This is a genomic window from Microbacterium songi, assembly GCF_042747925.1.
GTDB lineage: Bacteria > Actinomycetota > Actinomycetes > Actinomycetales > Microbacteriaceae > Microbacterium.
Genome location: NZ_JBHZIE010000004.1, coordinates 1 through 55,415, shown reverse-complemented (window position 1 = coordinate 55,415; position 55,415 = coordinate 1). Strand labels below are relative to the sequence as shown.

Below are 55,415 nucleotides of genomic sequence, written 5' to 3'. Positions count from 1 at the left end.
GCGAACACGGAAACGGTCGCCTCGTCGAGCGACAGCACGATGAGGGCGATCACCGCCGCGGCGCTGGCGCCGGCGGAGATGCCGATGATGTCGGGCGAGGCCAGAGGGTTGCGCAGCATCGTCTGGAAGGTGACGCCCGCGACGCCGAAGCAGAGACCCGACAGCAGTCCCAGAGTCGCGCGCGGCAGACGGAGGTCGCCCACGGCGAAGGATGCCCCGGGCACGGTCTGCCCGAGCATCACGCGGAGGACTTCGCCGGGCCCGTAGAACGTGTTGCCGACCATGAGCGACGCCGCGAACACGACGAGGACGGCGGCCGCAAGCACGCCCGTGATGAGCGCACGACGCCGGGTGCGGCGGCGGCGCCCTCTCGCGACATCCTGCACGGCGGAATGGGCCGGAGCCAGGCGGGTGCTCACAGCTCGCGTACTTTCTGGCGCCGCACGATCCAGATGAAGAAGGGTGCGCCGACCAGAGCGGTGATGATGCCGACCTCGATCTCGGACGGGCGCGCCACCACTCGGCCGATGATGTCGGCCGTGACCAGCAGCCCGGCGCCGGTGAGCGCGGAGAAGGGGATGAGCCAACGGTGGTCGGTGCCGACGAGCAGTCGGCAGAAGTGGGGGATCACCAGACCGACGAAGCCGATCGGACCGGCGATCGCGGTGGCGGCTCCGCACAGGATCACTGCCCCGGCGGACGCGACCAGCCGTGTGCGCATCACCTTCTCGCCGAGTCCCGCGGCGAGATCGTCGCCGAGGGCGAGGGTGTTCATCCCTCGCGCGGTGGCGAGGCAGATGAGTGCGCCGACCGCGAGCACGGGCAGCGCGATACCGATGCGATCCCAGGTCGCGCCGCCGACGCCGCCGATCTGCCAGAAGCGGAACTGCTCCATGATGTCGGCACGCGGCAGGAGGATGGCGCTCACGAGCGACATGAACGCGGCGGACGTCGCTGCTCCCGCGAGCGCGAGCTTGAGCGGCGTGGCGCCGCCGCCGCCGAGCGAGCCCACCGTGTAGACGAACACCGCGGCTCCCGCGGCACCCACGATCGACAGCGCTATGGTCGTGTACGGGCTGCTGACGCTGAAGAAGGCGATGCCGATGACGACCGCGAGCGCTGCGCCGCCCGAGACACCGAGGATGCCCGGGTCGGCCAGCGGATTGCGGGTGACCGCCTGAATGGCGGCTCCCGACACCGCCAAGGCCGCTCCGACCAGGAGGGCGAGGACCGTTCGCGGGACTCGCGCGATGACGGCCGCCTGACCGACGGTGCTGACGTCGCCGCCGAGGGCCGCGAAGATCTCGGTCAGCGAGACGGTGCGCGTGCCGAAGGCCACGGATGCCACGCAGAGCAGTGCGAGCAGAACCAGGGTCGCCCCCAGCCACGCCAGACGCACCGCTGCCGGACGACGCAGGCGTGCGGCGTCCGGCAGCGGTGTGCGCGTCTGCGTGACGGTCACGTGATCAGCGCAGCGCGCCTGCGAGCAGCGCGAAGTAGTCGTGGATGCCCCAGCCGATGGAGAGCGGCGAGGGGTTCGCCGATGCGGCCAGCGGCGTGCTGTTCTCGAGGACGGCGACGTGGCCGGCGGCGATGGCCGGGATCTGGGAGAGCAGCGGGTCCGCCTGCATCTGCGCGACGATCGCGCCGTCGGCGTCGCCGTAGGTGACGAACACGTCGACATCGTCGAAGCGGTCGGCCTCTTCGGCGCTCACCGTGCCGAGGAAGGCATCGCTCTTCGCGGTCTCGTCGGCCACGACAGTCGGGGTCGGCATGCCGAGGCTCTCCAGGAACCCGGGACGGGTGTCATGGCTGGTGTAGAAGCCGATCTGGCTGAGATCGGCCGGATCGAAGTAGGAGAACAGCACCGTCGATTCGGCGAGTTCGGGGAAATCCGCGAGGGCGGTCTGCACCTCGGTGTGAAGCTCTTCGATGAGCGCCTCGCCCTCGGTCGGCAGGCCGATCGCCTTCGAGTTCATCGTGATCATGTCCTCGTAGGACGTGCTCCAGGCCACGTCGGGGTACGCCACGACGGGCGCGATCTTCGACAGGGTGTCGTAATCCTCCTGCGTCAGGCCGGAGTACGCGGCCAGGATCACATCGGGCTGCGTGTCGGCCACCGCTTCGAAGTCGATCCCGTCGGTCTCGTCGAACAGCACCGGCGTCTCGGCACCGAGCTCTTCGAGCTTGTCCTCGACCCAGGGCAGGACTCCGTCACCGTCGTCGTCTCCCCACGTGGCCTTGCTCATCCCGACCGGGACCACGCCGAGAGCGAGCGGCACTTCGTGATTCGCCCAGGCGACGGTCGCGATGCGCTCGGGCTTGGATTGGATGGTCGTCTCACCCAGCGCATGCTCGATCGTGACGGGGAAGCCGTCGGACGAACCGGGCGCGGCGGCGGTCTCACCGCTCGCGGACGCACCGGAGCATCCGGCGAGAAGTAGGGCGGCGGCTGCGGCGGTCGCCATTGCTGCGGCGAGGCGGGTGCGGGTGCGGGGCACGGGGATCCTCCAGGTAGATAGGTAAGGAAACCCTAACATCCTCCCAGAACGGCGTTCGAGTCCCCGCTGATTCATCCGTCGGCACCCACACGAGGCTTCTGACACGCGCTCCTGTGCGTGCGGAAGGGACGGTCAGCGCTTGCGCGCGTCGAGCGCGCCCACGCCCTTCCAGGCGAGCGGCAAGAGGGCCGCTGCGAAGATCGCCTTCACGACATCGCCGAGGACGAACGGGAAGAAGCCGGCGCCGAGGCTCGCGCCGATGAGGGTGTCGTAGCCCATCGCGTCCTGCCAGACCGCCGGCCCGAAGTTCGCGAGCGAGACAGCGAGCCACGGAAGCCCGAACACGTACATGACGACGCTTCCGGACAGGAAGGCGACGAACATCCCGAGCACCTTCCGGTCCCACGCGCGACGCGCCAGCCCGCCGACCAGAGCCGCGGCCGCGATGAAACCGAGGATGAACCCGCCCGTGGTGAGCGCGAAGAGGCTGCCCGAATGGCCGTCTGCGAAGATCGGCAGTCCCACGAGACCCAGGACGAGATACAGCGAGAGGGAGAGCACTCCTCGCAGCGGCCCGAGAGCGGTCCCCACCAGGAGCACCGCGAAGGTCTGCGCCGTCAGCGGAACCGGCCAGAAGGGGATGACGATCTGGGCGGCGAGTGCGACCAGGGCGGTTCCGACCGCGATGAGCGCAGCATCCGTCGCCAGGGAGAGTGCGCGCGAGCGTGAAGGAACCACATGATCGGCCAGGACGCGGTGACGGGGGGATGCGGTGAGTGACATCGTGCTCCTTCGGACGGCAGGACGGCAGGACGGGAGCGGTGCCCCGTTTCCCGACTCATCCTAGGGGGCGCTTACCCGGGCCCGTCCGCGTCCTGCCCGGGCTCGCGCCCCCACCTCCGAGGGGGCACTCAGAGACCGCTCGGACGGGGCGCCTATACTGAGGGTTTGGCCCGTCGGCCACACCTCCCCACACTTCAGGAAACGGACGTCTGCTGTGCTCGCCGTGCACGATCTCGAAATCCGCGTGGGCGCCCGCGTCCTCATGTCGGACGTCTCGTTCCGCGTCTCCGACGGAGACAAGGTCGGTCTGGTCGGGCGCAACGGGGCGGGGAAGACCACACTCACCAAGGTGCTCGCGGGCGATCTCCTGCCCGCGGACGGCAAGGTCGAGCGGTCGGGTGAACTCGGCTACCTCCCGCAGGATCCCCGCTCGGGCGACCCCGAGATGCTCGCCCGTACGCGCATCCTCGATGCCCGCGGACTCGGAACGATCGCTCTGGGCATGCACGACGCCACGATGGCGATGGGCGACGCCGACGAAGCCGTCGCGGCGAAGGCGATGCGCTCGTACGGTCAGCTGACGGAGCGCTTCGAAGCGCTCGGCGGCTACACCGCCGAGGCCGAGGCGGCGTCGATCGCGAACAACCTCTCGCTTCCCGACCGTATCCTCGATCAGCCGCTGAAGACCCTCTCGGGTGGACAGCGCCGCCGCATCGAGCTCGCCCGCATCCTGTTCTCGGACGCCGAGTCGATGATCCTCGACGAGCCCACGAACCACCTCGACGCCGACAGCGTCGTGTGGCTGCGCGAGTTCCTCAAGAACTACAAGGGCGGACTGATCGTGATCAGTCACGATGTGGAGCTGGTCGGAGAGACGGTCAACCGCGTCTTCTACCTCGACGCGAACCGTCAGATCATCGACGTCTACAACATGAACTGGAAGAACTACCTCCGTCAGCGTGTCGCCGACGAAGAGCGCCGCAAGAAGGAACGCGTCAACGTCGAGAAGAAGGCGACCCAGCTGCAGATGCAGGCCGCCCGTTTCGGTGCGAAGGCGTCAAAGGCCGCGGCGGCGCACCAGATGGTGGCCCGCGCCGAGAAGATGCTGTCGGGGCTGGACGACGTCCGCCAGGAGGATCGCGTGGCCAAGCTGCGGTTCCCGAAGCCCGCGCCCTGCGGGAAGACCCCGCTGATGGCATCGGGACTGTCGAAGTCGTACGGATCGCTGGAGATCTTCACGGATGTCGACCTGGCGATCGACCGCGGGTCGAAGGTCGTCGTCCTCGGCCTGAACGGCGCGGGGAAGACGACGCTCCTGCGCATCCTCGCGGGCGTGGACAAACCCGACACCGGGCAGCTCGAGCCGGGCCACGGATTGAAGATCGGGTATTACGCGCAGGAGCACGAGAACCTGGACGTATCGCGTTCCGTCCTCGAGAACATGATGTCGGCCGCTCCGCACATCACCGCCACCGAGGCGCGCAAGGTGCTCGGGTCGTTCCTGTTCACCGGCGACGACGTGCTCAAGCCCGCAGGCGTCCTCTCGGGCGGCGAGAAGACGCGTCTGTCACTGGCCACGCTGGTCGTGTCCTCTGCCAACATGCTGCTGCTCGACGAGCCCACGAACAACCTCGATCCTGCGTCGCGTGAAGAGATCCTCGACGCCCTCGCGCATTACGAGGGTGCCGTGGTGCTCGTATCGCACGACGAGGGGGCGGTCGTCTCACTCAACCCCGAGCGCGTGCTGATCCTCCCGGACGGCGTCGAGGACATCTGGGGCCGCGACTACATCGACCTGATCACGCTCGCCTGATCAGGTCTGCACCGCGACCGATCGCGAAGCCCGCGCCGGTCAGCGGTGGCTGTCGGCGAGGGCGTCCTCATCCGCCGCGTCGCGGTCTCTGCGACGGGCGCGATCCTGCTCGCGGGTGACGGATGCCGGAGGCTCCGGCTCGCGGCCTTCGGCGCGCGCCTGCGCGGCGAGAATCTGCTCCTCCGCCTCTTCGCGCCGGTGTCGTCGCTCACTGCGGATGACGTACCAGATGAAGATGAAGCCCATCACGGCGAACAGGATCCACTGGACGGCGTACGACAGGTAGGGTCCGGGATCATCGGACGGCGATTCCAGCGGGGTGGGCGTCACTGCGGCCGCGGGGTCCTCGGACACCATGATCCCGTAGGCGCCCTGCTCGACAGGCGCGGGGAGGACGGGATCGAGCAGCCCGGCGATCACCGGGAGATTGATCGTGGGGACCTGGCCATCGGGCGCCGTCGTCCTGCCCGACCGCGGAAGGTCCTCGCCGGGTCGCACCCGGGCGATGACCTCGACCTCGCCGGCGGGAGCCGCAGGCACGGTGTCGGGGTCGGCGTGCTGGTCACCGGGCGGGACCCACCCGCGGTCGATCATCAGAACGCGTCCGTCGTCGGTCGCGAACGGGACGAGCACTTCGTAGGCCGCCGTTCCGCCATGGGGCCGATTGCGCACGAGAAGCTGCTGCTCGGACAGGTACTGCCCTCGCAGAAGCACCGGCTGCCACTCCGTGCCCGGCACCAGCGCGCCGTCGTCGGTGAGGACGTCGGAGACGGCGACCGGATCCGCGTCGTAGTTCTGCGCGATCAGCGTCAACTGCTCGCTGCGCCAGGAGTTGCGCGAGAACTGCCACTGGGACAGGAACGCGCACGCGATGGCGAACACGATCGCGATCGCGATGTACAGGGTCCAGCGCATGGCCGGTGTGGCCGTCCGGCGTCTCATGCGGCGCCGTCCACGCCCGCGCCGGAGTGGAGCAGTGCCACCTCGACGGGGAACTCGCGGGCGGCGAGGAATTCTCGCAGGTACGCGACGTGGTCATCGCACGCCACCCATGTCTTGCGACGATCCGCCGCGTGGATGCGGGGGTTGCGCCATTCCACCCGCCAGCGCGCCGGCACGCGGCATCCGGCTCTCGAGCAGTCGGGGGCGTCGACCGCTGCGGTCATCGCACCGTGTCCGGCGCGTCCGTCGGGGGTCGCGGGGTGGACTCGTGCAGCTGGATGATCAGGGGAGCGGGTGTCGCGGGCGCCGGGGTTCGCGTGGTCGGTGCGGCCTCCAGCTGACGCTCGGGGTTCTCGAGCACCGGGGTGTCGTGCACGTCCGAACCGACGTTGGCGACGACCATCGCGAAGTAGGGCAGGAACACCGCAGCGGCCGCCAGAACCCAGGTGTACCAGCCGAAGGGCTGCAGCACCAGGATCAGCACGAAGCACAGGACGCGGATGCCCATCATCAGGAGATAGCGCGTCGATCGTGACGACGCATCGTCCTTCGGAGCCCGCGGGAGCGAGGTCGCGGACTGGGGGTGTGCCGACGCCTTCATCACGCGTCAAGAATACGCCGCGTGGAGGGGGTGGGCGCCGGATCGAGCGCCTCAATAGCCCCTGGACTGGCTGGCCACGACGCCGATGAAAAGGAAGAACAGGATGACCCCGAGGATCGACAGCGCGAGGCCCACGTAGCCGACGATGAGCCCGGCCGTACCGAGTCCCTTGCCCTGTTCGCCCGACGTGCGCAACTGCTTCAGGGAGATGTGGCCGGTGATCACCGCGACGATGGATCCGATGAACGGGATGAAAACCATGCCGGCGATCGCCGAGACGAGCGACACGATCGCGAGACTGTTCGTCTTGGCCGGGGCGGGGTAGCCGCCGTAGGCGGGTGGGGCGGGGTAGCCGGCAGCACCGTACGCCGGGGGAGCGGTGGCGTATCCCGGAGCCGGCGAGTAGCCGGATGCGCCGCCGTACTCGGGCGTCGCATACGGCGGAGCCGCCGGAGCGTCGTACGCGGGTGGCGTGGCCGGCCGCGGAACTTCGGGGCCGGTGTGGTCGGAATTCGTGTCGGACACGGGACGCCTTTCGTCAGAGCTTCCGTCCAGCGTGTCAGCGAGCGCCGGACAGGTCAATCCGAGCGTCGCTCGACGCCGTGGACCGGGGGCGGGTCCGACTACTCTGAACGGGTCCCCGAACAAGGAGTGCCCATGTCAGACGGTCGTGTCGTCCTCATCACCGGTGGAAACCGCGGCATCGGTCGTGCGATCGCCGAACGCTTCGTGGCGGAGGGCTATCGGGTGGCTGTCACCGCACGATCGGGCGAAGGTCCGGAGGGCACGCTCACCGTGCGGGCCGATGTGACGGATGCTGCGGCCGTCGATGCCGCGTTCAGCCAGGTCGAGCAGGCACTCGGACCCATCGAGATCGTCGTCGCCAATGCCGGTGTGACGAAGGACACGCTCCTGCTGCGTATGACCGAGGACGATTTCGACAGCGTCATCGCGACGAACCTCGGCGGTGCCTTCCGGGTGGTCAAGCGCGCATCCAAGGGGATGCTGCGCGCACGCTGGGGCCGGGTCATCCTGATCTCCAGCGTCGTCGGGCTCTACGGGTCCGCGGGTCAGGTCAACTACGCGGCGTCCAAGAGCGGGCTCGTCGGCTTCGCCCGCTCGCTGACCCGCGAACTCGGAGCGCGCGGCATCACCGCGAACGTGGTCGCGCCCGGCTTCATCGAAACGGACATGACGGCTGAGCTGCCCGAGCAGACGCGGGCCGAATACAAGAAGAACATCCCCGCCGGCAGATTCGCCACCACGGACGAGGTCGCGGGTGTCGTCACGTGGCTGGCTTCGGACGCCGCGGCCTACATCTCGGGGGCCGTCATTCCGGTCGACGGCGGCCTGGGTATGGGTCACTGACGCGCCGCACGCCGTTCAGGGCAGCAGGGGTATGACCTCTCGGAGGTCGAGGGGGCCGACGACCAGATCGGCCTGAGCGCGCACGGCCGGCTTGGCATTGAAGGCCAGGCCGAGGCCGGCGGCCGCCATCATCCTGAGGTCGTTGGCGCCGTCGCCGATGGCGATCGTCCGCGTGAGCGGGACGTCGGCCTCGGCGGCCCAGGTGCGCAGCCAACGGGCTTTGGCCTCGGCATCCACGATCTGCCCGTCCACGGTCCCCGCAAGCACCCCGCGCTCGACCGCCAGCCGGTTCGCCCGCCAGACATCGACGCCCAGGTCGGGGGCGACGGTGTCGAGGATCTCGTGAAACCCCCCCGACACGACGCCGACGCGCCCGCCACGACCGTGCACCGCGGCGATGAGTTCGTGCACGCCGGGCGTCGGTTCGATCCTCGACAGCACCCGCCCGAATGCCGACACCGCGACCCCCTCGAGCGCACGCACCCGGGTGCGCAGGCTCTCGGCGAAGTCCACCTCGCCGCGCATCGCGGCTTCGGTCGCGGCCGCCACCTCGACACCCCGGCCCGCTTCATCGGCGATCAGCTCGATGACCTCGTTGCGGATGAGCGTGGAGTCCGCATCGAGCACGACCAGGAAGCGCGAGAAGGAGTCCGACACGCTCTCACCGTAACGAACGGCACGAGTCGTCACCGACCCGCGGAAGATCTCACTGGTCGACGCGGACGTTCTTCCCGACGATCGTGAGGCCCGAGTCGGTGATGGTGAATCCCCGCGACAGATCGTGGTCGCGGTCCACTCCGACGGTCGCGCCGTCCGCGAGGACCACGTTCTTGTCGAGGATCGCGCGGTGGATCCGGGCGCCCGAGCCGACGCGGACATTCTCGAAGATCACGGAGTCGGTGATGGTGGACCCGCCGCCGGCGAGCGCCCACGGTCCGATGACGCTGCGCTCCAGATGAGTGCCCGACAGCACGGACCCGAGCGAGACGATCGAGTCGATCGCGTTGCCGATGCGACCCACCGAGTCACGCACGAACTTCGCCGGCGGCGAGTTGACCGTCTGCGAGTGGATCGGCCAGTCCATGTTGTACAGGTTGAAGATCGGCAGCGTCGAGATGAGGTCCATGTGGGCGTCGAAGAACGAGTCGATCGTCCCCACGTCGCGCCAGTAGTCGCGGTCGCGGTCGGTCGACCCCGGGACGTCGTTGCGCTTCATGTCGTAGACGCCGGCCTCGCCGCGACCGACGAAGTACGGGATGATGTCGCCGCCCATGTCGTGATTCGAGGTCGGCAGTTCGCCGTCCGCCTCGACCGCCTCGATCAAGGCGTCCGTATTGAAGATGTAGTTGCCCATCGACGCCAGCACCTCGTGCGGCGAATCGGCGAGACCCGTCGGGTTCTGGGGCTTCTCCAGGAACTCGTTGATCTTGGTCGGGTCCTTCTCATCGACGTCGATCACCCCGAACTGGTTGGCCAGCTCGATCGGCTGGCGGATGCCGGCCACGGTCGCCCGCGCACCGGAGGCGATGTGGGCGTCGAGCATCTGCCGGAAGTCCATGCGGTAGACGTGGTCGGCGCCGATCACGATGACGATGTCGGGCTTCTCGTCGTTGATGAGGTTCAGGCTCTGCAGGATGGCGTCCGCGGATCCCGAGAACCATCGCTTTCCCAGTCGCTGCTGCGCGGGAACCGAGGTCACATAGGAATCCAGCAGAGGCGACATGCGCCAGGTCTGCGAGATGTGCCGGTCGAGGCTGTGCGACTTGTACTGCGTCAGGACGACGAGCTGGCGCAGGCCCGAATTGATGAGGTTGGAGATCGCGAAGTCGATCAGCCGGTACTGCCCACCGAAGGGCACCGCGGGCTTCGCTCTGTCGGCGGTGAGGGGCATGAGTCGTTTGCCCTCGCCACCGGCGAGGATGATTCCGAAGACCTTCGGCGTCGTAGGCATGGCACCAACCATAGGGCCACTGCTGACTCGTCGTCACCGCCTTTCCCCTGCGTTTCGTGTGTACTAGCGTTCGTCCCATGCGCGTCGACATCGTGACCAAGGAGTACCCACCCGAGATCTATGGCGGGGCGGGAGTCCACGTCACCGAGCTGGTCAAAGCGCTGCGTCCGACCATGGAGGTGCAGGTCAGGGCGTTCGGCGCTCCCCGTGACGAACCCGACACGACGGCCTACTCCGTGCCGTCGGAACTGGACGACGCCAACGGTGCGATCCAGACGCTCGGCACCGATCTCGAGATCGTGACGGATGTCGCCGGGGCAGACGTGGTGCACAGCCACACCTGGTACGCCAACTTCGCCGGGCACCTGTCGTCGCTGCTGCACGGCATCCCGCACATCGTGACGGCGCACAGCCTGGAGCCGCTGCGGCCGTGGAAGGCCGAGCAGCTCGGCGGGGGCTACGCGGTGTCGAGCTACATTGAGAAGACCGCCTACGAAGGCGCGGCGGCGATCGTCGCCGTGAGCGAGGGGATGAGGGGCGACATCCTGCGCAGCTATCCGGCGCTGGACCCCGGCAAGGTGCGCGTGATCTACAACGGCATCGACGTCGAGACGTGGCGGCCCGTGGAGGACCCCGAACTGCTCGACGAGCTGGGCATCGACCCGCAGCGACCGTCGGTGGTCTTCGTCGGCCGCATCACGCGCCAGAAGGGACTGCCGTACTTCCTGCGCGCCGCCGAGATGCTTCCTCCGGAGGTGCAGATCGTGCTGTGCGCCGGGGCGCCCGACACCCCGCAGATCATGGCCGAGGTGCAGGAGCTGGTGCGCGGACTCCAAGCCGCCCGCGAGGGCGTGATCTGGATCGAGACGTTCCTCCAGCGCGACCAGCTGTGCGCGGTGCTCACGGCCGCGACGACATTCGTCTGCCCGTCCATCTACGAGCCGCTCGGCATCGTCAACCTCGAGGCCATGGCGTGCGGTGCCGCGGTCGTGGGAACGGCCACCGGCGGGATCCCCGAGGTCGTCGTGGACGGCGTCACGGGCCGCCTCGTGCCGATCGAGCAGGTGCAGGACGGGACGGGAACACCCATCGATCCCGACGCCTATGTCGCGGACCTGGCCCGCGTCATCGCCGAGGTCGTCTCCGACCCCGAACGGGCTCGCACCTACGGGGAGGCCGGTCGCCGGCGCGCCGCGGAGGACTTCAGCTGGGCCGCGATCGCCGACACGACGGCCGCGCTCTACGCGGAGGTCGCCGGGCTCGGCCGATAGGCTGGACGACATGCAGCAGGTGCTCGAATTCTCCGACGTCGTCGTCCGTCGGAACGCCCGGAACATCATCGATCACCTCGACTGGTCTGTGGGCGACGACGAGCGCTGGGTCATCCTCGGCCCCAACGGAGCGGGCAAGACGACGCTGCTGCAGTTGGCGGACACCCTCCTGCACCCGACGTCGGGAACCGTCACCATCCTGGGCGAGCAGCTGGGGCGGACCGACGTGTTCGAGCTGCGTCCGCGCATCGGATTCGCGTCCTCGGCCATGGCCCGACGGGTGCCCGAGGAGGAGACCGTCGTCGACGTGGTGCTGACCGCGGCCTTCTCGGTCGTCGGGCGCTGGAACGAGACCTACGACGACATCGACGAGCGACGCGCTCTCCGCGTCCTCGCCGAGTGGAAGCTCGATCACCTGGCGGACCGCACGTTCGGCACGCTCTCGGACGGCGAGCAGAAGCGCGTGCAGATCGCGCGGGCCATCATGACCGACCCGGAGCTCCTCCTCCTCGACGAGCCGACGGCGAGCCTCGACCTCGGTGCGCGCGAGGAGCTTCTGACGTTGCTCGGCGGATACGCGCAGTCGCCGACCACGCCCGCCATGATCATGGTGACGCACCACGTGGAAGAGATCCCCGTGGGCTTCACCCACGTCCTTCTGCTGCGCGACGGCGCGCCGGTCGCCTCGGGACCGTTGGCCGACGCCTTGACCTCGGACGCTCTGAGCGACGCGTTCGCCCAGGCCATCGTGCTGACAGAGCACGACGGACGCTACGCGGCGCGGGCCGCTCGCTGACCTCGATTCCCCATCAGGCCCGAAGGCTGTTAGAATCGTCCCTCGGTGCCCCGGCACCGCGACTTTCCCGGTTCTGACCGTCGACGAACCGTCCGCCACTCACGAGGATCCCGCATGCAGACTGACATCCACCCCGTCTACCAGAACGTCGTCTTCCGCGACCTCGGCTCGGGCGAGACCTTCCTCACCCGCTCGACGGTGTCGAGCGACAAGAAGATCGAGCTCGACGGTGTCGAGTATCCCGTCATCGACGTCGAGATCTCGTCGGCATCGCACCCGTTCTACACGGGCAAGCAGCGCATCATGGACTCGGCCGGTCGCGTCGAGAAGTTCAACCAGCGCTTCAAGAATTTCGGCGGCTCGAGCAAGTAACTCGGTCCGCACGATCGAAGGTCCCCGGTTCCGGCCGGGGGCCTTCTTCGTTCGCCACGCGTGACGTCGCCCGGCCTGCCGCTGGTCAGCGGATCGGCCAGCTGCCGTCGAGGCGGTCTTTGGGGTCGAGGCGACCGACCTGGATGAAGTACTCCGTCAAGCTCTCGGCCTGAGCGCGCGCCCACGCGATCTGCTGCGTGTGCAGTTCGGCGAGTGTCGGCGGCAGCCGCGTGGCGAAGCGCTCTGCCAGAGCTTGCGCCACCCTGCCGGCCGCGATCGCGTCGGCGGCGGCGTCGTGCGCACCGACCAGCTGCACGGCGTAATGGGCGGCGACCGCCTCCAGCGTCCGCTTTCCGCGACGGTATCTGTCGTAGGTCTTATCGACGACCAGCGGGTCGATGACCGGTGAGGGATCATGGATCGGCTCGACGCCATGGCGGATCGCCTCGTACTTGAGGAGCGAGAAGTCGTACGGCGCGTTGTACGCGACGACGGGGATGCCGGCGTCCAGGAGCGCACGCAGCGCGTCGACGACCTCTTCGGCCACGTCACGCGCCGGGCGGCCGTGAGCGCGCGCGTGCTGCGTCGATATGCCGTGCACTGCGTGTGCACCCGCCGGGATGTCGATCCCCGGGTCGGCCAGCCAGTCGGAAGAACGCACGACCCCGCCAGAGGCGTCCAGGAGCCCCACGTGCGCGGTGACGATGCGGTCCGTCGTCACATCGATGCCGGTCGTCTCGAGATCGAACACCCCGACCAGCTGAACCCAATCGGGAAGGACGGTGCGGGTCTCTTCGAAATCGGTCATCTCGAACAGGGGCGGTGCCAGCGACGGTCGCTCCGGCGAGGGAATCATGCCGTTCACGGTATGCGCCCCGTCCGACATCGGCCGAGAGCCACACCGCGGCCGCCCCGTCGCTCGTTCGCCGAGCGGGCTCGATCGTAGACTCGGAGGATGCCCGCACCCCACCCCTACGCCGCGCGACTCGCCTCGATACCGGTCGAGCGGCACGAGGTGGGCGTCCTCGGCGGCACGACCGCGTACTGGGTCTACGGTCCTGCGGACGCGGAGACCACCGTGGTGGCCGTTCACGGCTTCCGGGGGGAGCACCATGGACTGGAACCTGTGGTGGCCTATCTGGACGGCTACCGGATCATCTCCCCGGACCTCCCCGGCTTCGGTGAGACCGAGGCGCTCGTCGGCCGCGCGCACACGCTCGAGGACTACGTGGCCTGGCTGGATGCCTTCGTGCGTGCGGTGGCGCCCGGCGCGGTCATCCTCGGTCACTCCTTCGGGTCGATCGTCGTGGCATCCGCCGTGGCGGGCGGCCTGAGGACACCTCGCGTGATCCTGGTGAACCCCATCGGAGCGCCGGCGTTGCAGGGGCCCCGTGGCATCCTGACCCGCCTGGCGGTCTTCTACTACTGGGCCGGTGCCAAGCTCCCCGCACGTGCAGGGGAGGCGGTCCTTCGGAACAAGCTGGTCGTGCGCATCATGAGCGCGTCGATGGCGAAGACCAAGGACCCCGATCTGCGTCGATTCATCCACGACCAGCACGACACCTACTTCTCGCGCTTCGCCGATCGCGACGTCCTGCATGATGCCTTCGTCGCATCGGTGTCGCACGACGTCAGCGAGTTCGCCGCCCGCATCGCCCCGCCCACGCTGCTGATCGCCGCCGACAGGGACGACATCACGCCGATCGAGGCCGAGCGTCGCCTGGCGAAGCAGTTCCCCGACGCTGAGCTCGTGGAGATCGCCGACGTGGGACACCTCATCCACTACGAGACGCCCGAGCAGGCCGCCGACGCGATCAGGCGCTTTCTTGCGCCTTCCGGCGACGGTACGCGTTGACGTTCATGCGGTTTCCGCAATTGCCCGTGTCGCAGTAGCGCTTCGAGCCGTTGCGCGAGTAGTCCACGTAGACCGATCCGCAATCGTCCGCCGCGCACACCCGCACCCTGTCGTACGCGTCCGAGCGGATCACGTCGGTGAACGCCATGGCGGCCTCGACGAGGATGCGGGTGGCCAGGGGCGCAGCATCCGACGTCGCGTGGATATGCCAGTCGTAGTCGTCGTGGATCACCAGCTGGGGGAGTGCCTGGCCGTCGCGCAGCATGGCGTTCACGAGCGGCACGGCGCCCGCGCGGTCGGTGCGCCACAGTTCATGCAGGCGAGGTCGGATGTCCCGCAGTTCGCGGAGTTCTCGGGCATCGCGCCGGATGTCGCCGGTGTAGTCGTGCGTGCGCAGGTACTCGTCGAGATCGGCTGCGGTGCACAGTCGATCGGTCCCCTCGCTGTCGGTCTCGGGCAGGGAGTTGACCAGGTCGACGGCTGCGTTCAGCGCGACTTGTGTGTCATGGATGAAAACCATCTTGACTCCTGACATTCCGGGACGGTACTGTCACTAGTGTAAACGCATTTGACTCCTGACAGTGGGATTGCGCATGACCTCCTCCCTCACCGCCCCGCACCCGTCGAGCACGGCTGCCCGCATGAGCTCCACCGGCCTGATGATGGCCGTCGGCTCCGCCCTCGCCTTCTCGTCGAGCGGGCCGTTCATGAAGCCGCTGCTGGAGGCGGGCTGGTCCGTCGGAGCGGCCCTGCTCGTGCGCATGGCCGTGGCGGGCCTCGTGCTCGCCCCCGCTCTGGTCTCCGCGCTGCGTGCAGAGCGATCCTTCCTCCGCAGGCACTGGCGGATCATCGTCGGCTTCGGACTCACGGGTGTCGCCGGGTGTCAGATCTTCTACTTCTCCGCGATGCAGCGGATGCCGGTGGCCGTGGCACTGCTGATCCAGTATCTGGCGCCCGTGCTGCTGGTGCTCTTCGCCTGGGCGCGGACGCGCCGGGCGCCCTCGCGGCTCGTCGTCGTCGGCTCGATCGTCGCCATCGGCGGGCTGATCCTCGTCGTGGACATCGCGGGAGCCGCCTTCGATCTGCTGGGTACCCTCTTCGCGCTCGGCGCCGCCATCTGCGTCGGCGCCTACTTCCTGATCTCGGAGCGTGCCGGAGATGACCTGCCGCCCCTGGCGCTGGCATCCGGAGGCCTGTTCACGGGAGCCGCGCTGGTGGGCGTACTGGGTCTCATCGGCGTCCTGCCGCTGACCGCGCCTGCGGTCAGCGTCGAGCTGGCCGGTGTCAGCGTGCCGTGGTTCGTTCCGCTGCTGTGGGTCGCGGCCGTCGCGACGTCGGTCGGGTACGCGTTCGGCGTGATGGCGGTGCCGCGGATCGGCTCGCGCCTGGCGTCGTTCGTCGGCTTGTCGGAGGTGCTGTTCGCCCTGGGCTTCGCCTGGCTGTTCCTCGGCGAGACCCCGGCGCCCGTCCAGTTCGTCGGCGGCGCGCTGATCCTCGTCGGCGTCGTCCTGGTGCGGATGGATGCCTCGTCGGCGGGTGAACCGCGCGGTCAGGCCGCTATGGTTCCTGTCGTGCCAGCTCCATGAGGGGCGCCACGCGGTAGCCGATGACCTCGCCCATCACGAGCGACGTCTCGGTGCGTTCGACGCCCTCGATCGCGAGGATGCGCGCATCCGTGTCGAACAGATGCTGCGTGTCGCGGCACGCGACGCGCACCAGCAGGTCGACCTGCCCGCTCAATCCGTGGGCCTGGACGACCTCCGGGATCTTCGCGAGCTCGACCGTGATGCGAGGCAGGTCCGCCTGACGCACCATCACGTTCAGGAACGCCTCGATCGGAAACCCGAGCGCGTGCGAGGAGATCGCGCGCTCGTAGGAGAGGAAGACGTTCGCCCGCTCGAGTCTCGCCATCCGCGCCTGCACGGTGTTCCGCGAGAGGCCGAGCTTCTCGGCGAGTGCGACGACGGTCGCGCGGGGATCGCCGGCCAGCGCACTCAGAAGCTCCAGATCGACGTGGTCGAGATTTCCCATAGTGCGAAACAATAGCAGGACTCACGGGACACGATTGCGCAACATGCTCAAGCAGGAGCCGGATGCTTGAGCTAGGTGCGACGTAGTCGTAGCCTCAGGGTGCCGGCGACGACGCCGGCATCTGACGTCGATCGGCCTCACGAGGGCGCGATCGCACCGGAGGGATGACGATGGCGCACACCCTGACCCCCACGCCCCGCACCGCGACAGACGTCGACGATGTCGCCCGGGTGATCGACGAAGACGGTGAGCGCCTCTCGGACGCGAGGCTCGACCCGTGGATCGCCGATGTGGACGTTCCGTTGCTCCAGCGTCTGTACCGCGACATGGTGCTGGTGAGACGCATCGATGCCGAAGGCGTCGCCCTGCAGAGACAGGGACAGCTCGGCCTGTGGGCACCCTGCCGCGGACAGGAGGCGGTTCAGGTCGGGACCGCGCATGCCCTGCGTTTCGATGACTTCGTCTTCCCCAGTTATCGCGAGCACGGCGTGCTCCACGTCCGTGGTGCGGCGCCGGAGGCTTTTGTGCTCAGCTGGCGCGGCGAGGCCCACTCGAGCTTCGATCCGTACTCCCTGCACACGGCCACTCCCCAGATCATCATCGGAGCGCAGACGCTCCACGCGGTGGGCTACGCGATGGGTATCCAGCGCGACGCCGCGCTCCGGCCGGGCGTGCGTGCCGATCAGGTGGCCGTCACCTATTTCGGCGACGGTGCGACGAGTCAGGGCGACGTGAACGAGGCGATGGTGTTCGCCTCCTCGTTCCAGGCTCCCGTGGTGTTCGTCTGCAGCAACAACCAGTGGGCGATCTCGGAGCCGGTCACGGTGCAGTCGGCCTTCCCGATCGCCGGCCGGGCGCCGGGGTTCGGCATTCCCAGCATCCGGATCGACGGCAACGATGCGCTCGCGTCGCTCGCGGCCATGCGCTGGGCCCTCGACCGCGCGCGTCGCGGGGAGGGGCCGTCGTTCATCGAGGCGGTGACCTACCGCATGGGGCCGCACACGACCTCGGACGACCCGACGCGCTATCGCAATGACGCCGACGTCGAGCGTTGGCTGCGGCGCGACCCGATCACGCGGATGGAGAATCTGCTCCGCGCGCGCGATGCGTTCGACGGGGACTTCACGGAGGGTGTCGCGGCCGAGGCGGACCGTCTCGCGTCCGCCGTCCGCGCGGCCTGCCTCGGATCGGTCTCGCGAGGCCCCCTCGAGGTCCTCGACGACGTGTACGCCGAGCCGCACGCCGGTCTGGACGAGCAGCGCGCCCATTTCGCCACCTATCTCGACGGCTTCGCCGACGGGGGAACGGAGGCCGCGCGATGACCGCCGCGATCGGAGCCGATGTCCGCGCCGGGAGCACCCAGCTGACGATGGCGAAGGCCATCACGCACGGTTTGCGTCAGGCGATGGCCGATGATCCCCACGTCCTGCTCATGGGCGAGGACATCGGCGCATTGGGCGGCGTGTTCCGCGTGACCGACGGACTGCTCGACGAATTCGGTGCCCTGCGGGTCATCGACACCCCCCTCGCGGAGTCCGGCATCATGGGGACGGCCGTCGGCCTGGCGTACCGGGGATACCGGCCGGTCGTCGAGATCCAGTTCGACGGCTTCGTCTATCCGGCGTTCAACCAGATCGTGAGCCAGGTGGCGAAACTCCACTACCGCACCCGCGGTGCCGTCACGATGCCCCTCACCATCCGCATTCCCTGGGCGGGCGGCGTGGGCGCCGCCGAGCACCACTCCGAGTCGCCCGAGGCGTACTTCGTGCACACGTCCGGCCTGCGCGTCGTCGCCGTCTCGAACCCTCAGGACGCCTACACGATGCTCCGCCAGGCGATCGCCTGCGACGACCCGGTGGTGTTCTTCGAACCGAAACGGCTGTACCACGCAAAAGGTCCCGTCGACCTGCAGGGCAACCTGGCCGACGTCGCGCCGATGGGCGTCGCGCGCGTCGCGCGGAGCGGCTCGGACGTCACACTGCTGACGTACGGCGCGCAGGTCACCACGGCGATGGACGCCGCCACGGCCGCAGAGGACGACGGCGTGTCGATCGAGGTCATCGACCTGAGATCCCTTTCGCCGGTGGACTACCGCACGATCGAGGCGTCCGTCCGCAAGACCGGGCGCGTCGTGGTCACCCACGAGGCGGCCCGCGAAGCCGGGGTCGCGGCCGAGCTGATCGCCGGCGTCACCGAGCGGTGCTTCTCGTTCCTCGAATCCGCGCCGGTGCGGGTCACCGGGCACGACATCCCGTATCCGCCCGCCAAGCTCGAGCGCCACCATCTGCCCGATCTCGACCGGATCCTCGACGCGGTCGATCGCGTGATGGACCGCCCGAACAGCATGTCGGGGGTGTGGTCATGACCGAGGACTTCCGTCTGCCGGATCTCGGTGAGGGCCTGCCCGAAGCCGAGCTCGTGCAGTGGCTGGTCGCCGAGGGCGACACGGTGACACTGAACCAGACGATCGCCGAGGTCGAGACGGCGAAGGCGATCGTCGAGCTGCCCTCACCCCACGCGGGCATCATCCAAACGCTTCACGCCACCGCCGGCGACGTCGTGCCGGTCGGATCGGTGTTCGTCACGTTCGAGACGGCGGGCGAGACGGTGCCGTCACCCCGAACCGGACGGGCGGATGCTGCCGCCGACCACGACGCCGCCGAAAAAGCCGTGCCGAATCTCGTCGGGTACGGCGCCGCACCCCGCGGGACGGCTCGGCCGCAGCGACGGGCGCGGGTCGCGGCATCCGCTCATCCCTCGACTCGCGGTGACCTCGCCGTCCGCGACGCGGCTCCGCACGACGCGATCATCGACACCGTGGACGCCCGCGACACCGCCCGGAGCCGCCCACGGTCGACGCCGCCGGTGCGCCGACGGGCGAGAGACCTCGGCATCGACCTCGCGCAGGTGGCGGCATCCGGTCCCACCGGGTTGATCACCCGCGCGGATGTCGAGGCCTTCGCCATGCGCGGACAGCCAGCCGAAACGCCAGCCGAGACGCCAGCCGAAACGCCTGCCGACACGGGGGCGGCTGCGCGCGTCACCCGGGTGCCGATCCGAGGCGTGCGCAAGCACACGGCGGCGGCGATGGTGCAGAGCGCCTTCACCGCTCCGCACGTCACGACGTTCCTCGACGTCGACATCACGGAGACCACGGCGCTCATCGCGTCGCTCAAGGCCGACCGCGCGCTCGACGGACACCGGATCGGCGTCACGGCTGTCGCGGCGAAAGCGGTGTGCCTGGCGCTGGCCCGGCATCCCGGACTGAACTCGCGCTGGGACGAGACGGCCGGCGAGATCGTCGAGCATCACTACGTCAATCTCGGCATGGCGGCGGCGACCGATCGCGGACTCATCGTCCCGAACATCCCCGACGCCGACGCGTTGACACTGGTCGACCTCGCCGATGCGATCGCCGAGCTCACCACGACCGCGCGCACGGGCAAGACGCCGCCCGAGCGCCTCCGCGGAGGGACGTTCTCCCTCACGAACGTGGGCGTGTTCGGGATCGACGCCGGCACGCCGATCCTGAATCCGGGCGAGGCCGGCATCCTCGCGCTCGGCGCGGTGCGGCGCCGACCGTGGGAGCATCGCGGCGAGATCGCGCTCCGGGACGTCATGACGCTCTCGCTCTCGTTCGACCACAGACTGGTGGACGGGGAGCAGGGTGCGCGGTTCCTCGTGGAAGTCGGCGACGTCCTCCGCGAGCCGGGGCGCGCCATGCTGCTGCGCTGAGGTCGCACCTGCAGCGCACGTCGGCGGGACGCGCCGCCCACGCCGGTGGTCAGCGTGCGTTCAGCGCGGTCCGCTAGAGTAGGAACACTGGCGAGATCGTTTCGGTCTCCCTGCGTCGTCAGAACGCCCCTCTTCGTTCCCGCGGCAGGCCTCGGCCCCGCGCATGCAGAACACTTCTCACGGCGAACGGATGCGTCACCCGACGCCTTCGCCCTCTGCCGGCACACCGCCATCGTTGTGCCGGGCCACCACCGTTTCGTGCGGTCGGTGCAGCCTGCCTGAAAGGCACCACTGTGACCACCACCACCGTGACCACTGACACTGTGATCACCGACACCCCCACTTTCGCCGCTCTCGGCGTGCCCGCGCCGATCGTGCGCGTGCTCTCCGAGCAGGGCATCAACGAGCCCTTCCCCATCCAGGTCGACACGCTCCCCGACACGCTCGGTGGACGCGATGTCCTCGGACGCGGCAAGACCGGCTCGGGCAAGACGCTCGCCTTCTCCATCCCGATGGTCGCCCGCCTCGGCGGCAAGCTGGCCGGCGGAAGCCGCCGCGCCGGTCGCCCCCTCGCGCTCGTGCTCGCCCCGACCCGCGAGCTCGCCACGCAGATCGACGCCGTGCTCGCGCCCCTCGCGGCCGCCTACGGCCTGAAGACCACCACGATCTACGGCGGCGTGAACCAGAAGCGTCAGGTCGACGCGCTGAATGCCGGCGTCGACATCGTCGTGGCCTGCCCGGGTCGGCTGGAGGACCTCCTGCAGCAGCGTCACCTCACGCTCGACGCCATCGAGATCACCGTGCTCGACGAGGCCGACCACATGGCCGACCTCGGCTTCCTGCCGGTCGTCACGCGCATCCTCGACAAGACGCCGAACGGTGGCCAGCGTCTGCTGTTCTCCGCGACGCTGGACAACGGTGTGGACAAGCTCGTCCGCCGCTTCCTGCAGAACGAGGTGCTGCACTCCGTCGACGAGGCGAACTCGCCCGTCGCCGCCATGACCCACCACGTCTTCGAGACCCCGGACGCCGACACCAAGAAGGACCTCGTCACGGCGCTCGCACGCGGGCGCGGTCGCCGCATCCTGTTCATGCGAACCAAGCACCACGCCAAGAAGCTCGCGAAGCAGCTCACCGACCAGGGCATCCCCGCGGTCGACCTGCACGGAAACCTGTCGCAGCCCCAGCGCGACCGCAACCTCGCCGCGTTCGGCGACGGTTCGGTGCGCGTCCTCGTGGCGACGGATGTCGCGGCGCGCGGCGTTCACGTCGACGACGTCGAGCTCGTGGTGCACGTCGACCCGCCCACCGAGCACAAGGCATATCTGCACCGCTCCGGTCGCACGGCCCGTGCCGGCAGCGCCGGTGACGTCGTGACGGTCATGCTCCCCGCGCAGCGCAAGGACACCGAGGCGCTGCTGCGCAAGGCGGCCATCTCGGCTCGGCCCATCTCGGTGAAGCACGACTCCGCCGCGGTCACCGATCTCGTCGGTCCCGAGGCCGAGTACGTGAAGCCGCAGCCGCGTGCGGCGGTGCAGCAGTCGCAGGGCGGCGGGCGCTCGCAGGGTGCCAACGCCCAGCGCAAGCGCACGCAGCGCACCGAGGGCACCCGTGGTTCCGGCCAGGGCCGCTCTGAGGGCGGCCGCGGTCAGGCCCGCAGCGATGCGGGCTCGGGTCGTGCCGGTGGAGCCGGCCAGGGCCGCTCCGGCGGGTCGGGTCAGGGTCGCCCGGCTGGGTCGGGCCAGGGTCGCCCGGCAGGCTCGGGCGGGCAGCGTTCCGGGGGTATGCGCGTCGGCGACACCGTGCGCGCGAATCGTCCGAACCGCCGCGCGCAGGGCTGATCCGGTCCGAAGAGGTGTGGGACTGATCTGAGGCGCGCATCGCCGTCCCGTAGTTCTGCAGCACCGCGCGACACGCCGTCTCCTGGCCACAGGAGGCGGCGTTTCGTCACTGTCCGCAGAACTTCGGGACGCCAACCGGCGTGCGCACCCGGTCGCGGGAACACGCCCGACCCTCACGTTGACCTCCACCGCGCGGGGGAGGTGCGCCCGCGATACCTGTCCTAGCGTGGAGTGCACGACGACGTATCCATGAGCACGCGAGGAGGCCGCACCATGACGACCGGAGCACCCCCATCCTCAACCGCCGTGTGGTACTTCGTCGGGGCCACGTTCATCTTCATTTCGCCGATCCTCTTCTTCCGTGACGCCGGCGCGTGGCTGAACATCCTCACCGTCGCGGTGGGCGCGGCCGTGTTCGGCGCGGGGATGGTCGTATTCCGTCGCGAGCAAGCCGCGACGGGCGCGACGGACGACCTCCCGGGTGTGGCGGACCCCGCGGACCCCGCAAGCCCGTCGACCGACACCGGCCACAGAGAGCCGGACGACCTTCCTCGACCTTGAGCCGGGCAGAGTCCACCGATGCGCGGGCTCCTGTGGCGCATCGCCGTCCCGTAGTTCTGCAGCACCGCGCGAGACGCCGTCTCCTGGCCACAGGAGGCGGCGTTTCGTCACTGTCCGCAGAACTTCGGGACGCCAACCACCGTGCGGTACCTCAGCGGGGGACAGGCTCGGCCGGCAGCCCAGAGGCGACACGGACGCCCAGCGGGGACGTCACGCGCTCAGGGCGGCCACAGCCATCGACTCGAGGATGCCGCGGACCGCGGCATCCGACGGGGAACGGCGTCCGTCGCGCATGCTGTGCGGCGTGGAGTTGATCAGCCCGAAGCACGCGTGCGCCCGCACCCGGAGATCGCCCTCCGAGCGTTCGGGATGCCGTGCGTGCAGCACGGTGATCCACATGTCGACGTACTCCCTCTGCAGCCGGCGCACCCGGTGTCGGTCGGCGTCGGCGAGGCTCGAGAGGTCGCGGTCCTGCACCCGGATGACGTCGGCCGAGCCGAGGGCGAACTCGACGTGGAAGCTCACCAGATCCTCGAGCTGGCGCTCCCGGTCGTGAGGCCCCGCCAGCACCTGGGCGCCGCCGTCGCGCAGTCGCTCGCTGACGCCGATCAGAATGGCGCCCAGGAGGGCCTGCTTGTTGGCGAAATGTCGGTAGACGGCCGGGCCGCTCACCCCGACCGCCGCGCCGAGATCCTCGAGGCTGACCGCGGCGAAACCCCGCGCGGCGAAAAGCCGCGCCGCCTCACGGAGGAGGGCGCTCTGGCGATCAGCCTTCGCGCGATCGCGGGTGGTCGTCGTCACCGAGCCGTCACTTGCCATTTCAGTTAATCCTCGCTAACATCAGATCTCGGTTAGTGAACACTAACCAAAGACAGCCCGGGCGGACAACCCGCGTGACCGGATCGTGACGTCGAAGGAGACGCGCATGGCGGTGATCGACCTTCCTGTGATCGATCGACAGTTGTTCGAGCGCACCCGTGATGCCCAGGCGGCACTCGCGGAGGACCTGCGGTCTCGGCTCGCCGCGGCATCCGTCGGTGGTCCCGAGTCATCGCGTCGCCGGCACACGGAGCGAGGAAAACTGCTGCCGCGCGACCGTGTCACCCGTCTGCTGGATGAGGGCAGCCCGTTCCTCGAGGTGGCGCCGCTCGCCGCCACGGGGCTGTACGAGGACAGCGCGCCGGCAGCGGGGGTCATCGCGGGCATCGGGCTCGTTCACGGTCGCCCGGTGATGGTGATCTGCAACGACGCGACGGTGAAGGGCGGGACCTATTTTCCGATGACGGTCAAGAAGCACCTGCGCGCGCAGGAGATCGCGCTCGAGAACCGGCTGCCGTGCATCGCGCTCGTCGATTCCGGGGGCGCCTATCTGCCCATGCAGGATGAGGTGTTCCCCGATCGCGACCACTTCGGACGGATCTTCTTCAACCAGGCGCGCATGTCGGCGGCGGGCATTCCGCAGATCGCCGCGGTGCTGGGCTCGTGCACTGCGGGCGGTGCGTATGTGCCGGCCATGAGCGACGAGACGGTCATCGTCCGCGGGCAGGGCACGATCTTCCTCGGCGGGCCGCCGCTCGTGAAGGCCGCCATCGGCGAGAACGTGACCGCCGAGGAACTGGGCGGCGGCGAGCTGCACGCGCGCCGATCCGGCGTCGTCGACCATCTCGCCGAGGACGACGAGCACGCGCTCGAGATCGTGCGCGACATCGTCGCGACCCTGCCGCTTCCTCCCGTCCCCGCCTGGGAGGTGGTTCCCGCGGTCGAGCCGCTGTCCGCTGTCGACGAGCTGTACGGCGTCGTGCCCGTCGACGTGAACCAGCCCTACGACGTGCGAGCCGTCATCGCGCGTCTGGTCGACGGCAGCGACCTCCACGAGTTCAAGCGCGAATACGGAGACACCCTCGTGACGGGGTTCGCCCGCATCCACGGCCACCCGGTCGGCATCATCGCGAACAACGGCGTGCTGTTCGGCGAGTCCGCGCAGAAGGGCGCCCACTTCATCGAACTGGCGGACCAGCGCGGCATCCCGCTGCTCTTCCTGCAGAACATCTCGGGATTCATGGTGGGACGCGATGCCGAGGCCGGCGGGATCGCGAAGGACGGCGCGAAGATGGTCACCGCCGTGGCCACCACGCGCGTGCCCAAGCTGACGGTCGTCATCGGAGGTTCGTTCGGCGCCGGGAACTACTCGATGTGCGGACGGGCATATTCTCCGCGGTTCCTGTGGACCTGGCCGGCGAGCCGCATCTCGGTGATGGGCGGGCCGCAGGCGGCATCCGTCCTCTCCACCGTCAAGCGCGACCAGCTCGAAGGGCGCGGCGAGGAGTGGTCCGCACAGGAGCAGGCGGCCTTCGAGGCGCCGATCCGCGAGCGCTACGACGAGCAGGGCAGTCCCTACTACGCGACCGCGCGGCTATGGGACGACGGCGTGATCGATCCCGCCGACACCCGGTCGGTCATCGGGCTGGCCCTCGACATCGTCTCCCGCACGCCGCTTCCCGAACCCCGCTTCGGCCTCTTCCGGATATGACGGCGATGCCACCGATCACCGACCGCGCGACGCGATACGATGTGTGTCCGACTGCGTTGTTCGACACCGTGCTCGTCGCCAACCGCGGCGAGATCGCACGCCGGGTCATCCGCACGCTCCGTCGCCTGGGCATCCGCTCGGTCGCCGTCTACAGCGACGCCGACGCCGCCGCCCCCCACGTGCTCGAAGCGGACGTCGCCGTGCGCATCGGGCCCGCGGCCGCGCTGCAGTCCTACCTCTCGATCGACGCCGTCCTCGCGGCGGCCGCGCAGACCGGCGCTCAGGCCGTGCACCCGGGCTACGGGTTCCTGTCGGAGAACACCGCGTTCGCGGCGGCCTGCGAAGAGGCGGGCATCGTGTTCATCGGCCCCACGGTTCAGGCCCTCGATGTGATGGGCGACAAGATCCGTGCGAAGGAGCACGTCGAGCGGCACGGGGTGCCGACGGTGCCCGGTTTCAGCGCCGTCGGCATGTCGGACCGGGAGATCGCCGCCGCCGCGGCGCGCACGGGCTTCCCCCTGCTCGTCAAGCCGTCGGCCGGCGGCGGGGGGAAGGGTATGCAGGTCGTCCGTGAACCCGCCGAGCTCCCGGAAGCCCTCGCCGCCGCACGCCGCGTCGCCGCCGCGGCGTTCGGCGATGACACACTGCTGCTCGAGAGGCTGATCGAGCGCCCCCGCCACATCGAGGTGCAGGTGCTGGCCGACACGCACGGCGCCGTCATCCATCTCGGCGAGCGGGAGTGCACGCTTCAGCGCCGGCACCAGAAGGTCGTCGAGGAGGCGCCGTCGCCGGTGGTGGATGCGGAGACCCGCGAACGCCTCGGAGCCGCTGCCCGTGCGGCTGCGGCATCCGTCGACTACCGGGGCGCGGGCACCGTGGAGTTCCTCGTGGCCGGCGATCGCCCCGACGACTTCTTCTTCATCGAGATGAACACGCGCCTGCAGGTCGAGCATCCGGTCACAGAGATGGTGACCGGTGTCGACCTCGTCGAGCAGCAGGTCCGTGTGGCCGCGGGTCAACCGCTCACCATCGCCCAGCAGGACGTCCCGTGGAACGGCCACGCCATCGAGGCGCGGGTGTACGCCGAGAGCCCGTCGCGCGGTTTCCTGCCGGCGACGGGCGGCGTCCTGTGCTGGGAGCCGGGCGCAGGACTGCGGGCGGATGCCGCGGTGCAGACCGGATCGGTCGTCACCGCCGACTACGATCCGATGATCGCGAAGGTCGTCGCGCACGGGACCGACCGCGCCGAGGCGCTCGCCCTGCTCGAGAGGGGTCTCGCCGACACGGTCCTGCTCGGTGTCGAATCCAACATCGGCTTCCTGCGCGAGCTGCTGTCGGATCCGGCCGTGCGGGCCGGAGACCTCGACACGGGACTGATCGATCGCCTGCCGCCGTTCGTCGACCCGGCGCCGTCGGTGGGAGCGCTCGCGGCGGCGGCGCGGTTCGAGACGCGCGCCGAGCAGGTCGGCTCGCCGTCCTCGAGTCGGGAACGGGCGGCATCCGTTCTCTGGCGCACCGCGACGGGGTGGCGACTCGGCGCGTCGGCCGTCGCCACGACGGCGTGGTTCCTCACGTCGGACGGCGGCATCGTCCATTCATCCGTGCCTTTCCGACCTCGGAACGGACGGCAGGATCGAGACGGCACAGACGAACCGGCCCGATCCGATGCGGCGGCGGAGCAGGGCATCCGTCTCGCCCGAGACGCAGACGGCCTGCTGTGGGTGCATGCCGACGGAGTCACGGCAACGCTGCGCCCGATCACGCGACGCGAGGCGATGCTGCACCGGCTCGCCACCCGCGAACGAGCGGATGCCTCGGCCTCACCCGACCTCAGGGCGCCGATGCCCGGGGCCGTGGTCGCCGTGCACGTCGCGGACGGCGCCCGCGTGCGGACGGGCGAGCGGGTCGTGACCATCGAGGCGATGAAGATGGAGCAGCCGCTGGTCGCGCCGCACGACGGCATCGTGTCTCTGCGGGTGGCGATCGGCGAACAGGTGCGCCGCGACCAGGTCCTCGCACGGGTGACCGCGCCATGACACGCCGCCTGGCCCCGACCCACCGCCGCACACGCCCACGAGGCATCCGCCCCCGCTCCCGATCCTGGAGGACACCATGAAGTACGACGATCTGACCGATGACGAGCAGCAGCTCGCCGACATGGTGCGCGAGTTCGCCGAGGAGGTCGTGGCTCCCCAGGCGTACGAGGCGGACCGCACGCACACCCTGCCGCTGGACGTGGTCGCCCAGATGGGGGAGATGGGGCTTTTCGGGCTGCCCTTCCCCGAGGAGTACGGCGGCCAGGGCGGGGACTACTTCGCGCTCTGCGTGGCGATCGAAGCGCTCGGCCGCGTCGACCAGTCCCTCGCGATCACGCTCGAGGCCGGCGTCAGCCTGGGGGCGATGCCCGTGTTCCGGTTCGGCACCGACGCGCAGAAGCAGGAGCTGCTGCCCGATCTGCTGGCAGGACGGGCGCTGGCGGGCTTCGGGCTCACCGAGCCGGAGGCGGGTTCGGATGCGGGTGCGACGCGCACCACGGCGCGGGCCGAGGGGGAGGAGTGGGTGGTGAACGGGTCGAAGCAGTTCATCACGAACTCGGGAACGGCGATCACCAGATTCGTGACGGTCACGGCCGTGACCGGCGAGCGTGACGGCCGCAAGGAGATCTCGACCATCATCGTGCCCAGCGGAACCGAGGGCTTCACCGTGGGACCGGGGTACGACAAGGTCGGGTGGCACGCTTCCGACACCCACCCGCTGACGTTCGTCGACGCCCGCGTGCCGGCGACGAATCTGCTGGGCGAGCGCGGCCGAGGGTTCGCCAACTTCCTCCACATCCTCGACGAGGGGCGCATTGCGATCGCCGCGCTGTCGACGGGTGCGGCCGAGGGGTGCCTGGAGGCGGCCGTCGACTACGCCAAGAAGCGCACCGTCTTCGGCGAAACGCTGTCGACCCGGCAGAGCATCCAGTTCATGATCGCCCGCATGCAGCTGCGCGTGCACAACGCGCGCCTCGCGTGGCACTACGCGGCCCGTCTGCGCGACGCCGGCAAGCCGTTCAAGACCGAGGCCGCGATCGCCAAGCTGACGGCCAGCGACGCGGCGATGGACAACGCCCGCGATGCGACCCAGATCTTCGGGGGCAACGGCTTCATGAACGAGTACCCGGTCGCGCGCCACTACCGCGACTCGAAGATCCTCGAGATCGGCGAGGGCACCACCGAGGTGCAGCTCCTGGTGATCGCGCGGTCGCTCGGGCTCGACGGGTAGCGTGATCGCCATGGCATCCGAAGACTCCGCCGTTTCCGCCGACCCGCTCGCGTCCCCGCACGGGGTCGTGCAGCGGGGCCTGTTCGCCGATGAGATGCAGGTCGGCGCCCGCTATCTGCATCGCCCCGGTCGCACCGCGACCGAGGCCGACAACGTGCTGTTCTCCTCGCTGACCATGAACACGCAGGCGCTGCATCTCGACGCCGCCTACGCGGCGACCCAGCCGTTCGGGCAGAGGCTGATGAACTCGATGTGGACGCTCGCCACGATGGTCGGGGCATCCGTCTCGCAACTGACGCAGGGCACGCTCGTGGCGCAGGTGGGACTGAGCGACATCGCCTTCCCCGCGCCGCTCTTCGCGGGCGACACCCTCTACGTCGACACCGAGATCGTCGCGGTGCGCGACTCCTCGTCGCGTCCGGGTCAGGCCGTCGTGACGCTGCGCCACACCGGACGCAACCAGGACGACACCGTGGTGGCCACGGCGACGCGGGCCGCGCTCATGTGGCGAACGGATGCCGCGTGCCGCAACGCCACCGCCGGTCAGGCGTCTCCCGCCCCCGTGGACGCCCCGTGACCGCCTTCGCGCTCGGGCCCGCGCTGCTGTTCTGTCCCGCCGACCGCCCCGAGCGCTTCGCGAAGGCCGTCGAGCGCTCCGACGCCGTGATCCTCGACCTGGAGGACGCCGTCGCACCCGGTGCCAAGGTCGCGGCGCGCGGAGCGCTGATCGAGTCCGAACTCGACCCCGAGCGCGTGATCGTCCGTGTGAACCCCCCCGGCACCGACGCATTCGTGGCCGATATCGCCACGCTCTCACAGACCGACTACCGCAGGGTCATGGTCGCCAAGGCCGAGAGCGCGAAGCAACTCTCCGCCATCGACGGCCGCTACTCGATCGTCGCGCTCTGCGAGACCGCGCGCGGGGTCGCCGCCGCCGACAAGCTGGCCGCCCACGAGCAGGTGGTGGCGCTCATGTGGGGTGCCGAAGACCTCGTCGCCAGCCTCGGGGGCTCCTCGAGCCGGAAGCCGAACGGACGTTACCGGGACGTCGCGCGCGTCGCCCGGTCGCGGGTACTCCTGGCCGCCGGATCGCGAGGCAAGGCGGCGATCGACGCCGTGCACCTCGACATCGCCGACGTGAAACGGCTGCGGATCGAGGCCACGGATGCCGCGGCATCCGGTTTCTCGGCCACCGCGTGCATCCACCCGAGCCAAGTGCCCGTCATCCGGGCCGCCTACCGGCCCGACGAGGAACTCATCGTCTGGGCGCGCAGCGTGCTGGGCACGGCGGAGACGGAGCGGGGTGTGTTCACCTACCAGGGACGGATGGTGGACGAGCCGGTGCTGCGGCACGCCCGCGCGCTCCTCGGGCGCGCGGATCAGTCCGCCTGAGAGCGGAGCGCGACTCAGGCGACGGGGGACGCCAGGCGCAGACGGTCTCGCTCGAACAGGATCGGGTGGGCGGAGCCGTTGGCCAGACGCACGCCCGGGGGTGGGAACTCTCCCGCACTCGCATGGAGGAGCACTTCGCGGATGAGGGCTCCGTGGGCCACGGCGATCAGCGTCGCCCCGCCCGCGCCGGTCGCCGCGCGCGTGTCATGCACGACACGACGCAGCCCCCGCAGTGCACGATCGCGCAGCTGCAGACGGGTCTCCGCGCCGGGCACATCGGCGCTGTTCCAGTCGCCCCAGCGCCGACGGAACTCGTCGACGTCGAGTCCTTCCGCTTCTCCGTAGGCGCGCTCGCGCAGGTCGGCATACGGACGGGGAGCCGCCGTCCCCAGCTCTGTCGCGATGATCTCGGCCGTCTCCCGTGCGCGCGACAGGTCGCTCGAAACGACCACGACGGGCAGATGACGCGGGAGATCCTCACGGAGCGCCGCCGCGGCATCCCGTGCCTGCTGCCGGCCGGTGTCGTTCAGGGGGATGTCCGTCGACCCCTGGATCAGGCGGTCCCGGTTCCAGTCGGTTTCACCGTGCCGGACGAGGGTGAGAAGAGTCACGCTTCGAGCCTAAGCGCGCCGGCACTCACCGAGCGGCGGGCAGGGCCACCGCGAGGGCGCTGAGGACTTCGCTCGTCCCCGCATCGACCTTCACCGTGGCCTTGCCGTCGGCGCGGGTCGCACCGCGGTTGAGGATGACGACCGGGAGCTTCCGTCGCCGCGCGCGCTCCACCAAGCGGATGCCGGAGTTCACGACCAGCGACGACCCGGCCACGATGAGCGCCTCGCTGGTCTGGACCAGCTGCTCCGCCTCGCGGAACTTCTCGGCGGGAATGAACTCGCCGAAGAACACGACGTCCGGCTTGAGCATGCCTCCGCAGACGCTGCAGTCAGGCACGCGGAAGCCGTCCGCGGTCTCGGGTGACACGTCTCCGTCCGGCCCGAGGATGACGTCCTCGTCGACCCCGATCCACGGGTTCTCGAGTTCGACCCGGACCGCGAGGTCGCGGCGGTCGAACACCTGACCGCAGTGCGTGCAGAACACCCGGCGCATGGTTCCGTGCAGCTCGACGACCCTGCGGCTGCCCGCGCGCACATGCAGCCCGTCGACGTTCTGGGTGATGACTCCCGTGGCGATCCCGGAGGCCTCGAGATCGGCGATCGCCTCGTGCCCCGCGTTGGGCTGAGCCGCCGCGAACGCGCGCCAGCCCAGGTGCGACCCGACCCAGTAACGCCGTCGGGCGGCGTCGCTCGCGTAGAACTGGTCGACTGTCATCGGGGTGCGGGTGGGCGCACCTTTCCCGCGGTAGTCCGGGATACCCGAGTCGGTGGACACACCGGCACCCGTGACGATAGCCACGCGGCGGCCGGCGAGCGCATCGATGGCGCGCCCGACCATCGCCGTCGTCTGCGGGTCGAATCCGACCAGTGCCGACATGCGCTCACCTCCTCGCACTTTCGAGCATACGGGCCGCGCTTTTCGCGGAGGTTACGCGGAGTGCCGGCCGGGTGACCTGCGAGAGTGGGCGAGGAGGAATCATGCACATCGAGACCATCGTGGAGGCGGACGACCCGCGCCTGGCGGACTACCGGGATCTGACGGACGTCGCGCTGCGCCGCGTGCTGGAGCCCGCCGGAGGGCTGTACATCGCCGAATCGGCGAAGGTGCTCGGCCGGGCGATCGCGGCAGGCCACCGTCCGCGATCGGTGCTCGTGCAGGACAAGTGGCTGGCGGATGTGCGTGAACTTCTCGCCGCGGATGTCGACGACGTGCCGGTCTTCGTCGTCTCCGCCGACCTCGCCGAGAGCGTCACCGGATACGCCGTGCACCGTGGGCTGCTCGCGGCGATGCACCGGCCATCACCGCTCGCGGTGGCCGACGTCGTGCGCGGAGCGCGCACGGTGCTGATCCTCGAGGACATCATGGACCACACCAACGTGGGCGCGGCCTTCCGTGGAGCCGCGGGTCTCGGCGCGGACGCCGTGCTGGTCTCGCCCCGCTGCGCCGACCCGCTCTACCGCCGCAGCGTGCGCGTGAGCATGGGGACGGTGTTCCAGGTGCCGTGGACCAGACTCCCGGAGTGGCGGGAGGCCGGTCCGCAGCTGAAGGACCTGGGCTTCGTCCTGGCCGCTCTGGCCCTCGCCGATGAAGCGGTGCCGCTGGACGAGTTCGCCGCTCGACGTCCGGAACGCGTGGCGCTCATGATGGGGGCCGAGGGCGACGGACTGAGCAGGAAGGCCCTGGCCGTCGCCGACACCGTGGTGACGATCCCGATGGCCGGCGGGGTCGATTCCCTCAACGTCGCCGCGGCGTCGGCGGTGGCGCTCTGGGCGCTCCGCTGACGAGACCGGACGACTCAGACCTGCTCGCCGCGGGGGGCCGCGGCATCCGTCCCCGGCGCGAGGGTGATGATGGGCAGCGGTTGGGGCCGCTTGGCGGAGATCTCGTCGCCCGACGATTGATGCCGCAGTCGCCGGAGCACCCACGGCATGAGGTATGACCGCGCCCACACCAGATCGACGCTGCGCGCCTGCCGCCATGTGCGCAGCGGCTGCGTGTCGGGCTGCATCGCCTGCAGGTCGTTCGGAACGTTGAGCGTGCGCAGCACCATCCGCGCGACTTCGTGATGACCGAGCGCGTTGTAGTGCAGGCGGTCGTCATCGAAGAAACGCATGTCCTGCACCTCTTTGAGCGCCCACTGATCGGCCACGATGCAGTCATGGCGTTCGGCGATCGCGCGGATGTTCTCGTTGTAGATCGCGACCTTGCCGCGGATGCCGCGGAACACGGGCGTGAATTCGGTGTCGATGCCCGTGAACACCACGATCGTGGCCCCGTCGCGGCTCAGGCGGATCACCGCGTCCTCGAACTGGGCGGCGATCGCGTCGGGGTCGGCGCCCGGGCGGATCACGTCATTCCCGCCGGCGGACAGGGTGATCAGGTCGGGGGAGAGGGCGAGTGCGGGCTCGATCTGGTCGGCCACGATCTGCGCGATGAGCTTTCCCCGCACGGCGAGGTTGGCGTAGGCGAAGTCGTCGACCTGCAGTGCGAGCACCTCGGCGACGCGGTCGGCCCATCCGCGGTGCCCGTCGGGCGACTCGGGGTCCGGGTCGCCGATGCCTTCGGTGAAGGAGTCGCCGAGGGCGACGTACCGGCGCCACGGGTGCGGGGTCTGATTGTCGATGAAAAGGGGGCGAGGGGTGGTGTCGTCCGACTCTGGCATGTGCGTCCTCCGTCAGCGGTCTGGATCGAGAGTATCCCCACTCGGTGACATGCACCGGGCCCGGATGTCAGCGCTCTCGTCTATCGTGGTGAGTCGCCCCCGCCGGGGTGACGGCAGGGAAAGGGGGCCCACGATCGACGATTCAGCGGCTCCCGAGCGCATGCTCGACGATCGGCCGGGCGCGAACGATGCGGGCGGAGACGCCGCCTCGCCCGGCGACGGAGAGCACTTCGGCGGGTTCGCCGCCGAGCATCTGTCGCCGGCTTACCCGCAGCGTGCGCCGTGGGGCACCGCGCAGCGGCTGCGGGCGTGGCAGGTCGAGGCACTCGACCTGTACTTCCGACTGGACGGACCGGACGGCCCCGGCTCCGGCCCACGGGACTTCCTCGCGGCGGCGACCCCCGGCGCGGGCAAGACGACGTTCGCCCTGCGCCTCGCGAGCGAGCTCATGCGCCGGCGGGTGATCGAGCGGATCGTGGTCGTCGCCCCGACCGAGCACCTGAAGACCCAGTGGGCCGATGCCGCGGCCCGCGTCGGCATCCGGCTCGATCCCGCCTTCAGCAACCGTCACGCCGCCCCCGGTCGGCACTACCACGGCGTCGCGGTGACCTACGCGCAGGTCGCGACCAAATCGTCGGTGCACGAGCGGCTGATCCTCGATGCGCGCACGCTGGTCATCCTCGACGAGGTCCACCACGGCGGTGACGCCCTCAGCTGGGGGGAGGCCCTGCGGGAGGCGTTCGCGCGCGCGACGCGCCGGCTCCTTCTGTCGGGCACCCCGTTCCGGAGTGACACCGCACCGATCCCGTTCGTGGAGTACCACCCCGACCCGCACGGCATCCGTCTCTCGCGCTCCGACTACGCGTACGGCTATCAGCGGGCTCTCGAGGACGGCGTCGTGCGTCCGGTCATCTTCCTCGTCTACGCCGGCAAGATGCGCTGGCGCACCAAGACCGGCGATGAGATGGAGGCCCATCTCGGCCAGGACAACACCAAGGACATCACCGCCCAGGCGTGGCGGACCGCGCTCGATCCCGAGGGCGAATGGATCCCGGCGGTGTTGCGCTCGGCCGACCGGCGTCTCTCCGAGGTGCGCGAGCAGGTGCCCGACGCGGGGGGTCTGGTGATCGCGACCGATCAGACGGCTGCGCGCGCGTATGCGACGATTCTGAACGAACTCACGGGCGAGATGCCGACCGTCGTCCTCTCGGACGAGTCCGAGGCGTCCTCTCGGATCGAGACGTTCTCGCAGAGCACCTCGCGGTGGATGGTCGCGGTGCGCATGGTATCGGAGGGCGTCGACGTGCCGCGGCTCGCCGTGGGTGTCTACGCGACCTCCGCGTCGACTCCGCTGTTCTTCGCACAGGCCATCGGACGCTTCGTCCGCGCTCGTCGACGTGGTGAGACCGCAAGCGTGTTCCTTCCGAACGTGCCGCAGCTGCTGGCCCTGGCGAGCGAGCTCGAGCGCCAGCGCGACCACGCCCTCGACCGCGACAGCACCGGCGACGACGAGTGGTCGCTGGACGAGGACGCGATGGATGCCGCAGAGCGCGGGGAATCGGCATCCGACGCCCTGACCTACGACTTCACGTACCAGGCGCTCGCCTCCCACGCGCATTTCGACCGCGTGCTCTTCGACGGCAAGGAGTTCGGGCAGCTCGCCGTCCCCGGCACGCCGGAGGAAGAGGAGTTCCTGGGGCTGCCGGGGCTGCTCGAACCCGAGCACGTGCACGATCTGCTCATGCAGCGGCAGGCGCGCCAGGGGCGTCACCGGAGCGCGCGCGAGGCGCAGGAAGCAGCATCCGGTGAACCGGTCCAACCCGCGCTCCCCGCTGCCCTGCATCGCACGCTGAAAGAGCAGCGGCAGCTGCTGAACAGCCTCGTGGGGCTGTACGCGCGACAGAGCGGCGAGCCCCACGGTGCCGTGCACGCCGAGCTGCGGCGCATCACCGGCGGTCCGGCCGTCTCCGCGGCGACCGTCGCCCAGCTGCAGTCGCGCATCGATGTCCTGCGTTCGCGGGTGCGTTCGTAGCTCGCGGATCACGGGTCGTCGCGGTAGCCGTCCTGTCTCCGGCGTTTCCCCGGTTCTCGGTCGGATGCCCCGCCGTTCGGAAGCCCGAAATCCTGGCAATCCCGATCTGAAGGCATGACAGCGACGGCCCGCTGGCTAGCGTGGATGGCGTTCCCCGCACCGCAGCCTTGGAGGCTCCCTTGAGCGCGCCCGCACAGCCGCCCGTCCCGTCGACCGCCGAGCCGACCGCTCGCGATCGCCGCCGGTGGGCGCAGTACCTCGTCAACGAGCGTGCCGAAGCACAGGTGTACCGCGTGCTCGCGGGTCGTCGCGAGGGGGAGGAACGCGACATCCTCCAAGCGCTCGCCGACGCCGAGGGCCGGCATGAAGCGCACTGGCTGGGACTGCTGGGCGGCGAGCCGAAGCGACTTCCCGCCCCCGACGTGGGCACCCGCGTGCTCGGCTGGATGGCGAAGCGATTCGGGTCGATCTTCGTGCTCGCCCTCGCGCAGAACGCCGAAGGACGCTCACCCTACGACGACGACCCGTTCGCGACGACCACGATGGCCGCGGACGAGAAGATCCACCACGAGGTCGTGCGAGGGCTCGCGGCGAGAGGGCGCCGCCGCCTGTCGGGGACCTTCCGCGCGGCGGTGTTCGGCGCGAACGACGGGCTCGTCTCGAACCTCGCGCTCGTCCTCGGAATCGGTGCCACGGGCGTCGCACCGGGGTTCGTCCTGTTCAGCGGGGTCGCCGGCCTGCTGGCCGGCGCGCTGTCGATGGGCGCGGGGGAATTCGTCTCGGTGCGCTCCCAGCGCGAGCTGCTCGCCGCGACCGAGCCCAACAACTACGCGGATGCGGCTCTGCCGCACCTCGACCTCGACGCGAACGAGCTCGCCCTCGTCTACCGCGCGCGCGGTATGTCGGCCGATGAGGCGATCGTCAGCGCGCGCGCGGTGATCGGTGCCGCCCAGGAAGCGGCGGACGGCCCGGAACCGTATCGGCGCCCCGCCGAGGTCGTCGAAGCGCACGAGGTCGTGGGCAGCGACTGGGGTGCCGCGGGCTCAAGCTTCCTGTTCTTCGCCTCCGGCGCGATCATCCCGGTGCTGCCGTGGATCTTCGGACTGACGGGGGTCTGGGCCGTGGTGCTGGCGCTGTTCCTCGTGGGCGTCGCCCTCTTGTCGACGGGCGCGATGGTCGGCCTGCTCTCCGGCGGTCCGCCGCTGCGACGGGCTCTGCGACAGCTCGTCATCGGGTTCGGCGCGGCCGCGATCACGTACGCGCTGGGCCTGCTGTTCGGCGTCTCCATGGGGTAGTCGTGGGCCCGGCCGCAATTTTCGGGCCTGCGCACGACGTGCTAGGCTCGATCTTCGGTTGGTGACAACCACACACCCATGCGCGGGTGGCGGAATAGGTAGACGCGCTAGCTTGAGGTGCTAGTGCCCTTTACGGGCGTGGGGGTTCAAGTCCCCCTTCGCGCACAGAACGAGAAAGACCCCCCGATGCTTTTCCGGGGGGTCTTTCTCGTTCTCCGGACGATGGCCGCGGCGTGACGCCGAGAGGGTCTGCACCCTGTCATGCGCACCTGGCCGGCGCCGGTAGGTTAGTCCGCATGCCCTCGCCAGACACCGACCTTCCCGAGGTCGTGCGCCTCGCACGGGACCTGATCCGCATCGACACCACGAACTACGGCGGTGGCCGGTCTCAGGGCGAGCGGGAGGCGGCGGAGTATGTCGGCGCCTACCTCTCCGAACTCGGCCTCACCCCGCAGTACTACGAGCCGGTTCCGCGGCGGACCAACGTCAGCGCCCGCATCGCGGGCAGGGATCGCTCGCTGCCGGCGCTCATCGTGCACGGCCATCTCGACGTCGTCCCCGCCATCGCCGAGGACTGGAGCGTCGATCCGTTCGCGGGCGAGATCCGCGACGGGATGCTGTGGGGGCGCGGTGCGGTCGACATGAAGAACATGGATGCGATGATCCTGACGGCCGTCGCCGATATCGTGCGCTCGGGCGACGCTCCCCGGCGCGACATCATCGTGGCGTTCTTCGCCGATGAGGAGAACGGCGGGGTCGAGGGCTCCGCCCTGGTCGTCCGCGATCGTCCGGAATGGTTCGAGGGCGCGACCGAGGCCATCAGCGAGGTCGGCGGCTACTCCATCTCGGTGGGCGAGCGCACCGCCTACCTCCTGCAGGTCGGTGAGAAGGCGCTCATGTGGATCCGGCTCGTCGCGCGCGGTCGGGCCGGCCACGGCAGCCGCTTCCACCCCGACAACGCGGTCACGCGTCTCGCCGAGGCCGTCCAGGCGATCGGCCGCACGGAGTGGCCGATCGAGCTCACGACGACGACGGAGCAGCTGCTGGGCCGCCTGGCCGAACTGTCCGACACGGATGCCGCGACCCCCGACGAACTCGCAGACACGACGGGCGCGGCATCCGCCTTCATCCGCTCGACGCTGCGGACGACCACCAACCCGACGGCGCTGTCGGCCGGATATAAGCACAACGTCATCCCCGACCGCGCGGAGGCGCTGATCGATGTGCGGGTGCTGCCGGGGACCGAGGAGACGGTGCTCGCTCGAATCCGCGAGATCGTCGGCGACGACATCGAGATCGAGATGGTCGTTCGCGACATCGGCCTCGAGGTCCCCTTCGACGGCGCGCTGGTGGAAGCCATGGTGGGAGCGCTCGGTCGTCATGATCCGGGCGTGCCCGTCATCCCGTACCTGCTCGGCGCGGGCACCGACAACAAGGCCCTCGCGACGCTCGGGATCGCCGGGTACGGCTTCGCGCCGCTCAAGCTCCCCGCCGAGCTCGACTTCACGGGCATGTTCCACGGCGTCGACGAACGCGTCCCCCTGGACGCCCTCGTCTTCGGCCAGGCCGTGCTCACCGATCTGCTCCGCACGTACTGAGAGGCATCCATGCACTTCTTCGAGGCGATCCTGCTGGGTCTCGTACAGGGGCTCACCGAGTTCCTGCCGATCTCCTCCAGCGCGCACCTGCGCATCCTCGGCGCCTTCCTCCCCGGGGCGGAAGATCCGGGGGCCGCCTTCACCGCGATCACGCAGATCGGCACCGAAGCGGCGGTGGTGATCTTCTTCTGGCGTGACATCGTCCGCATCATCGGACAGTGGTTCCGGGCGCTCTTCGGCAAGATCCCGCGCAACGATCCCGACGCGCGCATGGGCTGGCTCATCATCGTCGGGTCGATCCCGATCGTCGTGCTGGGACTGCTGCTGCAGGACCAGATCGAGACCGTGTTCCGCTCGCTGTGGGTGGTCGCCGCGATGCTGATCCTCTTCGGCGTCCTGCTCGGCATCGCCGACATGGTCGGAGCGAAGAAGCGCAAGCTGCAGGACATCACGATCGGTCAGGGCGCGATCTTCGGCGGTGCCCAGGCACTCGCGCTGATCCCGGGGGTCTCCCGCTCCGGCGGAACCATCACCGCCGGACTCTTCATGGGGTTCGAGCGGGCGGCGGCCGCTCGGTACGCCTTCCTCCTCGCGATCCCGGCCGTGTTCGGCAGTGGGTTCTACCAGCTGTACAAGAGCTACGACGTGCCGGGCGTGTACACCCTGGGTGAGACGCTGGCGGCGACCGTCGTCGCGTTCGTCGTGGCGCTCGCGGTGATCGCGTTCTTCATGAAGTACATCTCCCGGCACAGCTTCCTGCCGTTCGTCGTCTACCGCATCGCCCTCGGCGTGGTGGTCATCGTCCTGCTGTCCACGGGGGTCATTCAGCCCTGAGTTCGAGCTCGCCGATCAGCGCGCGTTCGTCGGCGTCGGTCAGGCCGGCGAGGTGGACGTCCGGCGGATGCGCCGCCCTTTCGGCCAGTCCGTCTTCCAGCGTCTCGACGAGGGGGCGGAGGGTGAGCCCTGCCGCCACGGCGCGGGCGTTCGATCTCCCGTTGAAGCCGTACCACGACCGGTCGACCAACCACAGGGGCAGCGAACGCGGACCCGCCCACTCCGACACGTCGTGCTCCTGCAACCAGGGTTCCGGTGCGAGCACCGCGATCGCGCTGCTGCGGGCGGCCGCGCTCGCGGCCGCGAGGTGCGCGGGGAACGTAAGGACGGGACCCATCGCGTTGTAGATGCCGGTCACTCCGCCTTCGACGCATCGCACCAGCCAGGCCGCGAGATCCCTGACGTCGATGACCGCGGTGGGGAGCTCGGGCGCGTCGGGGACCAGCACGGTGTGCTCGGCGGCAGGGTGCGCGAATCGCCACGGCCAATAGCTCGTGCGCTGGGTGTGGTCGCCCGGTCCGCCGATGAGGCCGGCGCGGGCGATCAGCACCCGGTCGATGCCGAAGGCCGCGAGGGCGGCCTCCTCGCAGGCGGCCTTCGCGGCACCGTACTGCTCGGGGTCGGTGAAGTGGTCGGCCGCGAGCGGCTCGACCAGGAGGGCGTCCTCGTCGGCGCCCACCTCCTGATGCGAGGCGTAGACGTTGCCGGTCGAGACGAACACGTACATGCCCGCAGCCGACGCCAGGTCTCGAACTGCGGTGCGCACATGGCCGGGCTGACGGGCGACGTCGATCACGGCATCCCATCGCTCGCCGGCGAGCGCACCGAGCGCGTCGTCGACGTCGCGGTCCGCGTTGACCAGTCGCGCGCCGGCAGGTACGGACGATCCGCGTGCCACGCAGGTGACGTCATGCCCGCCGTCGACGAACATCGACGCGATGCGATGGCTGAGCCACGCCGTTCCACCCAGCACCAGGATGTTCATCCCCGCATCGTGGCACGGGCGTGCGCACAGCCGCAGCGACGTTCGCCGTCAGCAGATCCGTCGCCGTCGCTCTCGCGGCATGCCTCGCTGACGTGATGTCGCTGGTCCGTGCGACGATTCGCACGACGGATCGGAGGAGGGCATGCGGGACGAGGCGACCGTGCTGCACGCCGATCTCGACGCGTTCTACGCCTCGGTGGAGCAGCGTGACGCGCCCGCGCTGCGCGGCCGACCGGTGATCGTCGGTGGGGGCGTCGTGCTCGCGGCGAGCTACGAGGCGAAGGCACGCGGCGTGCGCACCGCCATGGGCGCCCGGCAGGCGCGCGATCTGTGTCCGGACGCGGTCGTGGTCCCGCCGCGGATGGAAGCGTACTCCGCCGCCAGCCGCGACGTCTTCGCGATCTTCCGCGACACGACGCCGCTCGTCGAGGGCCTGTCGATCGACGAGGCGTTCCTCGAGGTCGGCGGACTCCGCCGCATCGCGGGCACACCCGAGCACATCGCCGTGCGATTGCGCGAACGGGTTCGGACGGAGGTCGGACTGGCCATCTCGGTCGGTGTCGCCCGCACGAAGTTCCTCGCGAAGGTCGCCAGCGCGGTGAGCAAGCCCGACGGGCTGCTCGTGGTCGAACCCGAGCGCGAGCAGGAGTTCCTTCTTCCGCTGCCCGTCGAACGATTGTGGGGTGTCGGCGCTGTGACGGCCGAGAAGCTCCACCGCCTGGGCATCAAGACGGTCGGACAGCTGGCAGAACTCGAAGCCGCAACCGCCGAGCGGCTCCTGGGCAGAGCGACCGGGGCGCACCTGCACGCCCTGGCACGGCTGCGAGATCCTCGGCCGGTCGACACCACTGGGCGCCGCAGGTCCATCGGGTCGCAGCGTGCGCTCGGCAGCCGCGCGCGTACCGCCGAGGAACTGGATCTCATCCTGACGCAGATCGTCGATCGGCTCGCGCGGCGCCTCCGCGACGGCGACCGGGTGTGCCGCACGGTCGTGCTGCGACTTCGTTACGGCGACTTCCAGAAGGCCACCCGGTCGCGCACCGTCGGCTCGCCTTCCGACCGTACCGCCGTCCTGCTCTCGGTCGCGCGCGGGCTGCTCGAGGCCGCGCAGCCCGAGATCATCGACCGCGGCCTGACACTCATCGGCATCTCCCTGTCGGGGCTGGGCCGCGCCGACAGTCTGCCGCCTGAGCTGCCGATCGATTGGGAGGACGGCGCGCGACTGGACACGGTGCTCGACGCGGTGCGCGATCGTTTCGGCGCGTCCTCAGTGGGCCGCGCGGCGCAGCTCGGTCGCGATCCGGGCTGGTCGACGCCGGTGCTCCCGGAACACGAGTGAGCGCGCGGACGAGGTCGTCACACCGGCTCGGTGGTGCGGATCAGACCACAATGCACGCACGACCACGCGACCAGGAACTTCTCGTCGTCGAGGATCTCGAACCGCAGCTCATCGCCGCAGGTCGGGCAGACCCGGGGATCCACGGCATGCGAGTTCATGCCGTCAGCCTACGGACACCTCGGCCGTCCAGTGGCCCGGGCCCGTGCCCGGGCGCGTCAGCGACCACCCGCCGTCGGACAGAAAGAAGATCTCGACGAATACTCGATCCGGTGTCGATTCCGCCGGATCCCGTTCGACGGGATAGTAGGAGGGCGCACATCGCGACCCGCCGTTCGCGGTCATCCCGACCGAGCCCACCGAGAAGAAGGACACCTCCATGAAGTACATGCTGATCATGCGCGCGACCGAAGCCGCCGTCGAGGCCTACAAGCACGCCGACTTCGAGGACATCATCAACAAGATGGGCGCCTACAACGAGGCGCTGAACAAGGCCGGCGTCATGCTCGCCGGCGACGGGCTCGCCGATGACATGTCGAAGAACTTCGTCGTCGACTTCAGCGCCGACGAGCCGATCGTCACGGACGGCCCCTACGGCGAGACCCACGAGCTGTTCAGCGGTTTCTGGATCATCCAGGTCTCTTCCAAGGAGGAGGCGGTCGAGTGGGCCAGTCGCTGCCCGCTCGGTCCCGGGTCCAAGCTCGAGGTGCGCCGAGTCACCGACATGAGCGACTTCGCGGACTTCGCCGACAACGACTACCTCAAGGCAGAGGCTGCGGCGCGCGGCGACCTCGCCTGAACCGTCGTGTCACCCGAGGCGACGACCGACGTACGCCGCACCGTGGACGCGGTGTGGCGTATGGAGAGCGCGCACATCGTCTCGACGCTGGCGAGGCTGACGGGGGATGTCGCACTCGCCGAGGATCTGGCGCAGGAGGCGGTGGTCGACGCGCTGAGGCAATGGCCCGATGCGGGCGTCCCTCGGAACGCGGGGGCGTGGCTCACCGCCGTGGCCAAGCGCAAGGCGATCGACCACTGGCGCCGTGCGCAACGGCTCGACGACCGCTATCGCTCCCTCGCCCGGGAGGCGGCTCCGCCCGATGAGGAGTGGCAGCCAATCGACGACGACGTCCTGCGGCTGGTCTTCGCCGCCTGCCATCCCGTGCTCGCCAGGGAGGCGCAGGTCGCGATGACGCTGCGGCTCATCGGCGGCTTGACGACCGAAGAGATCGCCCGCATGTTCCTCCTGCCCGTAGCGACCGTGCAGCAGCGCATCGTCCGGGCGAAGAAGACGCTGTCCGCCGCGCGGGTGCCTTTCGCGATACCCGAGCCCGTCGAGTGGAAGGCACGCCTCGGTTCGGTGCTGTCGGTGATCTATCTCGTCTTCACCGAAGGCTATGCGGCGACGTCCGGCGATCGGTGGATCCGCACGGACCTCGCGAACGAGGCGCTCCGCATCGGCCGGGTGCTCTCCGGTCTCATGCCTCGGGAACCCGAGGTACACGCCCTCGTGGCCCTCATGGAATTGCAGGCTTCCCACTTCCCGGCACGCGTCGGGCCCGACGGCAGGCCCATCCTGCTCGCCGAACAGAATCGCGGACGTTGGGATCACGCGCAGATCCGCCGCGGCCGGGCATCCCTGGAGCGGGCGGACGCACTCGGCCGCGGTCGCGGACCATACGCGCTGCAGGCCGCGATCGCCGAATGCCACGCGATCGCACCGAGCGTCCACGACACCGACTGGCCGCAGATCGTGATCCTGTACGAAGCGCTGGAAACGATCGCCCCGAGCCCTGTGGTCGAGTTGAATCGGGCCGTGGCGGTGTCGATGGCGACCGGTCCCGCGTCCGCGTTGCGGATCGTCGATCGGCTGGCATCGGAGGGTGGACTGCAGAGGTCGCATCTGCTGCCCAGCGTCCGCGGTGAACTGCTGCAGCGACTCGGACGTGCCGACGAGGCCCGTGCCGAGTTCTCCGCGGCGGCCGCGTTGACGATGAACGCGCAAGAACGCGTCATCCTGCTCGCCAAAGCAGCGGTCCGGGACTAATCCGCCGGCGGGACCGTCTTGCGCATGACGGTCTTGCTCTTGCCGATGTGACGCTCGAACGTGAACCCCGCCTTCTCGAACATAGCCCTGGTGCCGTTGTGGAGGAACGAGGAAGACGTCCGCTTGCCCGGGACGAGCTCGTTCGGGAACGACACCACCTCACCACCGCCGGCGTGGCCGATCAGGTCGAGTGCGCCGTCCAGGGCTTCCCGCGCCACTCCGGATCGTCGGTGGTCGCGGTCGACGAAGAAGCATGTGATGCGCCACGGCGCCGGGCGGGTCTCACCTGCGTCGTACTGCTTGCGGTGATAGATGCCGGGCAGCTCCAGCGGACTGCCGTACTGGCACCACGCGATGGCGTCATCGCCGTCGAAGACGAGCGCGGCGTGCGCGACGCCCTCCGCCACGAGGCGCTTCTTGAAGGTGGGCCCGTCGTGCTCGCTCTTGACGGTGTTCGCCGTGTCTGCGTGGAAGTACGAGCAGTAGCATCCGCCCCAGACCCCGTTGTGCTTGTCGGCGAGGGCCAGCCACGCCGGATAGGTCTCGGGGTCGAGCGGCCTGATCACATGCGACGTCTCCATACCCACCTCCGGGAAGTGTCGGCACCGGCACCGCAGCGGGCGCGGCGTCCGTGCCCGCTGCGGGTCGCTCCCCGCCGGCGCGTGCCCACAGTCAATCCGAAACGCGGAGTCTCTTCAAGAGAGGCGTCGGTCGAGTCCGACGCGTCGACGATACGGTTGCAGTGTGGCCACCAATGATCCGCTGCCCGACCGACCCGCCCCCGACAATCCGAAGGGGAAGCTGGTCCTCCTGCGCCATGGCGAGACGGAGTGGTCCAAGAGCGGCCGGCACACCGGTCTCACGGACATCCCGCTCACCTCGCGGGGAGAGGACCTCGCCCGCGGTGCCGGCGAGCTGGTCTCGGGCTACGACTTCTCGCTCGTGCTCACGTCACCGCTGCAGCGTGCCCGCAGGACCGCAGAGCTCGCCGGCCTGCACGCCGATGTCGATCCCCTCCTCGTCGAGTGGGACTACGGCGGCTACGAAGGGCGCACGACGCGCGACATCCGCAGCGAGCTGGGTTACAACTGGAGCGCCTTCACCCACGGCGTCATCCGGGGGCTCACGCCCGGCGAGACCGTCGAGGAGGTGGCCGCGCGCGCGTCGCGGGTGCTCACCAGGGTGCTGCCCGCGATGGTGACCGGGGATGTCGCGCTCGTTGGCCATGGGCATTTCCTTCGTATCCTCACCGCCGTGTACCTGCGGATGGCGCCGCGCTTCGGAGCGCAGATCACGCTGGATGCCGGTTCTGTGTCGGTGCTCAGCTACTACCGTGAGCAGCCGGCCATCATGTCCTGGAACTACGGACTCGAGCTGCCACTCGTGCCTTCGGAGTCCTGAACGGCTGAGGGCGTATTCGGGCGCGTACCGTGGGCGGATGCCCGATGTGACCTATCCCGAGGTCGGCGCGACCGCCGGCGCACTGCCCGCCGGCTATCGCCACGTGCGCGTCGAACGCCTGGTCGGGCGGGGCAGGGAGGACTTCGAGCAGACCTGCGACCTTCTGCTCGCAGGGCAGGCGCAGCGTCGGGCCGGCGCGATCATCCGTCTGTCTCAGGTGCCGTTGCGGACCGGGACGTACGTGCGGATGCTGGTGCGGATCGGACCGCTGGGGTTCCGGATCCCCTGCGTGGTCGTGTGGGCCGAGAGGACCACCGATCTCTGCGGGTTCGCCTACGGGACGCTCCCCGGCCACCCGGAACGGGGTGAAGAGCGCTTCGAGCTCCGCTTGCGCCCGTCCGGGGAGGTGGTCTTCCGGATCACCGCGTTCTCCGCTCCCGGGCGGTGGTTCACGCGTCTCGGCGGCCCGGTCGCCCGCCTGGTGCAGACGACGATGACCCGCCGTTACCTGAGGGCCCTCGACATGCCCTCACGGTCCGACGGGGAGAAGGGATTTCCCCCCCCGCAGGCGCGTGAAACTCCCCCTCGCGGTGGATGCCCGCCGTTTCGGCGCTTCCTAGGGTCGTTGTCATGAGCAACGACGGCAAAGGTTTTCAGATCAGTCCCAAGGCCTGGGCGTTCGGCATCCCCACGGGCTTGGTGCTGGGTATCGTCATGGGGATCGTCATGGACAGCATCGGTGTCGGCATCGCCATCGGCATGGGGATCGGCATCGCGTTCGCGGTCGCCTACGCGGGGTTCGAGAAGAACGCGACGACGAGGCCCGCCCCGGCGCGGTCCTCGGACGGATCTCCTGCGGCCACCGGAGACGGGGGGCACGGCCGCGCGGCGGGCAACGACCGTGACGGCGACGACCGTGACGGCGACGGCGGTGGAAGCGGTGACGGCGGTGGAAGCGGTGACGGCGGTGGAGGTGGCGGCGGGGACTGAATCCGGCCGAGTGCGAGGGGCGGCCTCGAAGTGCTCAGTCGCGGACGTCGATGCCGAGCGCGGAGGCGAATGCTCCTGACAGCCCGATCGTCTGCCGCTCGGTCAGGGTGACACCGCGGAGCGCAGTCGGGTCGGTGAAGGCGACGGCCTCGAGTCCGCGCAGGTCGACGTCGGTCGACCGCATCCCGCGGTTGTCGACCTCATCAGCGCGGCATCCCTCGAACGAGACGCGCGACCAGACGGCGTTCGGAAGGTCGATCGCGCCGATCGTGCAGTCGACGATCGACAGGTCGGTGACCTTCGCCGAGCCGAGGCTCAGATAGTCGACGCGCACCCCGCGCAGCTCGACCGAGCCCAGCGTGGCCCCGCTCAGGTCGAGCGTCCCGATGCGACCGCCGCGCACACGGACGGTCCGCCACCGCGACGTTCGTGCGGCGACCTCGGTGGCCCGCAGATCCGTGATCTCGACATCGGTGAGCACTGCCCCCGTGAGGTCGAGACGCTCCACGGATGCCCCCTCCACGACACACTCCGAGATCATGGCGTGCGCGGCATCCGTCACCGGCTCCAGACTCGCCCAACGGAGCTGGAACGCGTTCTCGCGCGCTCGTACCGTCGTGGCGTCTTCGAGATCGGCCGGTACGTCCGGATACGCGATGCGAGGCGGAGCGGGCTTCTGAGGGGCTCGGGCCATCACGTGCGACCGGCCGCGGCGAACCGGTCGGCGTCCGCCTCGGACTCGGGCACGCGGGGCACCCGCGCCGCCGCCCATGCCGCGACGAGGGTCACGAGCGACATCGCACCGAGGACGATGCCCGGGTGCCACCAGGCGTAGGCCGTGGCCTCGCCGATCGCGATCGTCAGCAACGGCACGAAGCCGCTGACGGTGGCGGCGATGGCGTAGGAGATCGACAGAGCCGAATAGCGGTAGTGGTCGGGGAACAGGTCGTTCATGAGTCCGCCGAGCGCTGCCCACGACATCGTCGGCAGGATGCCGCCGACCACCATGGTCGCGACCAGGATCGGGAACGTCGCGAACTGCAGCAGGAAGTACATCGGGAAGGTGATGAGGAGCGTGCCGAGCGCTCCCCAGGCGACCACGCGCGCCGAGCCGATGCGGGTCGCCCAAACACCGAACAGGGGGATCGTGACGAATTGCACGAGAGCGCCGATCGTGGTCGCGATCAGCAGGTCCTGATAGCTGAAGCCCAGCTGCGCGACGCCGTAGTTGATCGTGTAGGTGTTCATCAGCGAGTACGACCCGATGCCCAGGAGTGCGGCGCCGATCGCGATCGCGATGGCGGCCGGCCGTTGCCGGAACATCGTCAGGAACGGCAGACGGTCGCGACGGCCCTCGGCCACGACTTCCTTGAACACGGGTGTCTCGTCGATAGACCATCGCAGGTAGAGCGAGACGGCCAGCAGGGGGATCGCGAGGAGGAAGGGAATGCGCCAGCCCCAGGCGGCGAGCTCCTCGGCCGGCAGCACGAGGGTCATGACGATGAACACCACCGCGGTCAGCATCGAACCGACGGGGGAGCCGAGCTGGGGGATCGCGGCGTAGAACGCGCGCTTGACCCGGCCGGAGTGCTCCGTCGCGAGCAGGATCGACCCTCCCCATTCACCGCCGAGTGACAGACCCTGCACTACGCGCAGCAGCACGATGAGAACAGCGCCGAGCCATCCCGCCTGCGCGTACGTCGGCAGCAGGCCGATGAGGCCTGTCGCGACACCCATGATGCCGACCGTCCAGAGCAGCGTGGTCCGCCGTCCGAGTCGGTCGCCCATGTGCCCGAACAGCACTGCGCCGATGGGGCGCACCACGAAGGCGACCGCGATGGTGGCGAAGGCTGCGAGCTGACCGCCGAACGTGCCGAGCGGGTCGAAGAACAGTGGTCCGAGGAAGTATGCCGAGAAGTAGGCGAAGAGATAGAAGTCGAAGGACTCGAGCGATGTCCCGACCATGGAGGCCCACGCGATACGGCGGGCGGGGACGGAGCGGTCGGACAGCGGGGCGGGAGGAGCGGTGGTCACAGGCATCCATCCTGCCACCCGGAGACGTTGATGGATCGCGTCCAGCAATGGGTGACACCGATCGGGCAGCGCCGTCACAGCCGGTCGGGTGGCGCCTCGTGGGCGGCGAACGGGCGCGACACGCCGCGTGGTGGGCGGCGGCAACGGCGCGTCGCGACCGTTCGCGAGGGCGGGGGCCGCGAAAGCCCGCAGGAGGGTCGACGCCGGATGCCGCGCCCGGAGTACAATCGAAGGAGCAGCGCAGATCCGGCCATCACCGGGGAGCTCCCGGAAGAACAGGGTCTCGGCCCCCAGTAGAACCGGGCGGGGCAGGCCCGTCATCGCCGCAGTGAGAGAGGCGTGGCTCCGCGAGGGGTTCGCGTACGCGGGGTGGTACCGCGGTCCTTCCGACGGGAGGGTCGTCCTCGCAGGAAGCAACGCACAACGCACGCAACCTGCTGGAGTGACATGACCTATCCACGCCCCGCCACCGGTTCCTTCGGGCCCGCCGCCGACGCGGCATCCGTCGTCCCCAGTCCCCGGTTTCCGGAGATCGAGCGAGACGTGCTCGCGTACTGGGAGGCCGACGACACGTTCCGGGCCTCGATCGCTCAGCGCGACGGCTCGCCGGAGTGGGTCTTCTACGACGGTCCTCCGTTCGCGAACGGCCTGCCGCACTACGGGCACCTTCTGACCGGATATGCGAAAGACCTGTTCCCCCGCTTCCAGACGATGCGCGGCAAGAAGGTCGACCGCGTCTTCGGGTGGGACACGCACGGGCTGCCCGCCGAGCTCGAGGCCATGAAGCAGCTCGGCATCACCGAGAAGGCCGAGATCGAGCGCATGGGCATCGCCACCTTCAACGGTCGGGCCCGCGAATCGGTGCTGACCTACACGCGGGAGTGGCAGGACTACGTGACGCGCCAGGCGCGCTGGGTGGATTTCGAGCGCGGCTACAAAACGCTCGACACCACGTACATGGAGTCCGTGCTCTGGGCGTTCAAGACGCTGTACGACAAGGGACTGGCCTACGAGGGCTACCGCGTGCTGCCGTACTGCTGGCGTGACGAGACGCCGCTGTCGAGCCATGAGCTGCGCATGGACGACGACGTCTACAAGATGCGCCAGGACCCGTCGGTCACCGTCACCTTCCCGCTCGTCGGGCTCAAGGCCGAAGCCCTCGGGCTCACCGGAGTGCGAGCCCTCGCCTGGACGACGACGCCGTGGACGCTGCCGACGAACCTCGCGCTCGCCGTGGGTCCCGGCATCCGCTACGTGGTCCTGCCCGGCGGACCCGCCGGCGCCGCGGACGTGCACCACGATCCGTCGGGCCACCCCGACGACCGCATCGAGGCGACCGCGCATCGCTATCTGCTCGCGGAGGAACTGCTCGGCGGCTACGTGAAGGACCTGGGCTACGCGAGCCTCGACGAGGCACGGGCCGCCGTGCAGCAGACCGTGCTCGGCGCAGATCTCGCCGACGTCGAGTACGACCGCCTGTTCGATTACTACGCGGATGCCGCGACCTGGGGCACCGCCGATGCCTGGCGCATCCTCGTCGACGACTACGTGACGGTCAGCGACGGCACCGGAATCGTCCACCAGGCGCCCGCCTACGGCGAGGATGACCAGAGGGTCACGGCTGCGGCCGGCATCCCGCTGATCATGAGCCTGGACGACGGCGGCAAGTTCCTGCCGCAGGTGACGGACGTCGCCGGGGAGTTGTGGATGGACGCCAACCGGCCGCTCATCCGACTGCTCACCCAGCGCGGGCGCCTGCTGCGCGAGGCCAGCTACGAGCATTCGTACCCGCACTGCTGGCGCTGCCGGAACCCCCTCATCTACAAGGCCGTCTCGAGCTGGTTCGTGCGCGTCACCGACATCAAGGACGACATGCTCGCGAACAACGAGCAGATCACCTGGGCGCCCGAGAACGTCAAGTACGGGCAGTTCGGGAAGTGGCTCGAGGGTGCGCGGGACTGGTCGATCAGCCGCAACCGCTACTGGGGCTCGCCGATCCCCGTCTGGAAGAGCGACGACCCCGAGTATCCGCGCGTGGATGCGTACGGGTCCCTCGCCGAGATGGAGGCCGATTTCGGCCGCCTGCCCCGCAACACCGACGGAGAGGTCGACCTGCACCGCCCGTTCATCGACGAGCTGACCAGGCCGAATCCCGACGACCCCACCGGACGCTCGACGATGCGCCGCATCGAGGACGTCCTGGACGTGTGGTTCGACTCGGGTTCGATGCCGTTCGCCCAGGTGCACTACCCGTTCGAGAATCACGACTGGTTCGACGAGCATGCACCCGCGGACTTCATCGTCGAGTACATCGGGCAGACCCGCGGATGGTTCTACCTCATGCACGTCCTGTCGACCGCGCTGTTCGACCGCCCCGCGTTCACGGGCGTGAGCTGTCACGGCATCGTGCTCGGCAACGACGGACAGAAGATGTCGAAGTCGCTGCGCAACTACCCCGACGTCTCAGAGGTCTTCGATCGTGACGGATCCGATGCGATGCGCTGGTTCCTCATGTCGAGCTCGGTGCTGCGCGGTGGCAACCTCATCGTCACCGAAGAGGGCATCCGCTCGGGCGTGCGCGAATTCCTCCTCCCCCTCTGGAACACGTGGTACTTCTTCGCCACGTACGCCAACGCCTCCTCCGGCGGCTACGAGGCCTCCTGGCGCACCGATTCCACCGACGTGCTCGATCGCTACATCCTCGCGCTCACCGGCGACCTGGTGCGCGAGGTCGCGAACGACCTCGAGACCCTCGACTCGACGACGGCTGCGGAACGGCTGCGGGACTTCGCCGAGGCGCTCACCAACTGGTACGTGCGTCGCTCGCGCGATCGCTTCTGGGTCGGGGTGTCCGACGACCCGCGCAGTCGTGAGGCCTTCGACACTCTCTATACGGTGCTTGAGACGGTCACCCGTGTCGCGGCGCCGCTGATCCCGCTGATCGCCGAGCGCATCTGGCAGGGCCTCACCGGCGGACGCAGCGTGCATCTCCAGGACTGGCCCGATGCCGACGACTTCCCGGCCGCCGACGACATCCGCACCACGATGGACGCGGTTCGCGAGGTGTCGGGTGCGGCGAATGCGCTGCGCAAGAAGGAGGGCAAGCGCGTGCGTCTGCCGCTGGCGCGACTCACGGTCGTGAAGACGGATGCTTCGTCCCTCGGTCGGTTCGACGACATCCTCCGCGACGAACTCAACGTCAAGAGCGTCGAACTGATCGATCTCGAAGACGGCACCGCCGCGCAGTACGGCATCACCCACCGGCTCTCGGTCAACGCGCGTGCCGCGGGTCCGCGCCTGGGCAAGCAGGTGCAGCAGGCCATCAGGGCCGCGAAAGCCGGAGACTGGAGTGAGACCGACGGCGTGGTCACCGCCGGCGGGCTCGCGCTCGAGCCGGGGGAGTACGACCTCGTTCTCGAGACCGCCGGTCGCCCCGCGGGCGAGGCGCTCGCGCTGTTGACGGGCGGAGGGTTCGTGCTGCTGGACACGACCACGACCCCCGAGCTCGAGGCCGAAGGGCTGGCACGCGACCTGATCCGAGCCGTACAGGACACCCGAAAGGCTGCCGGGTTCGACGTGAGCGACCGCATCCGGCTGCACCTGCTGTTCGCCGACCCCGTCGACGGCGACGCGGTGGCGTCGGCCTTCGATGTCGCGAACGTCGCGGGCGAGACGCTCGCGCTCGCGCACGACGTGCAGGTGGTCGGTCGTGATGTGCACGTCGCGACGGATGACCCGCCTGAGACGTGGCATCCCACGGTCTTCGGCACTCTGCCGGAGCATGTGTCCTACGTGCCGGCGGGCACCTATGCGAACGCCGGCGGCTTCCACGTCGCCGTGACGCGGACCGCTGCGCCCGCCGCCGAGGACGAGGCGGTGCAGGCGTGAACGACCGCGCACGCGCAGATGCCGTCTACGCCGAGCTGCTGACCCGTCAGGGCGAGCAGTGGGTCCAGCCGCGCGTGGAGCGCACCCGCCGCGTGCTCGAGCTGCTCGACGACCCGCAGCGCACGTACCGCGTCGTGCACGTCACGGGCACGAACGGCAAGACTTCGACGAGCCGCATCATCGAGAGCCTGGTCCGCGCCCACGGTCTGCGCACGGGACTGTTCACGAGTCCCCACCTCGAGCGGTTCACCGAGCGGATCATGATCGACGGCGAACCGGCCGACGACGCCGCGATCGCCGACGCGTGGGACGAGATCTCTCCCTTCGTCGGCCTCGTGGACGCAGAGCTCGAGAAGGCCGATGACGCGCCGCTGACGTTCTTCGAGCTGCTCACGGTGCTCGCCTTCGTCGTGTTCGCGGATGCGCCGATCGATGTGCTCGTGCTCGAAGTCGGCATGGGTGGCGCGTGGGATTCGACGAACACCGCCGACGGCGACGTCGCCGTGTTCGCCCCGATCGACCTCGACCACGCCGATCGTCTGGGCGACACGATCGCCGAGATCGCCTCCGTCAAGGCCGGGATCATCAAGGACGGCGCGCTCGTCGTCTCGGCCCGCCAGGACGCCGCGGCCGAGGCCGTGCTCCGTGCGGCGGCCGCCGCACACGGGGCGTCGATCGCGTTCGAGGGAGAGGGTTTCGCGCTCGCGTCCGACCGCCTCGCGGTCGGCGGGCAGCTCATCTCGGTGCGCGGACTCGCCGGTGTCTACGAAGACGAATACCTGCCCCTCTACGGCGCGCACCAGGGATTCAACGCGGCGCTCGCGATCGCGGCGGTGGAGTCGCTCATCGGCGGTGCGGCACAGCCCTTGAGCGCCGATGTGCTGACCGACGGGCTCGCCCAGGTCACGTCGCCCGGTCGACTGCAGCTCGTCGGCATCGAGCCGACCGTGCTGGTCGATGCAGCCCACAATCCGCACGGAGCGCATGCGCTGGTGGAGGCCATGAGGACGGCTTTCGACTTCGACGAGTGGGGGGTCGTGCTCGGGGTGCTCGAAGACAAGGACGCGCGCGGGATCGTGGCGGAGTTCGCGTCGGTCGCCACCCACGTCTTCGCCACTGCGCCCGACTCCGAGCGCGCGAACGAGGCCGACGTGGTGGCGGACATCGCCGAGGCGTCGGGTCTGCCGGTCACCGTGCACCGCGACCTCGATGACGCCGCGGCTGAGGCGCGCAGTTGGGCTTCGGCATCCGCTCGGCGTGCCGTGATCATCGCGGGTTCGGTCGTACTCGCCGGCGAGGCGCTGGCCCTCGCAGCGGAGCAGCAATGGAAGAGCGGGGGCGGCGAATGAGCGCCGGCGCCGGTGAGGAACGGCCTCCGAGGCGACCGTCCCGACGTCGGGGCGCCGCCGAGTCGCTCGGATCGATCGTCCTCGCTGCCGAGTCGCTCGTGGTGTTCCTCGGCGGGCTCCTGGTGTACGGCCTCGCCGCGCTCCCCGCCGGGATCGAGCCCTGGTGGGGCATCGTCGCCGGATCCACGGTGGCACTCGTCATGCTGCTCGCCGGGCGGACGCTGCAGCACCAGTGGGGAATCGTGCTGGGGTGGATCCTGCAGGGCCTCGTCCTCGCCGCCGCTCTGCTCGTGCCGGCCTTCGCGATCGTCGCCCTCATTTTCGGTGGGCTCTGGGCGTATGCGACGATCAAGGGGGCGTCGCTCGACGCCCGCAACGCGCGCCTCGCGCAGCAAGATCCCACCCCCGACGGAGAATGACATGTCGACCGAAGAGACCCTCATCCTGGTCAAGCCCGACGGCGTCGCCCGCGGCCTCACGGGCGCGATCCTCGCGCGCATCGAGGCGAAGGGCTATTCCCTCGTCGACATCCGTCTGGTCGAACCCGACCGCGAGACCCTCGCGCGGCATTACGCCGAGCACGAGGGCAAGCCGTTCTACGAGCCGCTGCTCGAGTTCATGCTGTCGGGACCGTCGGTCGCCATCCGTCTGGCCGGCAATCGCGTCATCGAGGGCTTCCGCTCGCTCGCAGGTACGACCGATCCGACGACCGCGGCACCCGGGACGATCCGCGGCGACTTCGGTCGCGATTGGGGCCTGAAGGTGCAGCAGAACCTCGTGCACGGTTCGGACAGCCCGGAGTCGGCTGCCCGCGAGCTGGCCATCTGGTTCGCCTGACGACCATGCGGCCGGCCGCGTTCGTCCCCTGCGCTGGCAGGGGGCGGACAGCATGAGCGCCATCACGCGAGTCTGGCTGGCGGACTGGGAGTGGCAGTGTTGCGGGGAAGCGTTCGCCGTCGGCGACGATATCGACTTCGGAATCGCGACGCGGTCACCTCATCTTGCCCTCGCCGACACACTCGGCCCGGTGCTGGTCGAGACCGTCGACGCGATCGAGTCTCACCACGAGGACGATTTCGTCGATCGGGTTCGCGGGCGGGTTCTGCAGGTGCACGCGGTCACGCGGGAAGTCGTCGAGCGTCGGTCCTTGCGCCGTCCGGGTCACGGCGCACCCCCGACGGCAGTGATGCCGCCAGCCGGCGAAGAATGGCCACTCATTCGCCACGAGTGGGGAAACGGTGTCGGCGCATGGGTGGGGGCGCGACCCTCGCGGTACGTGGTTGAAGTCATCCCGCTTCCGGACACGGCGGTTCTCGATCCTGTAGACGGCGTCCGTTTGCCGGCAGCGGAGGGCGAGGAAGCGCCGCCGTCGTTCGCTGTGCCCGCCGAGGATCCGCCGCCGGAGCGTCGCACGCGGTCGTTCATGGGCTGGCTGGTCGACATCGATGAGCACTAGTGCGCTTCGGATGGCTTTCTCCGACGACTCGATCATCGGTTCCGACTCACGCGCTTCCGCCCGGCCCGGGATCTCGCTCGCGTGATGCTCGGCGGCTCGTCTGTTTCTCCTCAGCACCGCTGTAGGTGGTCGATTTCGAGGTTATCCACGGGTTTGCGATTCGGCCGCTGATCTGGTTGTTTTTGGCGGTTCGGTGTCGGTGGTCCTCGGCAGAATGGGGGGTATGGACAACCTCGCTGACACGCTGCGACAGGTCGAGTTGACGCTCGGTGCGGTGGTGGGTCGGGCGTATCGGTCGGGTGAGCTGCGGGGCCTCGACGACGGGGAGGTTCTCTCGCTTGTGCGGGGGGCGTCGGTGATCGCCCGGCAGGCCGAGGCGTTCCTGGTGGGCGCGGTTGCGGAGTTGGAGGAGCGGGGGGAGGTCGCGGCATACCCGGAGCGTCCCACGACGAGGTTCGGGTGCCGGTCGGTGAAGGAGCTGGTCCAGCGCACCACGCTGGGGTCGAGTCGGACGGCGGGGGACATCGTGAAGGCAGCGCGTGCGGTGCAGCAGCCGGTGGCGGTGTCGACGGGTGAGGTTCTCCCGGCCGCGTATCCGGCGCTGCGTGAGGCGGCGGCCGATGGGGTCGTGGGGGTGGAGGCCCTGGTCGCGGTCGTCGGCGCGCTGGCTGCGGCGCAGTGCGACCGGGGTGCGCGTTTGGTCGCGGATGCGGAGCTTGCCGCATCCGCCCGCGGGGTGGGGGTGGACGGTGGCCCGTGTCCGGGGGTCGATGATCTGCGGTTGCAGGCGCAGGTGTGGGCGGCGTACCTGGATCAGGACGGTGCGGAGCCGCGGGAGTCGCGGGCGTTGCGGAAGAGGGCGTTCACGATCGGTGTCTGCCGGGACGGGATGGTGCCGTGTCGCGGGACCCTGCTGCCCGAGGTCGCCGCCCAGCTGCAGCGCTTGTTCGACAGCATCCTCAACCCCAAGACCGGCGGACCCGATGTCCCTGCGGGTCCCTGGTTCGCCGACCGTGGAGACCCGGGTGCGGACACGATTTTCAAGGACGCGGCTGTGGAAGACCCGGCCCTCGGAGACGCGACTGACCCGCGTACGCGGGTCATGCGGCAGCATGACGCGTTGGCGATGGTCCTCACGGTCGCGGCGCGGTCGGGCGCGGTGCCGTCGATCGGGGGCGCGGCCCCGACCCTCGTCGTGTCCGTGACTGCTGAGGATCTTGTGTCGGGTCGGGGGCACGCTCACCTCGACGGGTGTGACGAACCGGTCTCCCTCGCCGTGGCCCGGC

57 protein-coding genes and 1 tRNA gene (1 of these 58 running past the window's edge) are annotated in these 55,415 nt (G+C 69.6%); 35 read left to right on the top strand and 23 right to left on the bottom strand.

The features are described from left to right. The 4 genes from ACFM35_RS06720 to ACFM35_RS06705 all read right to left on the bottom strand — a co-directional run. Window positions 1-419 carry the beginning of a FecCD family ABC transporter permease gene (locus ACFM35_RS06720; RefSeq protein WP_378839994.1) on the bottom strand. 634 nt of this gene lie to the left of the window's left edge, so only the first 419 of its 1,053 coding nucleotides appear in the window; its start codon is at window positions 417-419; the stop codon falls past the left edge of the window. Beyond that, entirely contained in the window at window positions 416-1,462 is a 1,047-nt protein-coding gene (locus ACFM35_RS06715; protein ID WP_378839991.1) for a FecCD family ABC transporter permease, read from the bottom strand. The genes ACFM35_RS06720 and ACFM35_RS06715 overlap by 4 nt, the downstream gene beginning before the upstream one ends. A gap of 4 nt (window positions 1,463-1,466) precedes the next feature. Then, entirely contained in the window at window positions 1,467-2,468 is a 1,002-nt protein-coding gene (locus tag ACFM35_RS06710; RefSeq protein WP_378840674.1) for an iron-siderophore ABC transporter substrate-binding protein, read from the bottom strand. A 165-nt stretch (window positions 2,469-2,633) separates the two neighbouring features. Next, window positions 2,634-3,284 carry a biotin transporter BioY gene (locus tag ACFM35_RS06705; protein ID WP_378839989.1) on the bottom strand — a complete coding sequence of 217 codons (651 nt, stop codon included), beginning with the start codon at window positions 3,282-3,284 and terminating at the stop codon, window positions 2,634-2,636. A gap of 214 nt (window positions 3,285-3,498) precedes the next feature. On the opposite strand from ACFM35_RS06705, the gene ACFM35_RS06700 reads away from it, so the two are divergent. Beyond that, the gene (locus ACFM35_RS06700; protein ID WP_378839986.1) at window positions 3,499-5,097 is read left to right on the top strand and encodes an ABC-F family ATP-binding cassette domain-containing protein; all 1,599 of its coding nucleotides are present in this window, start codon (window positions 3,499-3,501) and stop codon (window positions 5,095-5,097) included. A 39-nt stretch (window positions 5,098-5,136) separates the two neighbouring features. Here ACFM35_RS06700 and ACFM35_RS06695 read toward each other — a convergent pair whose 3' ends face one another. The 4 genes from ACFM35_RS06695 to ACFM35_RS06680 are packed head-to-tail and all read right to left on the bottom strand — an operon-like array spanning window position 5,137 to window position 7,165. After that, a complete protein-coding gene (locus tag ACFM35_RS06695) occupies window positions 5,137-6,039 on the bottom strand; it encodes an SURF1 family cytochrome oxidase biogenesis protein (protein WP_378839984.1) in 903 nt (300 codons plus the stop codon). Further along, on the bottom strand, window positions 6,036-6,263 hold the full coding sequence (locus ACFM35_RS06690; protein WP_378839981.1) for a hypothetical protein: 228 nt from the start codon (window positions 6,261-6,263) through the stop codon (window positions 6,036-6,038). The genes ACFM35_RS06695 and ACFM35_RS06690 overlap by 4 nt, the downstream gene beginning before the upstream one ends. Continuing rightward, the gene (locus ACFM35_RS06685; protein ID WP_378840672.1) at window positions 6,260-6,640 is read right to left on the bottom strand and encodes a DUF3099 domain-containing protein; all 381 of its coding nucleotides are present in this window, start codon (window positions 6,638-6,640) and stop codon (window positions 6,260-6,262) included. Before ACFM35_RS06685 ends, ACFM35_RS06690 begins: the two co-directional genes overlap by 4 nt. Before the next feature lie 51 nt (window positions 6,641-6,691). After that, window positions 6,692-7,165: a DUF4190 domain-containing protein gene (locus tag ACFM35_RS06680; protein WP_378839978.1), complete on the bottom strand. Its 474-nt coding sequence runs from the start codon at window positions 7,163-7,165 to the stop codon at window positions 6,692-6,694. A 132-nt stretch (window positions 7,166-7,297) separates the two neighbouring features. Between ACFM35_RS06680 and fabG the strand changes: the two genes are divergently transcribed. Then, the gene (gene fabG / locus ACFM35_RS06675; protein ID WP_378839976.1) at window positions 7,298-8,008 is read left to right on the top strand and encodes a 3-oxoacyl-ACP reductase FabG; all 711 of its coding nucleotides are present in this window, start codon (window positions 7,298-7,300) and stop codon (window positions 8,006-8,008) included. A gap of 15 nt (window positions 8,009-8,023) precedes the next feature. Here fabG and serB read toward each other — a convergent pair whose 3' ends face one another. After that, on the bottom strand, window positions 8,024-8,665 hold the full coding sequence (serB, locus tag ACFM35_RS06670; RefSeq protein ID WP_378839974.1) for a phosphoserine phosphatase SerB: 642 nt from the start codon (window positions 8,663-8,665) through the stop codon (window positions 8,024-8,026). A 49-nt stretch (window positions 8,666-8,714) separates the two neighbouring features. After that, entirely contained in the window at window positions 8,715-9,959 is a 1,245-nt protein-coding gene (gene glgC, locus ACFM35_RS06665) for a glucose-1-phosphate adenylyltransferase (protein WP_378839971.1), read from the bottom strand. A gap of 77 nt (window positions 9,960-10,036) precedes the next feature. Here glgC and glgA point away from each other — a divergent pair, with 77 nt between their 5' ends. From glgA to ACFM35_RS06650, 3 genes are all read left to right on the top strand, one after another. Further along, window positions 10,037-11,230, top strand: coding sequence for a glycogen synthase (gene glgA, locus ACFM35_RS06660; protein ID WP_378839969.1), 1,194 nt, complete (start codon window positions 10,037-10,039; stop codon window positions 11,228-11,230). 10 nt (window positions 11,231-11,240) lie between these two features. Further along, a complete protein-coding gene (locus ACFM35_RS06655) occupies window positions 11,241-12,026 on the top strand; it encodes an ABC transporter ATP-binding protein (protein ID WP_378839966.1) in 786 nt (261 codons plus the stop codon). Window positions 12,027-12,140: 114 nt separating this feature from the next. Further along, window positions 12,141-12,398 carry a type B 50S ribosomal protein L31 gene (locus tag ACFM35_RS06650; protein WP_378839964.1) on the top strand — a complete coding sequence of 86 codons (258 nt, stop codon included), beginning with the start codon at window positions 12,141-12,143 and terminating at the stop codon, window positions 12,396-12,398. Between the two features lie 85 nt (window positions 12,399-12,483). Here ACFM35_RS06650 and ACFM35_RS06645 read toward each other — a convergent pair whose 3' ends face one another. Beyond that, entirely contained in the window at window positions 12,484-13,284 is an 801-nt protein-coding gene (locus tag ACFM35_RS06645; protein ID WP_378839961.1) for an exonuclease domain-containing protein, read from the bottom strand. Between the two features lie 69 nt (window positions 13,285-13,353). Here ACFM35_RS06645 and ACFM35_RS06640 point away from each other — a divergent pair, with 69 nt between their 5' ends. Continuing rightward, entirely contained in the window at window positions 13,354-14,253 is a 900-nt protein-coding gene (locus ACFM35_RS06640; RefSeq protein WP_378839959.1) for an alpha/beta fold hydrolase, read from the top strand. On the opposite strand, the gene ACFM35_RS06635 is transcribed toward ACFM35_RS06640, so the two are convergent. Then, the gene (locus ACFM35_RS06635; protein ID WP_378840669.1) at window positions 14,213-14,773 is read right to left on the bottom strand and encodes a CGNR zinc finger domain-containing protein; all 561 of its coding nucleotides are present in this window, start codon (window positions 14,771-14,773) and stop codon (window positions 14,213-14,215) included. The genes ACFM35_RS06640 and ACFM35_RS06635 overlap by 41 nt on opposite strands. A 73-nt stretch (window positions 14,774-14,846) precedes the next feature. Here ACFM35_RS06635 and ACFM35_RS06630 point away from each other — a divergent pair, with 73 nt between their 5' ends. Continuing rightward, the gene (locus ACFM35_RS06630) at window positions 14,847-15,839 is read left to right on the top strand and encodes an EamA family transporter (RefSeq protein ID WP_378839956.1); all 993 of its coding nucleotides are present in this window, start codon (window positions 14,847-14,849) and stop codon (window positions 15,837-15,839) included. Here ACFM35_RS06630 and ACFM35_RS06625 read toward each other — a convergent pair. Next, window positions 15,811-16,284: an Lrp/AsnC family transcriptional regulator gene (locus ACFM35_RS06625; RefSeq protein WP_378839953.1), complete on the bottom strand. Its 474-nt coding sequence runs from the start codon at window positions 16,282-16,284 to the stop codon at window positions 15,811-15,813. The two genes, ACFM35_RS06630 and ACFM35_RS06625, sit on opposite strands and share 29 nt — an antisense overlap. Window positions 16,285-16,448: 164 nt before the next feature. Between ACFM35_RS06625 and pdhA the strand changes: the two genes are divergently transcribed. From pdhA to ACFM35_RS06600, 5 genes are all read left to right on the top strand, one after another. Next, window positions 16,449-17,606 (top strand): pyruvate dehydrogenase (acetyl-transferring) E1 component subunit alpha, encoded by a 1,158-nt coding sequence (gene pdhA, locus ACFM35_RS06620; protein ID WP_378839951.1) that lies wholly within the window; start codon window positions 16,449-16,451, stop codon window positions 17,604-17,606. 47 nt (window positions 17,607-17,653) lie between these two features. Further along, window positions 17,654-18,649 carry an alpha-ketoacid dehydrogenase subunit beta gene (locus ACFM35_RS06615; protein ID WP_378840666.1) on the top strand — a complete coding sequence of 332 codons (996 nt, stop codon included), beginning with the start codon at window positions 17,654-17,656 and terminating at the stop codon, window positions 18,647-18,649. Beyond that, on the top strand, window positions 18,646-20,019 hold the full coding sequence (locus tag ACFM35_RS06610) for a dihydrolipoamide acetyltransferase family protein (RefSeq protein WP_378839949.1): 1,374 nt from the start codon (window positions 18,646-18,648) through the stop codon (window positions 20,017-20,019). The genes ACFM35_RS06615 and ACFM35_RS06610 overlap by 4 nt, the downstream gene beginning before the upstream one ends. Before the next feature lie 293 nt (window positions 20,020-20,312). Further along, on the top strand, window positions 20,313-21,860 hold the full coding sequence (locus ACFM35_RS06605) for a DEAD/DEAH box helicase (RefSeq protein WP_378839945.1): 1,548 nt from the start codon (window positions 20,313-20,315) through the stop codon (window positions 21,858-21,860). Between the two features lie 273 nt (window positions 21,861-22,133). Next, entirely contained in the window at window positions 22,134-22,421 is a 288-nt protein-coding gene (locus ACFM35_RS06600) for a hypothetical protein (protein WP_378839943.1), read from the top strand. A gap of 210 nt (window positions 22,422-22,631) precedes the next feature. Here ACFM35_RS06600 and ACFM35_RS06595 read toward each other — a convergent pair whose 3' ends face one another. Then, window positions 22,632-23,240 (bottom strand): SACE_7040 family transcriptional regulator, encoded by a 609-nt coding sequence (locus ACFM35_RS06595; RefSeq protein ID WP_378839941.1) that lies wholly within the window; start codon window positions 23,238-23,240, stop codon window positions 22,632-22,634. A gap of 106 nt (window positions 23,241-23,346) precedes the next feature. On the opposite strand from ACFM35_RS06595, the gene ACFM35_RS06590 reads away from it, so the two are divergent. The 5 genes from ACFM35_RS06590 to ACFM35_RS06570 all read left to right on the top strand — a co-directional run bounded on the left by ACFM35_RS06590 (window position 23,347) and on the right by ACFM35_RS06570 (window position 29,610). Next, complete coding sequence (locus ACFM35_RS06590; protein WP_378839939.1) at window positions 23,347-24,951, top strand: carboxyl transferase domain-containing protein; 1,605 nt, start codon at window positions 23,347-23,349, stop codon at window positions 24,949-24,951. Then, window positions 24,948-26,987 carry an acetyl/propionyl/methylcrotonyl-CoA carboxylase subunit alpha gene (locus ACFM35_RS06585; protein ID WP_378839936.1) on the top strand — a complete coding sequence of 680 codons (2,040 nt, stop codon included), beginning with the start codon at window positions 24,948-24,950 and terminating at the stop codon, window positions 26,985-26,987. The genes ACFM35_RS06590 and ACFM35_RS06585 overlap by 4 nt, the downstream gene beginning before the upstream one ends. Before the next feature lie 76 nt (window positions 26,988-27,063). Continuing rightward, entirely contained in the window at window positions 27,064-28,218 is a 1,155-nt protein-coding gene (locus tag ACFM35_RS06580; protein WP_378839934.1) for an acyl-CoA dehydrogenase family protein, read from the top strand. A gap of 10 nt (window positions 28,219-28,228) precedes the next feature. Beyond that, window positions 28,229-28,795 carry a MaoC family dehydratase gene (locus ACFM35_RS06575; RefSeq protein WP_378839931.1) on the top strand — a complete coding sequence of 189 codons (567 nt, stop codon included), beginning with the start codon at window positions 28,229-28,231 and terminating at the stop codon, window positions 28,793-28,795. After that, a complete protein-coding gene (locus tag ACFM35_RS06570) occupies window positions 28,792-29,610 on the top strand; it encodes an HpcH/HpaI aldolase/citrate lyase family protein (protein WP_378839929.1) in 819 nt (272 codons plus the stop codon). Before ACFM35_RS06575 ends, ACFM35_RS06570 begins: the two co-directional genes overlap by 4 nt. A gap of 14 nt (window positions 29,611-29,624) precedes the next feature. Here ACFM35_RS06570 and ACFM35_RS06565 read toward each other — a convergent pair whose 3' ends face one another. Together ACFM35_RS06565 and ACFM35_RS06560 are read right to left on the bottom strand one after the other, a co-directional pair. Continuing rightward, a complete protein-coding gene (locus ACFM35_RS06565; RefSeq protein WP_378839927.1) occupies window positions 29,625-30,221 on the bottom strand; it encodes a histidine phosphatase family protein in 597 nt (198 codons plus the stop codon). 25 nt (window positions 30,222-30,246) lie between these two features. Further along, window positions 30,247-31,098, bottom strand: coding sequence for a Sir2 family NAD-dependent protein deacetylase (locus ACFM35_RS06560; RefSeq protein WP_378839924.1), 852 nt, complete (start codon window positions 31,096-31,098; stop codon window positions 30,247-30,249). A 101-nt stretch (window positions 31,099-31,199) separates the two neighbouring features. Here ACFM35_RS06560 and ACFM35_RS06555 point away from each other — a divergent pair, with 101 nt between their 5' ends. Then, on the top strand, window positions 31,200-32,003 hold the full coding sequence (locus ACFM35_RS06555; protein WP_378839922.1) for a TrmH family RNA methyltransferase: 804 nt from the start codon (window positions 31,200-31,202) through the stop codon (window positions 32,001-32,003). Between the two features lie 14 nt (window positions 32,004-32,017). Here the strand turns inward: ACFM35_RS06555 and ACFM35_RS06550 are convergent, their stop codons facing one another. Then, window positions 32,018-32,884 (bottom strand): SGNH/GDSL hydrolase family protein, encoded by an 867-nt coding sequence (locus ACFM35_RS06550; protein WP_378839920.1) that lies wholly within the window; start codon window positions 32,882-32,884, stop codon window positions 32,018-32,020. Between the two features lie 160 nt (window positions 32,885-33,044). Between ACFM35_RS06550 and ACFM35_RS06545 the strand changes: the two genes are divergently transcribed. From ACFM35_RS06545 to ACFM35_RS06525, 5 genes are all read left to right on the top strand, one after another. Then, the gene (locus ACFM35_RS06545) at window positions 33,045-34,916 is read left to right on the top strand and encodes a DEAD/DEAH box helicase (protein ID WP_378840664.1); all 1,872 of its coding nucleotides are present in this window, start codon (window positions 33,045-33,047) and stop codon (window positions 34,914-34,916) included. Window positions 34,917-35,095: 179 nt separating this feature from the next. After that, on the top strand, window positions 35,096-36,211 hold the full coding sequence (locus ACFM35_RS06540; protein WP_378839918.1) for a VIT1/CCC1 transporter family protein: 1,116 nt from the start codon (window positions 35,096-35,098) through the stop codon (window positions 36,209-36,211). A gap of 80 nt (window positions 36,212-36,291) precedes the next feature. Beyond that, window positions 36,292-36,376, top strand: a tRNA-Leu gene (locus tag ACFM35_RS06535). A gap of 131 nt (window positions 36,377-36,507) precedes the next feature. After that, a complete protein-coding gene (locus ACFM35_RS06530; RefSeq protein WP_378839915.1) occupies window positions 36,508-37,809 on the top strand; it encodes a M20/M25/M40 family metallo-hydrolase in 1,302 nt (433 codons plus the stop codon). A gap of 9 nt (window positions 37,810-37,818) precedes the next feature. Beyond that, window positions 37,819-38,643 (top strand): undecaprenyl-diphosphate phosphatase, encoded by an 825-nt coding sequence (locus tag ACFM35_RS06525; RefSeq protein WP_378839913.1) that lies wholly within the window; start codon window positions 37,819-37,821, stop codon window positions 38,641-38,643. Here the strand turns inward: ACFM35_RS06525 and ACFM35_RS06520 are convergent. Beyond that, window positions 38,630-39,628 carry an NAD-dependent epimerase/dehydratase family protein gene (locus ACFM35_RS06520; RefSeq protein ID WP_378839911.1) on the bottom strand — a complete coding sequence of 333 codons (999 nt, stop codon included), beginning with the start codon at window positions 39,626-39,628 and terminating at the stop codon, window positions 38,630-38,632. The genes ACFM35_RS06525 and ACFM35_RS06520 overlap by 14 nt on opposite strands. A gap of 142 nt (window positions 39,629-39,770) precedes the next feature. Between ACFM35_RS06520 and dinB the strand changes: the two genes are divergently transcribed. Further along, a complete protein-coding gene (gene dinB / locus ACFM35_RS06515; RefSeq protein WP_378839909.1) occupies window positions 39,771-40,967 on the top strand; it encodes a DNA polymerase IV in 1,197 nt (398 codons plus the stop codon). A gap of 17 nt (window positions 40,968-40,984) precedes the next feature. Here dinB and ACFM35_RS06510 read toward each other — a convergent pair whose 3' ends face one another. After that, complete coding sequence (locus ACFM35_RS06510) at window positions 40,985-41,125, bottom strand: hypothetical protein (protein WP_378839907.1); 141 nt, start codon at window positions 41,123-41,125, stop codon at window positions 40,985-40,987. A gap of 4 nt (window positions 41,126-41,129) precedes the next feature. Then, window positions 41,130-41,345, bottom strand: coding sequence for a hypothetical protein (locus tag ACFM35_RS06505; RefSeq protein WP_378839905.1), 216 nt, complete (start codon window positions 41,343-41,345; stop codon window positions 41,130-41,132). Between ACFM35_RS06505 and ACFM35_RS06500 the strand changes: the two genes are divergently transcribed. Together ACFM35_RS06500 and ACFM35_RS06495 are read left to right on the top strand one after the other, a co-directional pair. Next, complete coding sequence (locus tag ACFM35_RS06500; protein WP_378839902.1) at window positions 41,344-41,763, top strand: YciI family protein; 420 nt, start codon at window positions 41,344-41,346, stop codon at window positions 41,761-41,763. The two genes, ACFM35_RS06505 and ACFM35_RS06500, sit on opposite strands and share 2 nt — an antisense overlap. Before the next feature lie 60 nt (window positions 41,764-41,823). Further along, a complete protein-coding gene (locus ACFM35_RS06495; RefSeq protein WP_378840662.1) occupies window positions 41,824-43,011 on the top strand; it encodes an RNA polymerase sigma factor in 1,188 nt (395 codons plus the stop codon). On the opposite strand, the gene ACFM35_RS06490 is transcribed toward ACFM35_RS06495, so the two are convergent. Further along, window positions 43,008-43,592, bottom strand: coding sequence for a GNAT family N-acetyltransferase (locus tag ACFM35_RS06490; protein ID WP_378839900.1), 585 nt, complete (start codon window positions 43,590-43,592; stop codon window positions 43,008-43,010). The genes ACFM35_RS06495 and ACFM35_RS06490 overlap by 4 nt on opposite strands. Before the next feature lie 163 nt (window positions 43,593-43,755). Here ACFM35_RS06490 and ACFM35_RS06485 point away from each other — a divergent pair, with 163 nt between their 5' ends. Genes ACFM35_RS06485 through ACFM35_RS06475 form a run of 3 tightly spaced genes read left to right on the top strand, consistent with a single transcriptional unit; the run spans window position 43,756 to window position 45,402 of the window. Further along, entirely contained in the window at window positions 43,756-44,412 is a 657-nt protein-coding gene (locus ACFM35_RS06485; protein ID WP_378839898.1) for a histidine phosphatase family protein, read from the top strand. A gap of 37 nt (window positions 44,413-44,449) precedes the next feature. Continuing rightward, the gene (locus ACFM35_RS06480; RefSeq protein ID WP_378839896.1) at window positions 44,450-45,046 is read left to right on the top strand and encodes a DUF1990 domain-containing protein; all 597 of its coding nucleotides are present in this window, start codon (window positions 44,450-44,452) and stop codon (window positions 45,044-45,046) included. Further along, window positions 45,043-45,402: a hypothetical protein gene (locus tag ACFM35_RS06475; RefSeq protein ID WP_378839893.1), complete on the top strand. Its 360-nt coding sequence runs from the start codon at window positions 45,043-45,045 to the stop codon at window positions 45,400-45,402. The genes ACFM35_RS06480 and ACFM35_RS06475 overlap by 4 nt, the downstream gene beginning before the upstream one ends. A 34-nt stretch (window positions 45,403-45,436) precedes the next feature. Here the strand turns inward: ACFM35_RS06475 and ACFM35_RS06470 are convergent, their stop codons facing one another. Next, a complete protein-coding gene (locus tag ACFM35_RS06470; RefSeq protein WP_378839891.1) occupies window positions 45,437-46,096 on the bottom strand; it encodes a pentapeptide repeat-containing protein in 660 nt (219 codons plus the stop codon). Continuing rightward, entirely contained in the window at window positions 46,096-47,442 is a 1,347-nt protein-coding gene (locus ACFM35_RS06465; RefSeq protein ID WP_378839888.1) for an MFS transporter, read from the bottom strand. The genes ACFM35_RS06470 and ACFM35_RS06465 overlap by 1 nt, the downstream gene beginning before the upstream one ends. A gap of 441 nt (window positions 47,443-47,883) precedes the next feature. Here ACFM35_RS06465 and ileS point away from each other — a divergent pair, with 441 nt between their 5' ends. The 6 genes from ileS to ACFM35_RS06435 all read left to right on the top strand — a co-directional run. Continuing rightward, window positions 47,884-51,324: an isoleucine--tRNA ligase gene (gene ileS / locus ACFM35_RS06460; protein ID WP_378839885.1), complete on the top strand. Its 3,441-nt coding sequence runs from the start codon at window positions 47,884-47,886 to the stop codon at window positions 51,322-51,324. Continuing rightward, a complete protein-coding gene (locus tag ACFM35_RS06455; protein ID WP_378839882.1) occupies window positions 51,321-52,673 on the top strand; it encodes a bifunctional folylpolyglutamate synthase/dihydrofolate synthase in 1,353 nt (450 codons plus the stop codon). Before ileS ends, ACFM35_RS06455 begins: the two co-directional genes overlap by 4 nt. Further along, window positions 52,670-53,092, top strand: a complete 423-nt coding sequence (locus tag ACFM35_RS06450) for a DUF4233 domain-containing protein (RefSeq protein WP_378839880.1) — start codon at window positions 52,670-52,672, stop codon at window positions 53,090-53,092. The genes ACFM35_RS06455 and ACFM35_RS06450 overlap by 4 nt, the downstream gene beginning before the upstream one ends. 1 nt (window position 53,093) lies before the next feature. After that, the gene (ndk, locus tag ACFM35_RS06445; protein WP_378839877.1) at window positions 53,094-53,510 is read left to right on the top strand and encodes a nucleoside-diphosphate kinase; all 417 of its coding nucleotides are present in this window, start codon (window positions 53,094-53,096) and stop codon (window positions 53,508-53,510) included. 52 nt (window positions 53,511-53,562) lie between these two features. Continuing rightward, window positions 53,563-54,129 carry a DUF6578 domain-containing protein gene (locus ACFM35_RS06440; RefSeq protein ID WP_378839875.1) on the top strand — a complete coding sequence of 189 codons (567 nt, stop codon included), beginning with the start codon at window positions 53,563-53,565 and terminating at the stop codon, window positions 54,127-54,129. 223 nt (window positions 54,130-54,352) lie between these two features. Next, window positions 54,353-55,415 (top strand): DUF222 domain-containing protein (locus tag ACFM35_RS06435; RefSeq protein ID WP_378839872.1); only part of this gene is annotated, 1,063 nt, incomplete at its 3' end.

Coding starts and splice junctions, on each gene's coding strand:
- ACFM35_RS06710 (WP_378840674.1), bottom strand. CDS start 2,468: ATGGCGACCGCCGCAGCCGCCGCCCTACTTCTCGCCGGATGCTCCGGT.
- ACFM35_RS06705 (WP_378839989.1), bottom strand. CDS start 3,284: ATGTCACTCACCGCATCCCCCCGTCACCGCGTCCTGGCCGATCATGTG.
- ACFM35_RS06695 (WP_378839984.1), bottom strand. CDS start 6,039: ATGAGACGCCGGACGGCCACACCGGCCATGCGCTGGACCCTGTACATC.
- ACFM35_RS06690 (WP_378839981.1), bottom strand. CDS start 6,263: ATGACCGCAGCGGTCGACGCCCCCGACTGCTCGAGAGCCGGATGCCGC.
- ACFM35_RS06685 (WP_378840672.1), bottom strand. CDS start 6,640: ATGAAGGCGTCGGCACACCCCCAGTCCGCGACCTCGCTCCCGCGGGCT.
- fabG (WP_378839976.1), top strand. CDS start 7,298: ATGTCAGACGGTCGTGTCGTCCTCATCACCGGTGGAAACCGCGGCATC.
- glgC (WP_378839971.1), bottom strand. CDS start 9,959: ATGCCTACGACGCCGAAGGTCTTCGGAATCATCCTCGCCGGTGGCGAG.
- glgA (WP_378839969.1), top strand. CDS start 10,037: ATGCGCGTCGACATCGTGACCAAGGAGTACCCACCCGAGATCTATGGC.
- ACFM35_RS06655 (WP_378839966.1), top strand. CDS start 11,241: ATGCAGCAGGTGCTCGAATTCTCCGACGTCGTCGTCCGTCGGAACGCC.
- ACFM35_RS06650 (WP_378839964.1), top strand. CDS start 12,141: ATGCAGACTGACATCCACCCCGTCTACCAGAACGTCGTCTTCCGCGAC.
- ACFM35_RS06645 (WP_378839961.1), bottom strand. CDS start 13,284: ATGTCGGACGGGGCGCATACCGTGAACGGCATGATTCCCTCGCCGGAG.
- ACFM35_RS06640 (WP_378839959.1), top strand. CDS start 13,354: ATGCCCGCACCCCACCCCTACGCCGCGCGACTCGCCTCGATACCGGTC.
- ACFM35_RS06635 (WP_378840669.1), bottom strand. CDS start 14,773: ATGGTTTTCATCCATGACACACAAGTCGCGCTGAACGCAGCCGTCGAC.
- ACFM35_RS06630 (WP_378839956.1), top strand. CDS start 14,847: ATGACCTCCTCCCTCACCGCCCCGCACCCGTCGAGCACGGCTGCCCGC.
- ACFM35_RS06625 (WP_378839953.1), bottom strand. CDS start 16,284: ATGGGAAATCTCGACCACGTCGATCTGGAGCTTCTGAGTGCGCTGGCC.
- pdhA (WP_378839951.1), top strand. CDS start 16,449: ATGACGATGGCGCACACCCTGACCCCCACGCCCCGCACCGCGACAGAC.
- ACFM35_RS06615 (WP_378840666.1), top strand. CDS start 17,654: ATGGCGAAGGCCATCACGCACGGTTTGCGTCAGGCGATGGCCGATGAT.
- ACFM35_RS06610 (WP_378839949.1), top strand. CDS start 18,646: ATGACCGAGGACTTCCGTCTGCCGGATCTCGGTGAGGGCCTGCCCGAA.
- ACFM35_RS06600 (WP_378839943.1), top strand. CDS start 22,134: ATGACGACCGGAGCACCCCCATCCTCAACCGCCGTGTGGTACTTCGTC.
- ACFM35_RS06595 (WP_378839941.1), bottom strand. CDS start 23,240: ATGGCAAGTGACGGCTCGGTGACGACGACCACCCGCGATCGCGCGAAG.
- ACFM35_RS06590 (WP_378839939.1), top strand. CDS start 23,347: ATGGCGGTGATCGACCTTCCTGTGATCGATCGACAGTTGTTCGAGCGC.
- ACFM35_RS06585 (WP_378839936.1), top strand. CDS start 24,948: ATGACGGCGATGCCACCGATCACCGACCGCGCGACGCGATACGATGTG.
- ACFM35_RS06580 (WP_378839934.1), top strand. CDS start 27,064: ATGAAGTACGACGATCTGACCGATGACGAGCAGCAGCTCGCCGACATG.
- ACFM35_RS06575 (WP_378839931.1), top strand. CDS start 28,229: ATGGCATCCGAAGACTCCGCCGTTTCCGCCGACCCGCTCGCGTCCCCG.
- ACFM35_RS06560 (WP_378839924.1), bottom strand. CDS start 31,098: ATGTCGGCACTGGTCGGATTCGACCCGCAGACGACGGCGATGGTCGGG.
- ACFM35_RS06555 (WP_378839922.1), top strand. CDS start 31,200: ATGCACATCGAGACCATCGTGGAGGCGGACGACCCGCGCCTGGCGGAC.
- ACFM35_RS06550 (WP_378839920.1), bottom strand. CDS start 32,884: ATGCCAGAGTCGGACGACACCACCCCTCGCCCCCTTTTCATCGACAAT.
- ACFM35_RS06545 (WP_378840664.1), top strand. CDS start 33,045: ATGCTCGACGATCGGCCGGGCGCGAACGATGCGGGCGGAGACGCCGCC.
- ACFM35_RS06530 (WP_378839915.1), top strand. CDS start 36,508: ATGCCCTCGCCAGACACCGACCTTCCCGAGGTCGTGCGCCTCGCACGG.
- ACFM35_RS06525 (WP_378839913.1), top strand. CDS start 37,819: ATGCACTTCTTCGAGGCGATCCTGCTGGGTCTCGTACAGGGGCTCACC.
- ACFM35_RS06520 (WP_378839911.1), bottom strand. CDS start 39,628: ATGAACATCCTGGTGCTGGGTGGAACGGCGTGGCTCAGCCATCGCATC.
- dinB (WP_378839909.1), top strand. CDS start 39,771: ATGCGGGACGAGGCGACCGTGCTGCACGCCGATCTCGACGCGTTCTAC.
- ACFM35_RS06510 (WP_378839907.1), bottom strand. CDS start 41,125: ATGAACTCGCATGCCGTGGATCCCCGGGTCTGCCCGACCTGCGGCGAT.
- ACFM35_RS06500 (WP_378839902.1), top strand. CDS start 41,344: ATGAAGTACATGCTGATCATGCGCGCGACCGAAGCCGCCGTCGAGGCC.
- ACFM35_RS06505 (WP_378839905.1), bottom strand. CDS start 41,345: ATGGAGGTGTCCTTCTTCTCGGTGGGCTCGGTCGGGATGACCGCGAAC.
- ACFM35_RS06495 (WP_378840662.1), top strand. CDS start 41,824: ATGGAGAGCGCGCACATCGTCTCGACGCTGGCGAGGCTGACGGGGGAT.
- ACFM35_RS06490 (WP_378839900.1), bottom strand. CDS start 43,592: ATGGAGACGTCGCATGTGATCAGGCCGCTCGACCCCGAGACCTATCCG.
- ACFM35_RS06480 (WP_378839896.1), top strand. CDS start 44,450: ATGCCCGATGTGACCTATCCCGAGGTCGGCGCGACCGCCGGCGCACTG.
- ACFM35_RS06475 (WP_378839893.1), top strand. CDS start 45,043: ATGAGCAACGACGGCAAAGGTTTTCAGATCAGTCCCAAGGCCTGGGCG.
- ACFM35_RS06470 (WP_378839891.1), bottom strand. CDS start 46,096: ATGGCCCGAGCCCCTCAGAAGCCCGCTCCGCCTCGCATCGCGTATCCG.
- ACFM35_RS06465 (WP_378839888.1), bottom strand. CDS start 47,442: ATGCCTGTGACCACCGCTCCTCCCGCCCCGCTGTCCGACCGCTCCGTC.
- ileS (WP_378839885.1), top strand. CDS start 47,884: ATGACCTATCCACGCCCCGCCACCGGTTCCTTCGGGCCCGCCGCCGAC.
- ACFM35_RS06450 (WP_378839880.1), top strand. CDS start 52,670: ATGAGCGCCGGCGCCGGTGAGGAACGGCCTCCGAGGCGACCGTCCCGA.
- ndk (WP_378839877.1), top strand. CDS start 53,094: ATGTCGACCGAAGAGACCCTCATCCTGGTCAAGCCCGACGGCGTCGCC.
- ACFM35_RS06440 (WP_378839875.1), top strand. CDS start 53,563: ATGAGCGCCATCACGCGAGTCTGGCTGGCGGACTGGGAGTGGCAGTGT.